Origin of the sequence: Microbacterium sp. ZW T2_14, from assembly GCF_044987405.1 — a bacterium.
Taxonomy (GTDB): Bacteria; Actinomycetota; Actinomycetes; order Actinomycetales; family Microbacteriaceae; genus Microbacterium.
Window position 1 is genome coordinate 56,418 of sequence record NZ_JBJDRK010000003.1, and the last position, 54,982, is coordinate 111,399.

Annotated in this window: 58 protein-coding genes and 1 tRNA gene (2 of these 59 only partly in view); 20 read left to right on the forward strand and 39 right to left on the reverse strand. The window is 69.7% G+C overall.

Annotation, left to right across the window (positions count from 1 at the left end; translation table 11 throughout):
- On the reverse strand, window positions 1–1,171 hold the 5' portion of the coding sequence (locus ACI3KY_RS01900) for an MFS transporter (protein ID WP_404928512.1). The gene continues 371 nt to the left of window position 1, outside the view; 1,171 of the gene's 1,542 nt are visible here — the first part of the coding sequence; its start codon is at window positions 1,169–1,171; the stop codon falls past the left edge of the window.
- A 63-nt stretch (window positions 1,172–1,234) separates the two neighbouring features.
- On the opposite strand from ACI3KY_RS01900, the gene ACI3KY_RS01905 reads away from it, so the two are divergent.
- On the forward strand, window positions 1,235–1,780 hold the full coding sequence (locus ACI3KY_RS01905) for a TetR/AcrR family transcriptional regulator (protein WP_404928513.1): 546 nt from the start codon (window positions 1,235–1,237) through the stop codon (window positions 1,778–1,780).
- 174 nt (window positions 1,781–1,954) lie between these two features.
- Here the strand turns inward: ACI3KY_RS01905 and serA are convergent, their stop codons facing one another.
- The 14 genes from serA to ACI3KY_RS01975 all read right to left on the reverse strand — a co-directional run bounded on the left by serA (window position 1,955) and on the right by ACI3KY_RS01975 (window position 17,768).
- Window positions 1,955–3,559, reverse strand: coding sequence for a phosphoglycerate dehydrogenase (gene serA / locus ACI3KY_RS01910; protein ID WP_404928514.1), 1,605 nt, complete (start codon window positions 3,557–3,559; stop codon window positions 1,955–1,957).
- A gap of 168 nt (window positions 3,560–3,727) precedes the next feature.
- Window positions 3,728–4,162 (reverse strand): bacitracin resistance protein, encoded by a 435-nt coding sequence (locus tag ACI3KY_RS01915; RefSeq protein ID WP_404928515.1) that lies wholly within the window; start codon window positions 4,160–4,162, stop codon window positions 3,728–3,730.
- On the reverse strand, window positions 4,159–4,734 hold the full coding sequence (locus ACI3KY_RS01920; RefSeq protein ID WP_404928516.1) for a DNA polymerase III subunit gamma/tau: 576 nt from the start codon (window positions 4,732–4,734) through the stop codon (window positions 4,159–4,161). The genes ACI3KY_RS01915 and ACI3KY_RS01920 overlap by 4 nt, the downstream gene beginning before the upstream one ends.
- A 75-nt stretch (window positions 4,735–4,809) precedes the next feature.
- Window positions 4,810–5,664, reverse strand: coding sequence for a peptidoglycan-binding protein (locus ACI3KY_RS01925; protein ID WP_404928517.1), 855 nt, complete (start codon window positions 5,662–5,664; stop codon window positions 4,810–4,812).
- A gap of 102 nt (window positions 5,665–5,766) precedes the next feature.
- Entirely contained in the window at window positions 5,767–6,483 is a 717-nt protein-coding gene (locus tag ACI3KY_RS01930; RefSeq protein ID WP_404928518.1) for a copper homeostasis protein CutC, read from the reverse strand.
- An 80-nt stretch (window positions 6,484–6,563) separates the two neighbouring features.
- Window positions 6,564–6,770, reverse strand: coding sequence for a hypothetical protein (locus tag ACI3KY_RS01935; protein ID WP_404928519.1), 207 nt, complete (start codon window positions 6,768–6,770; stop codon window positions 6,564–6,566).
- Window positions 6,771–6,860: 90 nt separating this feature from the next.
- Window positions 6,861–8,699 (reverse strand): 5'-nucleotidase C-terminal domain-containing protein, encoded by a 1,839-nt coding sequence (locus ACI3KY_RS01940; protein ID WP_404928520.1) that lies wholly within the window; start codon window positions 8,697–8,699, stop codon window positions 6,861–6,863.
- Window positions 8,700–8,893: 194 nt separating this feature from the next.
- A complete protein-coding gene (locus ACI3KY_RS01945) occupies window positions 8,894–10,156 on the reverse strand; it encodes an alpha-L-fucosidase (RefSeq protein ID WP_404928521.1) in 1,263 nt (420 codons plus the stop codon).
- A 150-nt stretch (window positions 10,157–10,306) separates the two neighbouring features.
- Window positions 10,307–11,332 carry a ketol-acid reductoisomerase gene (gene ilvC, locus ACI3KY_RS01950; protein WP_404928522.1) on the reverse strand — a complete coding sequence of 342 codons (1,026 nt, stop codon included), beginning with the start codon at window positions 11,330–11,332 and terminating at the stop codon, window positions 10,307–10,309.
- A 34-nt stretch (window positions 11,333–11,366) separates the two neighbouring features.
- Complete coding sequence (ilvN, locus tag ACI3KY_RS01955; protein WP_194415144.1) at window positions 11,367–11,876, reverse strand: acetolactate synthase small subunit; 510 nt, start codon at window positions 11,874–11,876, stop codon at window positions 11,367–11,369.
- A gap of 4 nt (window positions 11,877–11,880) precedes the next feature.
- The gene (locus ACI3KY_RS01960) at window positions 11,881–13,686 is read right to left on the reverse strand and encodes an acetolactate synthase large subunit (protein WP_404928523.1); all 1,806 of its coding nucleotides are present in this window, start codon (window positions 13,684–13,686) and stop codon (window positions 11,881–11,883) included.
- Window positions 13,687–13,732: 46 nt separating this feature from the next.
- The gene (ilvD, locus tag ACI3KY_RS01965) at window positions 13,733–15,451 is read right to left on the reverse strand and encodes a dihydroxy-acid dehydratase (protein WP_404928524.1); all 1,719 of its coding nucleotides are present in this window, start codon (window positions 15,449–15,451) and stop codon (window positions 13,733–13,735) included.
- Window positions 15,452–15,498: 47 nt separating this feature from the next.
- Window positions 15,499–16,293: a trehalose-phosphatase gene (gene otsB / locus ACI3KY_RS01970; protein WP_404928525.1), complete on the reverse strand. Its 795-nt coding sequence runs from the start codon at window positions 16,291–16,293 to the stop codon at window positions 15,499–15,501.
- The gene (locus ACI3KY_RS01975) at window positions 16,290–17,768 is read right to left on the reverse strand and encodes a trehalose-6-phosphate synthase (RefSeq protein WP_404928526.1); all 1,479 of its coding nucleotides are present in this window, start codon (window positions 17,766–17,768) and stop codon (window positions 16,290–16,292) included. The genes otsB and ACI3KY_RS01975 overlap by 4 nt, the downstream gene beginning before the upstream one ends.
- A 138-nt stretch (window positions 17,769–17,906) precedes the next feature.
- Here ACI3KY_RS01975 and ACI3KY_RS01980 point away from each other — a divergent pair, with 138 nt between their 5' ends.
- Window positions 17,907–18,161, forward strand: a complete 255-nt coding sequence (locus ACI3KY_RS01980) for a hypothetical protein (protein ID WP_308866929.1) — start codon at window positions 17,907–17,909, stop codon at window positions 18,159–18,161.
- Between the two features lie 26 nt (window positions 18,162–18,187).
- On the opposite strand, the gene ACI3KY_RS01985 is transcribed toward ACI3KY_RS01980, so the two are convergent.
- The 3 genes from ACI3KY_RS01985 to ACI3KY_RS01995 are packed head-to-tail and all read right to left on the reverse strand — an operon-like array spanning window position 18,188 to window position 20,824.
- On the reverse strand, window positions 18,188–19,372 hold the full coding sequence (locus ACI3KY_RS01985) for an acetyl-CoA C-acetyltransferase (RefSeq protein WP_404928527.1): 1,185 nt from the start codon (window positions 19,370–19,372) through the stop codon (window positions 18,188–18,190).
- On the reverse strand, window positions 19,369–20,022 hold the full coding sequence (locus tag ACI3KY_RS01990; RefSeq protein WP_404928528.1) for a 3-oxoacid CoA-transferase subunit B: 654 nt from the start codon (window positions 20,020–20,022) through the stop codon (window positions 19,369–19,371). Before ACI3KY_RS01990 ends, ACI3KY_RS01985 begins: the two co-directional genes overlap by 4 nt.
- Before the next feature lies 1 nt (window position 20,023).
- The gene (locus ACI3KY_RS01995) at window positions 20,024–20,824 is read right to left on the reverse strand and encodes a CoA transferase subunit A (protein ID WP_404928529.1); all 801 of its coding nucleotides are present in this window, start codon (window positions 20,822–20,824) and stop codon (window positions 20,024–20,026) included.
- A 104-nt stretch (window positions 20,825–20,928) separates the two neighbouring features.
- On the opposite strand from ACI3KY_RS01995, the gene ACI3KY_RS02000 reads away from it, so the two are divergent.
- Together ACI3KY_RS02000 and ACI3KY_RS02005 are read left to right on the forward strand one after the other, a co-directional pair.
- Window positions 20,929–21,717: an IclR family transcriptional regulator gene (locus ACI3KY_RS02000; protein WP_404928530.1), complete on the forward strand. Its 789-nt coding sequence runs from the start codon at window positions 20,929–20,931 to the stop codon at window positions 21,715–21,717.
- Between the two features lie 144 nt (window positions 21,718–21,861).
- Complete coding sequence (locus tag ACI3KY_RS02005; protein WP_404928531.1) at window positions 21,862–24,318, forward strand: PxKF domain-containing protein; 2,457 nt, start codon at window positions 21,862–21,864, stop codon at window positions 24,316–24,318.
- Between the two features lie 52 nt (window positions 24,319–24,370).
- Here the strand turns inward: ACI3KY_RS02005 and ACI3KY_RS02010 are convergent, their stop codons facing one another.
- From ACI3KY_RS02010 to ACI3KY_RS02050, 9 genes are all read right to left on the reverse strand, one after another.
- A complete protein-coding gene (locus ACI3KY_RS02010) occupies window positions 24,371–25,303 on the reverse strand; it encodes an alpha/beta fold hydrolase (RefSeq protein ID WP_404928532.1) in 933 nt (310 codons plus the stop codon).
- The gene (locus ACI3KY_RS02015) at window positions 25,300–26,052 is read right to left on the reverse strand and encodes a 3-hydroxybutyrate dehydrogenase (RefSeq protein WP_404928533.1); all 753 of its coding nucleotides are present in this window, start codon (window positions 26,050–26,052) and stop codon (window positions 25,300–25,302) included. Before ACI3KY_RS02015 ends, ACI3KY_RS02010 begins: the two co-directional genes overlap by 4 nt.
- Window positions 26,052–26,744, reverse strand: a complete 693-nt coding sequence (locus ACI3KY_RS02020; RefSeq protein WP_404928534.1) for a TetR/AcrR family transcriptional regulator — start codon at window positions 26,742–26,744, stop codon at window positions 26,052–26,054. Before ACI3KY_RS02020 ends, ACI3KY_RS02015 begins: the two co-directional genes overlap by 1 nt.
- Window positions 26,741–28,369 (reverse strand): class I adenylate-forming enzyme family protein, encoded by a 1,629-nt coding sequence (locus ACI3KY_RS02025; RefSeq protein WP_404928535.1) that lies wholly within the window; start codon window positions 28,367–28,369, stop codon window positions 26,741–26,743. The genes ACI3KY_RS02020 and ACI3KY_RS02025 overlap by 4 nt, the downstream gene beginning before the upstream one ends.
- Window positions 28,366–29,433, reverse strand: a complete 1,068-nt coding sequence (locus ACI3KY_RS02030; RefSeq protein WP_404928586.1) for a branched-chain amino acid ABC transporter permease — start codon at window positions 29,431–29,433, stop codon at window positions 28,366–28,368. The genes ACI3KY_RS02025 and ACI3KY_RS02030 overlap by 4 nt, the downstream gene beginning before the upstream one ends.
- An 89-nt stretch (window positions 29,434–29,522) precedes the next feature.
- Entirely contained in the window at window positions 29,523–30,398 is an 876-nt protein-coding gene (locus ACI3KY_RS02035) for a branched-chain amino acid ABC transporter permease (RefSeq protein ID WP_404928536.1), read from the reverse strand.
- The gene (locus ACI3KY_RS02040) at window positions 30,395–31,171 is read right to left on the reverse strand and encodes an ABC transporter ATP-binding protein (RefSeq protein ID WP_404928537.1); all 777 of its coding nucleotides are present in this window, start codon (window positions 31,169–31,171) and stop codon (window positions 30,395–30,397) included. The genes ACI3KY_RS02035 and ACI3KY_RS02040 overlap by 4 nt, the downstream gene beginning before the upstream one ends.
- Window positions 31,168–31,986: an ABC transporter ATP-binding protein gene (locus ACI3KY_RS02045; protein ID WP_404928538.1), complete on the reverse strand. Its 819-nt coding sequence runs from the start codon at window positions 31,984–31,986 to the stop codon at window positions 31,168–31,170. Before ACI3KY_RS02045 ends, ACI3KY_RS02040 begins: the two co-directional genes overlap by 4 nt.
- A 127-nt stretch (window positions 31,987–32,113) precedes the next feature.
- Window positions 32,114–33,313, reverse strand: coding sequence for a substrate-binding domain-containing protein (locus ACI3KY_RS02050; RefSeq protein WP_404928539.1), 1,200 nt, complete (start codon window positions 33,311–33,313; stop codon window positions 32,114–32,116).
- 203 nt (window positions 33,314–33,516) lie between these two features.
- Here ACI3KY_RS02050 and ACI3KY_RS02055 point away from each other — a divergent pair, with 203 nt between their 5' ends.
- Complete coding sequence (locus ACI3KY_RS02055; RefSeq protein ID WP_404928540.1) at window positions 33,517–33,975, forward strand: MarR family winged helix-turn-helix transcriptional regulator; 459 nt, start codon at window positions 33,517–33,519, stop codon at window positions 33,973–33,975.
- Window positions 33,972–35,204, forward strand: coding sequence for an MFS transporter (locus ACI3KY_RS02060; protein WP_404928541.1), 1,233 nt, complete (start codon window positions 33,972–33,974; stop codon window positions 35,202–35,204). The genes ACI3KY_RS02055 and ACI3KY_RS02060 overlap by 4 nt, the downstream gene beginning before the upstream one ends.
- Before the next feature lie 137 nt (window positions 35,205–35,341).
- Here ACI3KY_RS02060 and ACI3KY_RS02065 read toward each other — a convergent pair.
- A tRNA-Lys gene (locus tag ACI3KY_RS02065) sits at window positions 35,342–35,417 on the reverse strand.
- 97 nt (window positions 35,418–35,514) lie between these two features.
- On the opposite strand from ACI3KY_RS02065, the gene ACI3KY_RS02070 reads away from it, so the two are divergent.
- The 3 genes from ACI3KY_RS02070 (at window position 35,515) to ACI3KY_RS02080 (ending at window position 37,588) form a co-directional block, all read left to right on the forward strand.
- Entirely contained in the window at window positions 35,515–36,339 is an 825-nt protein-coding gene (locus ACI3KY_RS02070) for an inositol monophosphatase family protein (RefSeq protein WP_404928542.1), read from the forward strand.
- Between the two features lie 57 nt (window positions 36,340–36,396).
- Window positions 36,397–36,975, forward strand: a complete 579-nt coding sequence (locus ACI3KY_RS02075) for a hypothetical protein (RefSeq protein ID WP_404928543.1) — start codon at window positions 36,397–36,399, stop codon at window positions 36,973–36,975.
- Window positions 36,976–37,048: 73 nt separating this feature from the next.
- The gene (locus tag ACI3KY_RS02080) at window positions 37,049–37,588 is read left to right on the forward strand and encodes a YaeQ family protein (protein WP_404928544.1); all 540 of its coding nucleotides are present in this window, start codon (window positions 37,049–37,051) and stop codon (window positions 37,586–37,588) included.
- Between the two features lie 28 nt (window positions 37,589–37,616).
- Here ACI3KY_RS02080 and ACI3KY_RS02085 read toward each other — a convergent pair whose 3' ends face one another.
- On the reverse strand, window positions 37,617–38,033 hold the full coding sequence (locus ACI3KY_RS02085; protein WP_404928545.1) for an NUDIX domain-containing protein: 417 nt from the start codon (window positions 38,031–38,033) through the stop codon (window positions 37,617–37,619).
- Window positions 38,034–38,082: 49 nt separating this feature from the next.
- Between ACI3KY_RS02085 and ACI3KY_RS02090 the strand changes: the two genes are divergently transcribed.
- Entirely contained in the window at window positions 38,083–39,564 is a 1,482-nt protein-coding gene (locus ACI3KY_RS02090) for an SDR family NAD(P)-dependent oxidoreductase (protein ID WP_404928546.1), read from the forward strand.
- Window positions 39,558–39,773, forward strand: a complete 216-nt coding sequence (locus tag ACI3KY_RS02095) for a hypothetical protein (RefSeq protein ID WP_404928547.1) — start codon at window positions 39,558–39,560, stop codon at window positions 39,771–39,773. The genes ACI3KY_RS02090 and ACI3KY_RS02095 overlap by 7 nt, the downstream gene beginning before the upstream one ends.
- Window positions 39,774–39,786: 13 nt before the next feature.
- Here ACI3KY_RS02095 and ACI3KY_RS02100 read toward each other — a convergent pair whose 3' ends face one another.
- Window positions 39,787–40,764 carry a zinc-binding dehydrogenase gene (locus ACI3KY_RS02100; RefSeq protein WP_404928548.1) on the reverse strand — a complete coding sequence of 326 codons (978 nt, stop codon included), beginning with the start codon at window positions 40,762–40,764 and terminating at the stop codon, window positions 39,787–39,789.
- 235 nt (window positions 40,765–40,999) lie between these two features.
- Between ACI3KY_RS02100 and ACI3KY_RS02105 the strand changes: the two genes are divergently transcribed.
- Window positions 41,000–41,320, forward strand: coding sequence for a hypothetical protein (locus ACI3KY_RS02105; protein WP_404928549.1), 321 nt, complete (start codon window positions 41,000–41,002; stop codon window positions 41,318–41,320).
- Between the two features lie 57 nt (window positions 41,321–41,377).
- Here the strand turns inward: ACI3KY_RS02105 and ACI3KY_RS02110 are convergent, their stop codons facing one another.
- The 4 genes from ACI3KY_RS02110 to ACI3KY_RS02125 all read right to left on the reverse strand — a co-directional run bounded on the left by ACI3KY_RS02110 (window position 41,378) and on the right by ACI3KY_RS02125 (window position 44,364).
- Window positions 41,378–42,136, reverse strand: a complete 759-nt coding sequence (locus ACI3KY_RS02110) for an SDR family oxidoreductase (RefSeq protein WP_404928550.1) — start codon at window positions 42,134–42,136, stop codon at window positions 41,378–41,380.
- 85 nt (window positions 42,137–42,221) lie between these two features.
- Window positions 42,222–42,578, reverse strand: a complete 357-nt coding sequence (locus tag ACI3KY_RS02115; protein ID WP_404928551.1) for a hypothetical protein — start codon at window positions 42,576–42,578, stop codon at window positions 42,222–42,224.
- A 59-nt stretch (window positions 42,579–42,637) separates the two neighbouring features.
- Window positions 42,638–43,546, reverse strand: coding sequence for an RNA polymerase sigma-70 factor (locus ACI3KY_RS02120; RefSeq protein ID WP_404928553.1), 909 nt, complete (start codon window positions 43,544–43,546; stop codon window positions 42,638–42,640).
- 23 nt (window positions 43,547–43,569) lie between these two features.
- Window positions 43,570–44,364: an SDR family oxidoreductase gene (locus ACI3KY_RS02125; RefSeq protein ID WP_404928554.1), complete on the reverse strand. Its 795-nt coding sequence runs from the start codon at window positions 44,362–44,364 to the stop codon at window positions 43,570–43,572.
- Window positions 44,365–44,543: 179 nt separating this feature from the next.
- Here ACI3KY_RS02125 and ACI3KY_RS02130 point away from each other — a divergent pair, with 179 nt between their 5' ends.
- From ACI3KY_RS02130 to ACI3KY_RS02150, 5 genes are all read left to right on the forward strand, one after another.
- Window positions 44,544–45,284 (forward strand): alpha/beta fold hydrolase, encoded by a 741-nt coding sequence (locus ACI3KY_RS02130; RefSeq protein ID WP_404928555.1) that lies wholly within the window; start codon window positions 44,544–44,546, stop codon window positions 45,282–45,284.
- Window positions 45,285–45,347: 63 nt separating this feature from the next.
- Window positions 45,348–46,280, forward strand: a complete 933-nt coding sequence (locus tag ACI3KY_RS02135) for an alpha/beta fold hydrolase (RefSeq protein ID WP_404928556.1) — start codon at window positions 45,348–45,350, stop codon at window positions 46,278–46,280.
- Window positions 46,281–46,297: 17 nt separating this feature from the next.
- A complete protein-coding gene (locus tag ACI3KY_RS02140; RefSeq protein WP_404928557.1) occupies window positions 46,298–47,038 on the forward strand; it encodes an SDR family NAD(P)-dependent oxidoreductase in 741 nt (246 codons plus the stop codon).
- Window positions 47,039–47,148: 110 nt separating this feature from the next.
- The gene (locus ACI3KY_RS02145; protein ID WP_404928558.1) at window positions 47,149–47,670 is read left to right on the forward strand and encodes a DUF1697 domain-containing protein; all 522 of its coding nucleotides are present in this window, start codon (window positions 47,149–47,151) and stop codon (window positions 47,668–47,670) included.
- 97 nt (window positions 47,671–47,767) lie between these two features.
- On the forward strand, window positions 47,768–48,967 hold the full coding sequence (locus ACI3KY_RS02150) for a saccharopine dehydrogenase family protein (protein WP_404928559.1): 1,200 nt from the start codon (window positions 47,768–47,770) through the stop codon (window positions 48,965–48,967).
- Here the strand turns inward: ACI3KY_RS02150 and ACI3KY_RS02155 are convergent.
- The 3 genes from ACI3KY_RS02155 to ACI3KY_RS02165 form a co-directional block, all read right to left on the reverse strand.
- Entirely contained in the window at window positions 48,939–49,421 is a 483-nt protein-coding gene (locus tag ACI3KY_RS02155) for an SRPBCC family protein (protein WP_404928560.1), read from the reverse strand. The two genes, ACI3KY_RS02150 and ACI3KY_RS02155, sit on opposite strands and share 29 nt — an antisense overlap.
- 17 nt (window positions 49,422–49,438) lie before the next feature.
- A complete protein-coding gene (locus ACI3KY_RS02160) occupies window positions 49,439–50,095 on the reverse strand; it encodes a hemerythrin domain-containing protein (RefSeq protein ID WP_404928561.1) in 657 nt (218 codons plus the stop codon).
- A gap of 215 nt (window positions 50,096–50,310) precedes the next feature.
- The gene (locus ACI3KY_RS02165; protein ID WP_404928562.1) at window positions 50,311–51,978 is read right to left on the reverse strand and encodes an ABC-F family ATP-binding cassette domain-containing protein; all 1,668 of its coding nucleotides are present in this window, start codon (window positions 51,976–51,978) and stop codon (window positions 50,311–50,313) included.
- A 139-nt stretch (window positions 51,979–52,117) separates the two neighbouring features.
- Between ACI3KY_RS02165 and ACI3KY_RS02170 the strand changes: the two genes are divergently transcribed.
- A complete protein-coding gene (locus ACI3KY_RS02170) occupies window positions 52,118–52,339 on the forward strand; it encodes a hypothetical protein (protein ID WP_404928563.1) in 222 nt (73 codons plus the stop codon).
- A gap of 346 nt (window positions 52,340–52,685) precedes the next feature.
- Window positions 52,686–53,081: a tautomerase family protein gene (locus tag ACI3KY_RS02175; protein ID WP_404928564.1), complete on the forward strand. Its 396-nt coding sequence runs from the start codon at window positions 52,686–52,688 to the stop codon at window positions 53,079–53,081.
- Between the two features lie 129 nt (window positions 53,082–53,210).
- On the opposite strand, the gene ACI3KY_RS02180 is transcribed toward ACI3KY_RS02175, so the two are convergent.
- Window positions 53,211–54,152 carry a GNAT family N-acetyltransferase gene (locus ACI3KY_RS02180; RefSeq protein WP_404928565.1) on the reverse strand — a complete coding sequence of 314 codons (942 nt, stop codon included), beginning with the start codon at window positions 54,150–54,152 and terminating at the stop codon, window positions 53,211–53,213.
- Entirely contained in the window at window positions 54,149–54,766 is a 618-nt protein-coding gene (locus ACI3KY_RS02185; RefSeq protein WP_404928566.1) for a dihydrofolate reductase family protein, read from the reverse strand. Before ACI3KY_RS02185 ends, ACI3KY_RS02180 begins: the two co-directional genes overlap by 4 nt.
- 72 nt (window positions 54,767–54,838) lie before the next feature.
- On the opposite strand from ACI3KY_RS02185, the gene ACI3KY_RS02190 reads away from it, so the two are divergent.
- Window positions 54,839–54,982: the 5' portion of a TetR/AcrR family transcriptional regulator gene (locus ACI3KY_RS02190; RefSeq protein WP_404928567.1), read on the forward strand. Its footprint extends 441 nt past the window's final position; 144 of the gene's 585 nt are visible here — the first part of the coding sequence; its start codon is at window positions 54,839–54,841; its stop codon lies beyond the right edge, outside the window.

Below are 54,982 nucleotides of genomic sequence, written 5' to 3' on the forward strand. Positions count from 1 at the left end.
CGTTCGAGACCGTCTCGGCCGCGCCGATGCCGATGCCGAGCGAGATGAAGGCCGCCACCAAGGCTCCGATGCTCTCCGGTCCCGTGGCGAACGCCACGGTCACGTAGCCCGCGACCGAGAACACGAGCGCCACCGGAACGACGACGCGAGCGGGCCACTTCTTGGAGATCGGCACGACAGCCAGACCGGCGACGATCATCATCGCGAGGCCCGGCACCAGCGCGAGACCTGCCTCCATCGGCGAGAGCCCGACGATGAGCTGCAGGTGCTGCGCCACGAAGAAGAGGAACCCGACGAGAGCGATGACGCTGAGGAGGTTCACCATCAGCGCGCCGCTGAAGCTCCCCCGGCGGAACAGGCGCATGTCGAGCATCGGCGTGCGCGCGCGCAGCTGCCGCCGCACGAACAGCACACCGAAGCCGAGCCCCGCGACCATCGGAAGCCACGCAGCGACCGCGAAGCCGTGCACCGCGAGCTCCTTGATGCCGTAGACGATGGGGATCATCGTCGCCATCGAGAGGGCGATGCTCAGCGGGTCGATGCGGCCGGGCTTCGGATCGCGGCTCTCGGGAACGAGCAGCGGCGCCAGCACCAGCAGCGGGATGAGCACGGGCACCGACAGCAGGAACACCGAGCCCCACGCGAAGTGCTCGAGAAGGAGTCCGCCCACGATCGGGCCGAGCGCCGCGCCGGCAGAGAACATGGCAGCCCACACGGCGATCGCGAGGCGGCGCTGATCGCGGTCGGTGAAGATGCTGCGCAGCAGCGACAGCGTCGAGGGCATCAGCATCGCGCCGAACACGCCCATGCCTGCCCGCGCGGCGATGAGCCAGGCGGCGCTCGGGGCGAAAGCGGCGAGCACCGACACCGCGGCGAACCCGGTGGCGCCGATCAGCAGCATCCGCCGTCGCCCGAACCGGTCGCCGAGCGTGCCCATGGTGACGAGCAGCCCGGCCAGCACGAGCGGATAGGCATCGATGATCCAGAGCTGCTGCGCGCTCGACGGCCCCAGCTCGAGCGCGATCGACGGCAGGGCGAAGCTCAGCACCGTGTTGTCCACCGACACGAGGAGCACGGGCAGCATCAGCACGACGAGCGCCGCCCAGCCGCGCCAGCCGACCCGGCGTCCCTGAGCGTCGGCGAGCGAGAGTTCTTGAGTGAGTGTCATCATTTCTATACCGTCCAGCCGGTATAGTATCAGAATGCCGCGTGCCCTGTCGATACGATCGAGGCCATGAGCCGCCCTCCCCTCGCCCGCGAGAAGGTGCTCGACGCCTTCGAGCAGATCCTCATCGAGGAGGGCGAGCGAGCGGCGACCATGGATGCCACCGCCAAGGCGGCAGGCGTGTCGAAAGGCGGGCTGCTCTACCACTTCGGCACGAAGGAAGCGCTCGAGTCGGCGATCATCGACCGGCTCCGCATGCTGGTGGCCGACGATGTCGCCACGATGGCGGCGGCCCCTGAAGGACCCATCGCGTACTTCCTGCGCACCTCCGTGATGGCCAACGACCCGATCGACCGCGCGATCCTCGCCACGTCACGGCTCGCGCAGGGCGGTGATGCGGTGGCCAGCGACGCGCTGCGCGACGTCCGCGAGCAGTGGGCCGCGGCCCTGCGACCGCACACGAAGGATGCGGTGGCCCTGGACCTGGTGATGCTGGTCAGCGACGGCCTCTACTTCAACAACGCCCTGGCGGGCGGGTCGATCCCGGGACCCGTCCCCCGCGGTCCGGCGCTCGACGCACTCATCGCCCTCGTCGAGCGCGCGACGCGGGGCTGAGCTCACTGAGCGCGGCACTCACCTGCGAGCGCGCCACTTCGCGACGGCGCGCTCGCACCAAAGTGCAGCGTTCGCGTTCGCGTTCGCGTTCGCGTTCGCGGTTCCGTCGCGGCGCGCAGCGGAGACGGGCACGGGGCGGCCACCTGCGCGGAAGCCTCCCCCGGCGGCCGTCTGTCAGTCCTCGGTGACCTCGATGCGACGGAACAGGTCGGCGCCCACCGACTCGCGCATCTCGTCGAGAAGCTCCTCGGGGACCGGCGAATCGACCGTCAGCACCGAGAGGGCGCGCCCGCTGGCATCGGCCTGCGCCACCTGGAGACCGGCGATGTTGATGCCGGCGCTGCCGAGCTTCTGGCCGTAGATCGCGACGATGCCGGGACGGTCGGCATACCGCATGACGAGGTGGTGGCGCTCGATGGGCACCTCGATCTCGTAGCCGTTGATGCCGACCACCTTGGGGACCATGCGCGTGCCGGCGAGCGTGCCGGCGATCGTGAGCACGGTGCCGTCGGCGAGCGTGCCGCGGAGGATCGTGATGTTGCGGTACAGCGGGCTCTCGGCTTCGACGATCAGTCGGGTCTCGATGCCGCGCTGCTCGGCGAAGAGCGGCGCGTTCACGTAGGAGACGTTCTCACTGACCACGTTGGCGAGGATGCCCTTGAGAGCGGCCAGCCGGTAGACGCTGACGTCGTAGGCCGCGAGCTCGCCCCGCACCTCGATGTCGAGGCTCGTGAGAGCGCTGTGTGCGAGACCCGTGAAGAACTGACCGAGCTGCTCGACGAGCGAGATGCCGGGGCGCACGAACGGGTCGATGACACCGCCGGCGACGTTGACGGCGTCGGGCACGAGATCGCCCTCGAGCGCGAGCTTGACGGACTTCGCGACCGAGACGCCCGCCTTCTCCTGCGCCTCGTCGGTCGAGGCTCCCAGGTGCGGCGTGACGACGACGTTGGGCAGGCTCAGCAGCGGGAAGGCCGTGCCCTCGGGTGCGGGCGGCTCGCTCGTGAAGACGTCGAGCCCGGCGCCGGCGATCTCGCCGGTGGTCAGCGCGGTGTACAGCGCCTCTTCGTCGATGAGTCCGCCGCGCGCGACGTTGACGACGAACGCGGACTTCTTCATGAGGCGGAACTGCTCGGTGCCGATCATGCCCGTGGTCTCGGGCGTCTTGGGCATGTGGATCGTGACGAAGTCGCTCTGCGCGAGCAGGTCGTCGAGTTCGAGCAGCTGCACGCCGAGCTGCTGCGCGCGCGTCGGGGTGACGTAGGGATCGTAGGCGACGACCGAGACGCCGAATGCCTGGAGCCGGGCCGCGATGAGGGCGCCGATGCGACCGAGGCCGATGATGCCGACGGTCTTCTCGAAGAGCTCCGTGCCGGTGTACGAGCTGCGCTTCCAGGCGCCGCCGGCCAGCGACGCGTGCGCGGCCGGGATGCGGCGGGCGAGGCTGAGGATGTGCCCGACGGTCAGCTCGGCCGCCGAGATGATGTTCGACGTCGGCGCGTTGACGACCATGACGCCGGCCGTCGTGGCCGTCTTGATGTCGACGTTGTCGAGTCCGACGCCCGCGCGAGCGACCACCTTGAGGACGGGAGCCGCGGCGATCGCCTCGGCATCGACCTTGGTCGCCGAGCGGATCAGCACCGCGTTCGCGTCGGCGAGGGCGGCCAGCAGTGCCGGGCGGTCCGTGCCGTCGACGTGGCGCACGTCGAAGTCGGGGCCGAGGGCGTCGATCGTGGCGGGAGAAAGTTCTTCGGCGATGAGGACGACAGGCTTCGGCACGGGTGGTTCCTTTGGGGGCGGTGCGCGAGCGCGCGGAGCAGGGCAGACCGGATGCCGCGCCGCACGCCGTCGGGGGCGAGGCCTGTGCCAGCCTACCGCCCGTGCGGCGGCCCACCCGACCGTGTGACGGAGCCGGGCCCGGGCTCGGCCCGCTCCGGCTTCGGAACCTCAGCCGAGGAAGGAGGCCGAGTTGAGCGTCGTATACGCCACGACGTTCAGCCAGAACACCGCGACCAGCGCGAGGCCGGTGAGCATGACGAGCAGCAGTTCGTGCGGCGCACGTCGGTATCCGATGGCGAAGGCGCCGCCCCAGACGATCAGCGGGAAGACCGCGGCGAAGATCCAGATGAACCAGCCGAGTGCGTTGAGCGTGAGGCCGGCGTCCGCGAACACCTGGAGGGTGGCGACCAGGTTGCCGATCGCGTTCCACACCGCGTACGCGTAGAAGAGCCCGACGATGCCTGCGATCGCGGCGACGAGCCAGGTGGGCGTCCTGCCCCTCCGCGAGGCAGCTGCGGCGGCGGCGGGCGCGACGGGGCCGGAGTCTCGCGACGATGGGCCGGCGTCGTCCGCAGAAGGGGCGGGAGTCACGGTCTCGTTCATTGTCCGATCGCCCCGATCATCACGAAGGGCCAGGGCAGCAGCACGATCACTCCCACCGCCAGCCACACGAACCGCACCCATGCCCGTGAGCGGCGCGTGAGGAGGAAGGTCGTCGCGAACCACAGCACGGGCGCGAGCACGGCGAGCCACAGGCTCCCCTGGTACATCACATCGAGGACGAGATACTGTGCGCGGCCTTGCAGTCGCAGCCCGCCGATGAGCCACCCGATGGCGTAGAGGGCGTAGACGCCGCCGAGCACTCCCAGGGCGACGAGCGTGCCGTTGCCGAGCGACCGGGCCTCGGGGGCGGGCGTGGCAGCGTCGGCGGATGACTCGCGGTCGGCGCTGGAGTCGTCGACGGATGCCGCATCCGCCGCACTCCCGGCCGCTACCGTCTCGCTGCCCTTGCCGACGGCCGTATAGCCCTTCGGAAGCGCCGGTGCCTGCGCCGGCGCTTCCGACGCGGCATCGGCTGTCGGTTCCGGTTCGGGCTCGGCGGCCGCGCCGAGGTCGAGGGTGGGGTCGTCGTCGCCGTCCCAGGTGAGGGCGTCGTCGTCGCGTCCGGTCGTCACCGTCTCAGAGTAGTGCCGCGGTGCCACGCCGCCGAGAGCCGACCGGCGTTGCGGCGGCCCTCGGGGGGCGACCCGTCACTCGAACAGGCGCAGCATCAGCGTGTGCCAGGTCTCCGGGCCGACGATGCCGTCCGCGGGCGGCAGGAAGACCTGCTGGAACTCCCGGACGGCGGCGTCCGTCTGCGGGCCGAAGTCGCCGTCGACGGTCACCGCGGCCAGGAGGCTCTGCACGGCACGCACCGCCTCGCCCTTCGCGCCCGCCGGCCCGTCGCCCTGCTTCACCGTGATGATGAGGCTCGGCCAGTCCAGCTGGCCGAGGGTGGTCGAGATCTCCACAGCGCGCAGCGTCTGCTGGAAGGTGCGCGCAGCCTGACCGCTCAGGGGTCCGAACGCGCCGTCGGCCACGATGGTCGCGCCGTGAGCGCGCAGCAGATGCTGAGCGGCGAGCACGCGCCAGTTCGTCGCCTGCGATGATCCCTGCTTCACGAGCGCCCAGGGGCGCTCCCCCGGCACGAACGTGCTGAAGAACGACCACGTCTCGCGACCCGCCACACCGTCCAGCGTGAGGCCCCACGACTCCTGGAAGAACTCGACGCGTTCCTTTGTGATGGGACCGAAGATGCCGTCGACGACGAGCGGATCCTCCCCGGGGGACCGCGCGAGCCCAAACTGCTGGACAGCGCGGACGGCTTCTCCGGTGGACCCCTGCTGCACCGCGACGACCAGCCGCGGCCAGGTGATGGGTCCCACGATGCCGTCGGAGGGAACCCCCTGAGCGGTCTGGAAGGCACTGACGGCCGCGACGGTCGCGGGATCGTACGTGCCGGTCACGGTCAGGGCGTGCCCGTGCGCGCGCAGGAGATGCTGGATGCCTGGGACGATCGCGGCGGACGATCCCGCTCCGACGGTGCTCCACGGTTCGACGTTCATGACGGCTCCTCTGATCGGTGTCCGATGCGGGGCTTCGCCCCACTGACTTTCGAGGTCCCGCCGGGACGCCGTGATACGTCCGTGCCAGAAGCGCGACGCGCCTCAGCCGGCCGCCGCGACGGCCTCCGCGACGATCGCCGCATCGGTCACGTCGTGCCCTTCGGAGCCGCCCCCGGGTCCGGACGGCGCGTCGCGCGCGACGCGCGACCGTGCCGACAGGTGGACGGCATCGACGCCTGCGGCGAAGAGTGCCGGGATGTCGGCCGGCTGCACACCGCCGCCCGCCATGAGCTCGACAGCGCCGGACCGTGCCGCGAAAGCCGCCAGCACCGGCAGTCCGTCGATGGAACGGGTCGCGCCACCGGAGGTCAGCACACGGTCGACCCCCTCCGCGACGAGCTCGTCGAAGACTGCGGCAGGGTCGGCGGCGGCATCGACGGCGCGGTGGAACACCAGTGCGGCCGAGCCCGCGGCATCCCGCCATGCGCGCAGCGTGTCGACGTCGAGGCCTCCGGCTGCCGTCAGTGCCCCGACGACCACCCCTCCTGCACCGCGCTCGACGCACGCGCGGATGTCGGCCGCCACCACCGCGACCTCATCGGAGCTGTAGACGAAGCCGCCGCCGCGGGGACGCACCAGGACGTTGACCGTCGACGCATCGACGGCCGCCAGGACGGCCTCCAGCGTCGCCAGCGAGGGCGTGAGGCCGCCGACGTCGAGCGCCTGGCACAGCTCGAGACGCGTGGCGCCGGCCTCGAGCGCTGTCCGCGCACCCACGGCATCTTGAACGGCGATCTCGATGGGGCGGTGTGCAGGCATGCGGCGAGCATATAGCCGGGGCCAGCGGGGCGCAGGCAGAGTGAGACCCGCCGCTCCCCGGGCGGCGGGTCTCTACGGATTCACGAGAATCGCAGTTGGCGCGGCCTCGCGAAGAGGTCCCGGAACCAGACGCCGGCACCGGCGATCACGTGCCCCGTGGGGCTCACGGGTGTGATCGTGGCGCCGCGATCGGCGATGCTGTGGAGAATCTCGTTCTCGCGATGGAGGGCGACCGCCCGCTCGCGATGGAGCCGGTCGGCCGTGAAGATCAGGGCGATGCCGTCCATGGCCGTTCCTTTCGTGGTGACCGCCGGGCTCGGCGATGCTGTGATGCTGTGAGTGGCAGACCCCTCCCGGTGATACGCGGCGTCGCCCGGTCAGAAGACCGGCGTGCCCGCCCGCACGAGCTTCCAGTTCACGACGTGGAAGTCGGCGGGGTCGATCACCCCGGTGTCCGACGCGTAGGCGACGATCGCCTCGCGGATCGCGACCTGGGCGTTGTACACCACCGGTGCGCCCGCGATGTGCGGGAAGCCGCCGCCGCCGGACTGACGGTAGTTGTTGACAGCGACCACGAAGCGCTGGTCGGCCGCGACGGGCACACCCGCCCACGCCAGGTTCGCGATGCGCGAGCCCTGCGGCTGCGAGATGTCGATGTCGTAGGTCACACCTGAGAACTGGTCGAAGTTGTAGTCGGGGGTGTTCAGCGCGTTCGTCCACGACGCCGGTGCGACCGGAGCGTCCGGGGCGACAGTGAGGAAGTACTTGGCCGAGTACTCGAGATAGTCCTTGATCTGGGCGCCGGTGAGTACCGAGGCCAGCAGCGTGTTGTCGTAGATGTAGAGGCCCGCGACATCCCTGATCGTCACCTGGCCGGCGGGGAACGTGGCGGCGCGGTTGAAGGGCGCCGCGATCGAGATGATCGGGAGGGATGCCTCGGCCGAGCCCGCGATCGCCTTCGACACCGTCTCGATCTGCACGTGGTTGACGTAGTCGAGGATCGCGGTGTCCTTCCAGCACGACTCCGCGGCCGAGAGCGTCTCGGTGGAGGTCGCGACCGGCGTGTTGACGTAGGCGACGACGGCATCGTGCTGCGCCTGCACGACCGCCACCAGCGCGGGGTCGTCCTCGACGGTGTTCGCGTTCACCGAATGCGCCGACGTCGACACCACGGTCCAGGATCCGCGTGAGAACGCGAGGTCGAGGTCGAACACGCTGAGCCGCTGCCCCCACTTCGCGGGCTCGCTCATCACGACCTGCTTGCCGGTCGCCGCGTTGGTCACGATGCGCTGCGGCACATCGTTGTGCGCGTGGCCGAAGAGGATGACGTCGATGCCGGGCACCTGCTCCGCCAGCAGCGCCGACGCATTCTCGACCGGCAGGTCGCTCCCGTACGACGACAGTCCGCTATCACCCGCGTGCACGCTCACGACGACGACGTCGACGCCCCGGCGACGCATCACCGGCACCCAGCGCGCGGCGGAGTCGACGACGTCGAGCACGTCGACCTTCCCGCTGACGTTCGCCTTGTCCCAGATCACGATGCCCGGATTGGTGAGACCGAGGACGCCGACCCGGATGGGCGGCAGGCCGGCCCCGGCGTGCATGGTCTTGATGACGAACGGCTCGTAGCGGGGCACCGTCGTGCCCGCGTGCACGGCGTTCGCCGCGAGGGCGGGTGCATCGAGCTGCGAGATCCAGTTGTCGAGGAAGTCCAGGCCGTAGTTGAACTCGTGGTTGCCGAGTGCGACGGCGTCGTAGCCGATCGCGTTGAACTGTGCGGCCATCGGGTGGATGGCGCCCGATGTCGTGACCGGGTCGACCGTCGCGAAATAGAACCCGAGCGGCGTGCCCTGCAGCGTGTCGCCCGCATCGAAGAGCAGCGTGCGCTCCCGCCCGACGTCCGCGCGCACCTGGTTCACCAGGCTCGACACCCGCGCGAGTCCGATCGCGTTCTTCCCGCTGTCCGTGTATGCGGCGTCCTTGTAGTAGTCCCAGTTCAGCGCGTTCGCATGGATGTCGGACGTGCCCATGATGGCGATCCTGACCAGCTTCTCGCCGGGGGCGGCGACGGCCTTGGGGGCGGCGCCCCAACCGGCCGCCGCGAGCACACTCGCCGCCGACGCGCCGACGAGGAAGTTCCGCCGGCTGAGACCTGAGCGCTGCGGGGTGTCCGCGAGTGGCGGCAGGTCGTGGTCGGGCAGGTGGTCAGGCATGTGTTCTCCCATGGCGAGGATCACATCACGTGCGCGTGCCCGCGACAAGGATCCGCTCATGAGGAAACTCTCAGCCAGGCGTAGCCCGCCGTCTCGAGGCGACGACGCCCACTCCCACCGGACATCCGATGTTAAGTCCCGGCGTCGTCGCGCGAGCACGGGTCGCTCCGTCTGCGGCGCTCGCCGCAATGCGCTCAGTCCCCATCAAGCGTGAGCTCGATGACGGGAACGAGGACGTCGGGCCGCACGACCGGAAGGTGGATCGAGAGCGTGCCCTCCGCCTCCCCCGCCGGGGTCAGGTTGCTGGCCGTCTGCGTCGGATCGGCAGCCGTCGTCCGCAGCCACGACCCGTCGTGAAGGAATCGTGCATACGAGACTCTCCCGGCGAGGTCGGGCAGGTGCACGAAGCCGAGCGGCCACGAGAGCAGGTGCAGGTAGAGCTTGCTGCCGCGGCGCGTGTAGACGCCCTCCCGCGGGGGCGTGAAGTCCGCATGGCCCGCGCCGACGATCGCGCCGCGATGCAGCCGCATCCACTCGGCGATCTCGGAGAGCGTGCGCTCGTCCCGTGGCGCGATCGCCCCGCGCCCGTCCGGACCGATGTTGAGCAGCATGTTGCCGTCCATCGACACCGAGTCGGCGAGCATCTGCACGAGGAGCGTCGCAGACTTCTGCTCGGCGTTGTCGCGGTGGTAACCCCAGGAGCCGTTCATCGTCTGGCACGCCTCCCACACCTGCAGCTCTCCGTCGACCGTGAGCGGAGAGGTCGGCTGATACTGCTCCGGCGTCACGAAATCGCCCGGGATTCCGAGGCGATCGTTGACGAGCATCTCGGGCTGGAGTCGGCGGCACATCGCCAGCAGGGCCTCGGCATCCCAGTCCTCGGGCCCCTTGCCTGCCAGCCCGTCCACAGTCTCGGGCGAGGTGAAGTCGAAGAAGAGGTAGTCGATCCGGCCGTAGTCGGTCAGGAGCTCCCGCACCTGCGCATGCAGGAACTCGCGGTAACGCGCCATGTCGCGTCCCTCGTTGAGCGCCGCCACGTCGTCACCGCGACGAGGATGGTTCCAGTCGACGGTGAAGTCGGGATGATGCCAGTCGAGGAGCGAGTGGTACAGGCCGACACGCAGCCCCTCCTCGCGAAGGGCGTCGACGTACTCGCGCACCAGGTCGCGGCCGCAGGCGGCCACCGAATTGAACTCGCTCGCGGCGGTGTCCCACAGCGCGAATCCGTCGTGATGCTTGGTGGTCAGCACCACGTAGCCCGTGCCCGTCGCCTTCGCGCGGCGCGCCAGGGCGCGGGCGTCGAAGAGATCGGGATCGAAGTGCTCGAAGTACTGGCGGTAGTCCTCGTCGGTGAGTCGCTCGTAGTTCTGCACCCACTCGTGACGCGCAGCCGCGCTGTACAGACCGAAGTGCACGAACATCCCGAACCGCGCTTCGTCGAACCACTGCTGTCGCATCCTCGCCCCACTCACCTTTCGCCCGTGCGTCTCATTATCCTGACACAGACATCGGATGTCTGGGCTCCCAGAGGTCCCGCAAACGCAAGAGCCCGACCCCCTACGGGGCCGGGCTCTCGGAGCCCCGCGGTGCGCGGGGCAGAGGGTGGATCAGCGCGCTGCGTTGCCCTCGACGTAGTCCTCGTCCTGCTGCTTCCAGGCGAAGAGCGAACGCAGGTCCTTGCCGACCGACTCGATCGGGTGGGCAGCCGCCTTCTCGCGCAGCGCGAGGAACTCGACGGCGCCGTTGTCCTGGTCGTCGATGAAGCGCTTGGCGAACGCGCCCGACTGGATATCGGCGAGCACGGCCTGCATGTTCTCCTTGACGTGCGGGTCGATGACGCGCGGGCCCGAGACGTAATCGCCGTACTCGGCGGTGTCCGAGACCGACCAGCGCTGCTTGGCGATGCCACCCTCCCACATGAGGTCGACGATGAGCTTCAGCTCATGCAGCACCTCGAAGTACGCGATCTGCGGCTGGTAGCCCGCCTCGGTCAGCGTCTCGAAGCCGTACTGGACGAGCTGCGACACACCACCGCACAGGACGGCCTGCTCTCCGAACAGGTCGGTCTCGGTCTCCTCGGTGAACGTCGTCTTGATGACACCGGCGCGCGTGCCGCCGATGGCCTTCGCGTACGAGAGCGCGGTCGCCCACGCCGAGCCCGAGGCGTCCCGCTCGACGGCGATGATGTCGGGGATGCCGCGACCGGCGACGTACTCGCGGCGCACCGTGTGGCCCGGCGCCTTCGGGGCGACGAGGATCACGTCGACGCCCTCGGGCGCCTCGATGTAGCCGAAGCGGATGTTGAAGCCGTGCGCGAAGGCCAGCGTCTTGCCCGGGGCCAGCTTGTCCTTGATGCTCTCGTTGTAGATCGAGCGCTGGTGCTGGTCGGGTGCCAGGATCATGATGAGGTCGGCCCACTCGGCCGCGTCGGCGACCGACTTGACCTCGAAGCCCTCGTCCTGCGCCTTCTCGGTGGACTTCGAGCCCTCCTTGAGCGCGATGACGACCTCGACACCCGAGTCGCGCAGGTTCTGGGCGTGGGCGTGACCCTGCGAGCCGTAGCCCACGATCGCCACCTTCTTGCCCTGGACGATGCTCAGGTCGGCATCGGCGTCATAGAAGATCTCAGCCATCTTCGTGTTTCTCCTTGATGTTGTGGTCTGTGGGTCAGCCGCGCAGGACGCGCTCGGTGATGCTCTTGCCGCCGCGACCGATGGCGACGAGGCCGGACTGCGCCAGCTCCTTGATGCCGAACGGCTCGAGGGCACGCAGGAAGGCTTCGACCTTGCCCTTGTCGCCGGTCACCTCGACGACGAGCGCGTCGGGCGCGTAGTCGACGATCTGCCCGCGGAACAGGTTCACGACCTCGAGCACGTTCGAACGCGTCTGGTTGTCGGCGCGCACCTTCACGAGCATGTGCTCGCGCTGGACGGAGGCCGACGTGTCGAGCTCGACGATCTTGATGACGTTGATCAGCTTGTTGAGCTGCTTCGTCACCTGTTCGAGCGGCAGCTCGTCGACGTCGACGACGACGGTGATGCGCGAGAGTCCGGGGACCTCGGTGACACCGACCGCGAGCGACTCGATGTTGAAGCCGCGCCGTGCGAACAACCCGGCGACGCGGGTCAGCAGACCCGGCTTGTCCTCCACGAGGAGGCTCAGCACGTGACTCGTCATGGCCTCAGTCCTCCTGCTCGTCGAAGGCGGGCGAGTGGTCCCGCGCGTACTGGACGTAGCTGTTGCTGACGCCCTGCGGCACCATCGGCCATACCATCGCGTCGGCGCTCACCACGAAGTCGATCACCACGGGTCGGTCGTTCGTCTCGAGGGCGGTCTGGATCGCGGCATCCACGTCCTCCTCCTTCTCGACGCGGATCGCGAGGCAGCCGTACGCCTCCGCGAGCTTCACGAAGTCGGGGATGCGCACCGTGCCGTGCCCGGTGTTGAGGTCGGTGTTCGAGTGACGGCCCTCGTAGAACAGCGTCTGCCACTGGCGCACCATGCCCAGCGACGAGTTGTTGATGATCGCGACCTTGATCGGGATGTTGTTGATCGCGCAGGTCGCGAGTTCCTGATTGGTCATCTGGAAGCAGCCGTCGCCGTCGATCGCCCAGACGACACGGTCGGGCTCGGCCACCTTGGCGCCCATCGCCGCGGGCACCGAGTAGCCCATCGTGCCGGCACCGCCCGAGTTCAGCCAGGCGTTCGGACGCTCGTACTTGATGAACTGCGCGGCCCACATCTGGTGCTGACCCACGCCCGCGGCGTAGATGCCCTCGGGGCCGGTCAGCTCGCCGATGCGCTTGATCACGTACTGCGGCGACATGAGACCGTCGGTGGGCTGCGAGTACCCGAGCGGGAACTCGTCGCGCAGGCCGTCCAGGAACGACCACCACTCCGCGATGTCGGGAGCGGAACCTTCGCCCAGGGCGCGGAACGCGGCATCGAGGTCGACGAGGACGTCCTTCAGGTCGCCGACGATCGGGACGTCGGCCATGCGGATCTTCGAGATCTCGGCCGGGTCGATGTCGACGTGCACGACCTTCGCGTTCGGGGCGAAGAGCGCTGCCTTGCCGGTGACGCGGTCGTCGAACCGCGAGCCGAGGGCGACGAGCAGGTCGGCCTCCTGCAGCGCGAGCACCGCGGGCACCGTGCCGTGCATGCCGGGCATTCCGAGGTGCTGCGGGTGCGAGTCGGGGAACGCGCCGCGCGCCATGAGCGTCGTCACGACCGGGGCGCCGGTCGACTCGGCGAGCGCGCGCAGCTCTTCCGAGGCGCGCGCGCGGATCACGCCGCCGCCGACGTACAGCACCGGCTTCTTCGCTTCGGCGATCAGCTGTGCAGCCGCCTGGATCTGCTTGCCGTGCGCCTTGGTCACCGGCCGGTAGCCGGGAAGATCGATCTGCGGGGGCCAGACGAAGGGCGCCTCGGCCTGCTGCGCGTCCTTGGTGATGTCGACGAGCACGGGCCCCGGGCGACCGGTCGATGCGATCTCGAACGCCGCGGCGAGTGCTCCGGGGATGTCCTCGGCGCGCTTCACCAGGAACGAGTGCTTCGTGATCGGCATCGTGATGCCGACGATGTCAGCCTCCTGGAAGGCATCCGTCCCCATCAAGGTCGAGAACACCTGTCCGGTGATGCAGACGATCGGCACCGAGTCCATGTAGGCATCGGCGATCGCCGTGACGAGGTTGGTGGCACCGGGGCCGGAGGTCGCGATGGCGACGCCGACTCGGCCGGATGCCGAGGCGTACCCCTCAGCGGCGTGGCCGGCGCCCTGCTCGTGGCGGACCAGGATGTGGCGCACCGACTCGTCGTCCATGAGCGGGTCGTAGACCGGCATGATGGCGCCGCCGGGCAGACCGAAGACATCGGTCACCCCGAGCAGGTCGAGTGAGCGGACGACCGCTTCCGCGCCCGTGAGCACGGGCGTGGAGGCGGTGCGGGCTGGCGGCCGGGGAATGGCCGCGGCGGTGTCGGCTGACATGGTGAGATTCCTCACGGATGGGTCGGACGGGATGCGGGAACCAGGCTCAACCGGTGGTCGCGCCCTCCGCAGCGGAGCGCACGAGTCGGGAGTACTTGGCAAGAACGCCACGGGTATAGCGCGGGGGAAGCGGCTCCCAGCCAGAGCGGCGGGAGTCAAGCTCAGCCTCGTCGACGAGTAGGTCGAGAGTGCGAGCCGCGATATCGACCCGTATCAGATCACCATCGCGCACGAAGGCGATGGGACCAGCGTCCACCGCTTCGGGTGCTATGTGGCCGATGCACAGGCCGGTTGTGCCGCCTGAGAATCGTCCGTCCGTCAAGAGTAGTACATCTTTTCCGAGCCCCGCGCCCTTGATGGCCGCCGTGATGGCGAGCATCTCGCGCATGCCGGGGCCGCCCTTCGGGCCCTCGTAGCGGATCACCACGACGTCGCCGGCCTTGATCGCGCCGGCCTCCAGGGCATCCATCGCCGCGCGCTCGCGCTCGAACACGCGGGCCGGGCCCTCGAACACATCGGCGTCGAAGCCGGCCGACTTCACGACGGCGCCTTCCGGTGCGATCGACCCGTGCAGGATCGTGATGCCGCCGCTGGCGTGGATCGGGTTGTCGAACGTGTGGATGACCGTGCCGTCGACAGGGTCGGGGTTCAGGTCGGCCAGGTTCTCGGCGAGCGTCTTGCCGGTGACGGTGAGAGCGTCGCCGTGCAGCAGACCCTCGTCGAGCATGGCCTTCATGATGACCGGGATGCCGCCGTGACGGTCGACGTCGTTCATGACGTACTTGCCGAACGGCTTCATGTCGGCCACGTGCGGGACCTTGTCGCCGATCCGGTTGAAGTCGTGGAGGCTCAGGTCCACGTCGGCCTCGCGGGCGATGGCCAGCAGGTGCAGCACGACGTTCGTCGAGCCGCCGAGGGCCATCGCCAGGGCGATGGCGTTCTCGAACGCCTCCTTGGTGAGGATGTCGCGCGTGGTGATGCCCTGTCGAAGCAGGTTGACGACGGCCTCGCCGGAGCGGTGGGCGAAGTAGTCGCGGCGGCGGTCCGCCGAGGGCGGCGCTGCCGAGCCCGGAAGGCTGAGGCCCAGCGCCTCGGCGACGGAGGCCATGGTGTTGGCGGTGTACATGCCACCGCAGGCGCCCTCGCCAGGCGCGATCGCGCACTCGATGCGCTTGAGGTCGGCCTCGCTCATCTTGCCCGCGAGGCACGCGCCGACGGCCTCGAACGAGTCGATGATCGTGACGTCCTTCTCGGTGCCGTCCGAGAGCTTGACCCAGCCGGGCGCGATCGATCCTGCGTAGAGGAACACGCTCGAGAGGTCCAGCCGTGCGGAGGCCATCAGCATGCCGGGGATCGACTTGTCGCAGCCGGCGAGGAGCACCGAGCCGTCGAGGCGCTCGGCCATGATGACCGTCTCGACGGAGTCGGCGATGACCTCGCGCGAGACGAGCGAGAAGTGCATGCCCTCGTGGCCCATCGAGATGCCGTCCGACACCGAGATCGTGCCGAACTGGAGCGGGTAGCCGCCGCCGGCGTGCACGCCCTCCTTGGCGCCCTGCGCGAGCCGGTCGAGGCTCAGGTTGCAGGGGGTGATCTCGTTCCAGCTCGAGGCGATGCCGATCTGCGGCTTGTCCCAGTCCGCATCCCCCATGCCGACGGCACGGAGCATGCCGCGTGACGTCGTGGCTTCGATGCCGTCGGTGACGACGCGGCTGCGGGGCTTGATATCGATGTTGTTTTCAGCGGGCGAATGGGGCTGGGCCATTGTTGAAGTCTATTCCCGCGGGCCCACGCGCTCGCCCGCCATGACGCTCACCCGCGGACGCGCGTCCGCTCAGCTGCGAGCAGCCTCAGCAGTGCGGCGAGTGCGGCGATGTCGGGCACGCGTACCGCCGCCGCGGTCGGACCATCCCCGACGCGCACGCCGAGGTCGTCCGCGCCGAGGCTCGCCAGCGCGTCCTCATCGGTCACGTCGTCGCCGGCGAACAGCACCGCCGTCGCCCCCACCCGCTCGCGGAGCTCGGCGATCGCTGAGTCCTTGCCCTCGTGGCGGAAGGCGAATTCGACGATGTTGTGCCCGGTCCGCCGACGCCAGTGCGGCGCCTCCGCCGCGACGATCTCGTCGGCCAGGCGATTCGCCTCCGCCGCGGCCCCCGCCGTGGCACGTCGAGTGTGGACGCCGAACCCGAAGGTCTTCGGCTCGATCCAGACGCCGTCCAGGTGCGCCGTCGCGGCCTCGGCGTGCGAGCGCAGCGCGTCGCGGAGGGCGACATCCGCCTCCTCTTCGCCGTGGCTCTGCAGACCCTCGCCCGGGATCCAGAACTCCGCCCCGTGCGATCCGGCCAGCACCACGCGGGACGCATCGTCGTGCTCGGCGATCACCCGCAGGTCGACGAGGCTGCGCCCGGAGACGAACGCCACGACCGTGTCGGGTGCGGCCACCAGGGCGTCCACCGCCTCGCGCGCGGCAGGCAGCATCCGTGCCTCCATCGGCTCGTCCTCGAGCGGGGACAGGGTGCCGTCGAAGTCGAGTGCGACGAGGAGGAGTTCGGATGCCGCGACCCCGGCGATCGCGTGCCGCACGTCGTCCGCGAGATCCACGCTCATACGCGTGCCTCCGTCGAGCGGTTCAGTGCAGGGAACCGGTTGCGCTCCCGCGCCCCGTCGAGGGCGTCGAGGAAGGACCGCGACCACCGCGCGACGTCGTTCTCGACGACCTTGCGCCGCAGCGCCCGCATGCGGCGGCCCTGCTCGGCCGAGGGCATCTCGATCGCGCGCATGATGGCGTCCTTCATGCCGTCGATGTCGTGGGGGTTGATGCGCACCGCACTCGGGAGCTCGTCGGCGGCGCCGGCGAACTCGCTGAGCACCAGCACGCCGCGGTTGTCGATGCGCGACGCGACGTACTCCTTGGCGACGAGGTTCATGCCGTCGCGCAGCGCGGTGACGAGCATGACGTCGGCGGCGAGGAACAGCGCCACCATCTCCTCCCGCGGGTAGGCCTGGTGGAGGTAGCGGATCGCGGTGTGTCCCATGGTGTCGTGGTCGCCGTTGATGCGGCCGACGGTGAGCTCGATCTCGTCCCGCAGCTGCATGTAGGCGGCCACGCGCTCCCGGCTGGGGCTCGCGACCTGCACGAGCGTCACGTCCTCGACCGCGATCTTGCCGTCTTCCAGCAGCTCGCCGAAGGCCTTCATACGGTGGCGGATGCCCTTGGTGTAATCCAGGCGATCGACGCCCAGCAGGATCTTCTTCGGGTTGCCCAGGCTCTCGCGGATCTCCTTCGCGCGCGCCCTCACGTCGTCCTGCCGGGCGAGCTCGATGTACGACGACGCGTCGATCGAGATCGGGAACGCCTTCGCGAGCGCCCGCCGGGTGGTGCCGTCGGGATTCGGAACCGTGATGCCCGACGCCTTCGTGTCGTACCGGAGCTGGCGACGCACGGCACGGGCGAAGTTGCCGGCGTCCGCCACCCGCTGGAACCCGATGACGTCGGCGCCCAGCAGCCCTTCGAGCACCTGGCGGCGCCACGGCAGCTGCGAGTACAGCCCGTATGCCGGGAAGGGAATGTGGTGGAAGTACCCGATCGTCAGGTCGGGGCGGGCCTGCCTCAGCATCTGCGGAACCAGCTGCAGCTGGTAGTCCTGCACCCAGACGGTGGCTCCGTCCGCCGCCACCGCGGCAGCGGCTTCGGCGAACCGCCGGTTCACCTTGACGTAGGCGTCCCACCACACGCGGCGATAGCGGGGCTCGGCGATGACATCGTGGTAGAGCGGCCAGAACGTGTCGTTCGACATGCCCTCGTAGTACAGCTCGACGTCTTCGGACGTCAGCATCACCGGCACCAGATGCGTGCCCTCGAACTCGAAGGGGTCGACCTCGATGTCGGGCTGCCCCGGCCATCCCACCCACGCGCCGTCGGCCCGGCGCATGACCGGTTCGAGCGCGGTCACCAGCCCGCCCGGCGAACGTCTCCAGCCGGGCTCGCCGTCGCCGTCGACGACGCGGTCGACCGGAAGGCGGTTGGCCACGACCACCAGTTCGGCGATTCGGCCGGGCGAGGGAGGGTGGGGTTGTGTCACGCGGGCTCCTGACGTTTCGTGGACTCGGCAACGGCCCCAGGCTAACAGCGCCGTCATCCGGGCCGACCGCCCTTGACGTGCGGCGCATGCCCATGTCAAGGGGCGCATCCGCCGTCACTGCCGCGCTAACGTGGCCTCATGCGCAAGTACCTCTTCGGCACCGGCATCCTCACCGCATTCACCGGCGGGCTGACGCTGCTGAGGGGCCTCCGCGAGAACGAGCCGTTCACCTGGCGCATGGCGCTGGCATGGCTCAGCTGGGGCATCTCGCTGGCGCTCGCGGTCGGGGCCATCGTCGATGTGCGCCGCGCATCGCGCGGCGCGGTGATCGCGAACGACTCCCCCGTCCACGGCCGCGAGAAGAAGCTCCTCAAGCGCCGCCTCGACCGCTGACCGGCGCGCTGACCCGCGGCCGCGGGTCAGCGCGTCAGGATCAGCGCGTCACCCTGGCCCCCGCCGCCGCAGAGCGCCACCGCGGCTGTGCCGCCGCCACGGCGGATGAGCTCGTGCACCGCGTGGACGACGAGGCGGTTGCCGGAAGCGCCGATCGGGTGCCCGATCGCGATGCCGCCGCCGTGCGGGTTGACGACCTCGTCGGACAGTCCCAGCTCTGCCTGCGAGCGCGCCACCACGGCGCCGAACGCCTCGTTGATCTCGACGATGTCGAGGTCGGAGGCCGCGATGCCCTGCTTGGCGAGCGCCTTCTCGATCGCGCGCGCCGGCTGTGCATGCAGCGAGTTGTCGGGGCCCGCGACCTGGCCGGAGGCGCCGACGACAGCCAGCACGTTCCAGCCGTTCTCGTCGGCGTGGGAACGCGTCGTGAGGACGACGGCCGAGGCGCCGTCGGAGATCTGCGACGAGTTGCCCGCCGTGATCGAGCCGCCCTGAGCGAAGGCAGGGCGCAGGCCGGCGAGGGTCTCGACCGTCGTGTCCGGCCGCACGCCCTCGTCCTTCGACACGACGACCGGCTCGCCCTTGCGCTGCGGGATCTCGACCGGCACGATCTCGGCCTCGAACACGCCATCCGCCTGCGCCGCGGCAGCCCGCTGGTGCGACCGGGCGGCCACGGCATCCTGTGCCTCGCGCGTGATCTCGAACCGCTCGTTGTGTCGTTCGGTCGACGCCCCCATGCTGTCTCGGTCATAAGCGTCGGTGAGCCCGTCGTACGCCATGTGGTCGAGGACCTCGATGGAGCCGTACGCCCAGCCGTCGCGCGAGCCCATCAGCAGGTGCGGTGAGCGCGTCATCGACTCCATGCCGGCGGCGACCACCACGGTCGCGTCACCCGTGGCGATCATGCGGGCGCCGTCGATGATGGCCGTGAGCCCCGACAGGCAGACCTTGTTGACCGATCCCGAATGGACCTCCCACGGGATGCCGGCTCCCACCGCCGCCTGCCGCGCCGGGTTCTGCCCGCTGCCGGCGGCGAGCACCTGGCCGACGAGCACGGCGTCCACGGCGTCGGCCGGAATGCCGGCCTTCTCGAGTGCGCCGCGGATGGCGGCGCTGCCGAGCTGCACCGCGGTGAGCGGAGCCAGCTGGCCCTTCAGCCGTCCCTGCGGCGTCCGCGCGGCGGCGACGATGACGACGTCCTCGTGGTTCATGCTTCCACCTTAAGTTCATCCGACACGCGCAGCTCCGGTTCGGTCGCGGCGACGACCTCGGCCACCGAGACGCCCGGGGCCGTCTCCACCAGCACGAGTCCGGCATCCGTCACATCGATGACCGCGAGGTCCGTGATGATCCGGTCGACCACGCCGCGACCCGTGAGCGGGAGCGAGCATTCGCTGACGATCTTCGCCGAGCCGTCCTTGGCGACGTGCTCCATCAGCACGATCACCTTCGCGGCGCCGTGCACGAGGTCCATCGCGCCGCCGGGGCCCTTCACCATCTTTCCGGGGATCATCCAGTTGGCGAGGTCGCCGGTCGCTGACACCTGCATGGCGCCGAGGATCGCGGCGTCGATCTTGCCGCCGCGGATCATCCCGAAGCTCGTCGCGGAGTCGAAGAACGCGGCCCCGGGCAGCGTCGTGACGGTCTCCTTGCCGGCATTGATGAGGTCGGGGTCGACGTTCTCCTCGGTCGGGTACGGACCGACGCCGAGGATGCCGTTCTCGGACTGCAGCACCACCATCACGCCTTCGGGCACGAAGTTGGGCACCAGCGTCGGCAGCCCGATGCCGAGGTTGACGTACGAGCCGTCGGCGAGCTCGGCGGCCGCACGGGCGGCCATCTCGTTGCGGTTCAGCGGCATGTCAGGCTCCTTCGGGCATCTCGCGCGCGGCGGCCTGCGCGACGCTGACCGTGCGCCGCTCGATGCGCTTCTCGAGGTCGGACCCGACCTCCACGATGCGGTGCACGTAGATGCCGGGAAGATGGATGCTGTCGGGGTCCAGTTCGCCCGGTTCCACGAGCTCCTCGACCTGGGCGATGCAGATCCGCCCGGCCATAGCCGCGAGCGGGTTGAAGTTGCGCGCCGCCTTGTTGAAGACGAGGTTTCCGTGACGGTCGCCCTTGAGCGCGTGCACCAGCGCGAAGTCCGTGACGATGGCCTCCTCGAGCACGTAGTCGCGAGGCGTGCCGGTGACGTCGAAGCTGCGAACGTCCTTGACGGGCGACGCCACCGCGATGCTTCCGTCCGTTGCGTAGCGACGAGGAAGCCCGCCCTCCGCGACCTGGGTGCCGACGCCGGTCTGCGTGTAGAACGCGGCGATGCCCGACCCGCCGGCACGCAGCTTCTCGGCGAGCGTGCCCTGAGGCGTCAGTTCGAGTTCGAGCTCGCCCGAGAGGAACTGCCGCTCGAACTCCTTGTTCTCGCCCACGTACGACGACGTCATCTTGCGGATGCGCTGGGCGTTCAGCAGGATGCCGAGTCCCCAGTCGTCCACGCCGCAGTTGTTGCTCACGATGCTGAGATCGCTCGTCCCCTGTGCGAGCAGCGCCTCGATGAGGGCGATCGGGTTCCCCGAGAGGCCGAACCCTCCCACCGCGAGCGAAGCGCCGTCGGGGATGTCGGCCACGGCTTCGGCCGCCGAGCCCCAGGTCTTGTCGATCATTCTGCTCCTTTGCATGCTGCGGACATCTCATCGTGCGTCGACATGCGCCTCCGCGCCAGGGCGGCGCTTGCCATGTGGCCACTGTGCGTCGTAGCGTCCATATTGTGGACACCTCCGCGAAACGCATCGTCCCGGGCGCCCAGTCGATCGCGCGCGCCGCACAGCTCCTGAGACTGGTCACCTCGGGCGGGAGCGACGGGATGCCGGTCGCCGAACTCGCCCGTCGCGCCGACCTCACGCGCCCCACGACTCACCGGCTGCTCACCGCCCTGCGTCAGGAGGGTCTGGTCGACCAGGACGACCGGACGGGACGGTGGATGCCGGGACCCGAGCTGTTCCTGATGGGCACGGTCGCCGCATCCCGCTACGACGTGACCGGGATCGCTCGCGACATCGTGCGCTCGCTCGCCGTGCGCACGGAGGAGAGCGCGTTCCTCTCGGTACGCCGGGGCGACGAGACAGTGTGCCTGCTCCGCGAGGAGGGCAGCTTCCCCATCCGTTCGTTCGTGCTGTCCGAGGGCGTGCGCTTCCCGCTGGGCGTCGCATCGGCCGGGCTCGCGATCCTGGCGTTCCTGCCTCCCCACGATGTGGACGCCTACTTCGAGCGTCATCCCGGGCTTCCCCGTGAATGGGGGGCCGCGCACAGCGAGCAGCGGCTGCGGACGCGGCTGCGCGACACACAGGAACGCGGCTACGCCGTGAACCCCGGTCTCATCGTCGAGGGCTCGTACGGCATCGGCGCCGCGGTCTTCACCCGCGAGGGCCATCCCCAGTGGGCGCTGAGCCTGACGGGAGTGGAGTTCCGCTTCGGCCACGACCGGCTCCCGGAACTCGGCCGCACGCTCCTCGCCCACGCCCACCAGCTGACCACCCGTATCGCCGCGGCACGGTAGCGGCCGAGGGCTCAACCTCAGCCCTCGGCAAGGATCGCCACAATTTCCTGCGCGAACCGAAACGGCGTCGGCTATGGTGATCCAAATCCGACGCGGAGTGGGGTCTGCGCCGGAGGAGCATTGCGCACGCCCTGGGGAGGGACAATGAAGTTTCGTTCTGTTGTGCTGCCTTTCGTCGCTGTGGCGACATCGGCCCTGCTCGTCTCGATCGCGGGTGCGGCGTATGCCGACAACGTGGTCATCGACGGCGATGCGATAGCCATAGGCACGCAGGCCGACATCGACTTCGGAACGCTCACGTGCGGCAGCACGGCGACCGAGCAGGTCGCGGTCTACGTGCAGAGCAATGGCCACCAGGGCGGTGGTCCGCAGGTCTTCGCCGACGCAGCCGTGGTCGACGTGACCGCGGCAACCCTCGCCCCGTTGTCGGTGACCGTGGCATCCGGTGCGGCGGGTGACATCACGCTTCCCGCCGACTGGGAAGGAACGGCGTATCCGAACACTGCTCTGTCGCCGACCGGCGCGACCGCTGTGGTGACTCTCACCGCCGGCAATGCTTCCGGTGACTTCACGGGTACCGTGAACTTCTCGGCCGTCGGCAAGAACGTCAACGGCGTGAATATCACCAGATCGGACTCCATCACCGTCCGCTGGAAGGTCGGTCCCTGCAACGTCGCGACCGCCACCACGACGACCGTCTCGTGTCCGGCCTCCATCGTCTACACCGGTTCACCCCTCACACCCTGCACGGCGACCGTGACCGGTGAGGGCGGGTTCTCGCAGACGCTCTCGGTGACGCACGCCGCGAACAGCAACGTGGGCACCGCTACCGCGGCCGCCGCGTTCGCCGGCGACGCGACCCACAAGCCGAGCAGCGGGGACGCGACGTTCCAGATCACCAAGGCGTCGTCCACGACGACAGTGGAGTGTCCGGCGTCCGTCACCTACACGGGCTCGGCCCTCGCGCCCTGCACGGCGACGGTGACCGGCGCGTCGCTGACGCAGGGACTGGCCACGACGTACCTCGACAACACGAACGCCGGCACGGCGACGGCCTCGGCGACCTACGGCGGCGACGCCAACCACACCGGCTCGACCGACGCGACGACGTTCGAGATCCTGGCCGCCGCGGCGAGCTGCGAGGTCACCGGCTACACCGGCGAGTACGACGGCGATGCCCACGGCGCCACCGGCTGGTGCACCGGCCTCGGCGGCGCAGACGTCAGCGCCGGGCTCGACCTCGGCGAATCCTTCACGGACGTGCCGGGCGGCGCGGCCCACTGGTCGTTCGACCAGGCGAACTACGCGTCGCAGTCGGGATCGGTCACGATCGGCATCGACAGGGCCGCGTCCTCCATCTCGCTCCTGTGCTCCGACACGGTCTACACGGGCGCCGCGCAGGAGACGTGCTCGGCGACCGTCACCGGTGCCGGCGGGCTGTCGGCGAACGTCGCTGTGACGTACACCGCGAACACGGATGCGGGCACCGCGACGGCGAAGGCGATCTACGACGGCGGCCTCAACCACAAGGCGAGCGAGGCGTCCACCACGTTCGAGATCGCCAAGGCGCCGACCACGACGCAGATCACGTGCACCGGGCCGAACGCGTACACCGGCACGGAGATCACTCCGTGCACGGCCCGCGTGACGGGCGCCGGCGGACTGGACGAGAACTTCCAGCCGTCGTACGCGGACAACGTCGCAGCGGGGACCGCGTCGGTGTCGTTCCCGTACACGGGCGACGCCAACCATGAGCCGAGCCAGGACGCCACGACCTTCGTGATCGACAAGGCGTCCTCGTCGATCACGCTGACCTGCCCCGCGACGGTCGTGTTCACCGGGGCCCCGCACACGCCCTGCACCGCGACCGTCTCGGCCGTCGGCCTCGCGGACTTCGCGGTCGACGTGAGTTACGTCGACAACACCGGCGCCGGCAGCGCCTCTGCCTCCGCATCGTGGGCCGGTGACGAGAACCACGTGGGAAGCACTGTCTCCGGTGGCTTCCCGATCGCCAAGGCGCCCTCGGCCACGGTGGTGACGTGCCCGACGGCGGCGATCCCCTTCACCGGCTCGGCGATCACACCGTGCACCGCGCGGGTCACCGGCGCCGGCGGGCTCGACCAGGCGGTGAGCCCGGTCGTGTACGCGGACAACACGTCGGTGGGCACCGCGACGGCCTCCGCCGTGTATCCCGGTGACGCGAACCACCTGGGCAGCACCGGCTCGGCGAGCTTCGAGATCTCCGCGTGGACGCTGAACGGCTTCTACAAGCCGGTCGACATGGGAAGTGCGGTGCTGAACATCGTGAAGGGCGGGTCCACGGTGCCGCTCAAGTTCACGGTGCTGGCGGGCGCCACCGAGGTCACCGACCCTGCGACGCTCGCTGCGAGCTTCGTCGTGAAGGGCGTCAGCTGCGATCCCACCGATGCCACGAGCGACGATCTGCTCGCGACCACCGGTGGAACCACCCTGCGCTACGACGCGTCGGCGCATCAGTGGATCCAGAACTGGCAGACCCCGAAGACCGCCGGCAAGTGCTACACGGTCGTCATGACGACCGCCGACGGGTCGCACCTGAGCGCGCAGTTCAAGACCAAGTAGCGGTGACGTCCGTCGCTGCGGCGGATCGCGGCCAGCGATCCGCCGCAGCGACTCACGGCGTGATGGGCGTGGTCGTCGCCGCGAGCTCCTCGCGAGCGGCGGCGGCCACGACATCCGCGCCGGCGGGCGACATCACGATGGTGTAGTGGTTGAAGCCGTCGACCCGCTCGTGCGCCACGCGGGGATGGGCGGCGAGCAGCCGGTCCAGGTGTGCGGGCGCGTACAGCCCGGGCGGCTCGTTCTGCAGGCCGCGGGGCACGGTGAGGAGGCGTGCAGGGTGCTGCAGCCCCGCCAGCGCCTCGGGCAGTGCCGTGCCGGTGTTCATGTCGAGCGTGTCGTCGGCGGTTGTCGCGTAGCTCGTCGCTGGACGGAATGTCCCCGCGCCGTCGTCGACGAGGTCGTACGCCAGATACCGCTCCAGCTCGGGCGTCCACGCGCCGTCGAACGCGGGATGCCGCCGCCAGAAGTCGAGGTAGTCCCCCGCGTTCGCGAACCTCATCGACAGCCGCGTCGCGGTCGGTCCGAGGATGCCGGCGACGAGCTCGTCGGTGCTGAGTCCCGCCGGGACATCGAGGGGCAGCCCGCCGTCGACGAGGAGCAGCCGCGATACGCGCTCCGGGTGCCGGTGGGCGAGCACGACCGAGACGAAGGCGCCCATCGAGTGGCCGACCACGAGCGTCCGCTCGATCCTGAGGGCATCGAGCAGCGCTGCGAGGTCGTCCGCGTGCGCGGCCATCCCCGCCGGGCCGGCGATGCCGTTGCTGCGACCGCGGCCTCTCAGGTCGGGCGCGACGACGCGAACCCCGGGCAGGCGCTCCACGACGAAGGGCCACGCGAGGTGCGAGGCTGTGACGCCGTGCACCACCAACGCGGTGGGCGCGTCGGCGTCGGCATCCGACGGTTCCCACACGCCCGCATGGAGCATCCCGCCCTCGACCGGAACATCGATCTCGCGGTAGCGATGTCCCGCCTCCGTCGCGCTCATCGTGCCGTCCACCCGCCGTCCATCGTGTACGAGGCTCCGGTGACCATTCCGGCCTTCTCGGACGCCAGCCAGCCGGCGAGGGAGGCGACCTCATCGGCCTCGACGAGCCGCTTGACGGCGCTCTCGGTGAGCATGATCTTCTCGATGACTTCGCTCTCGGGAATGCCGTGCACCTTCGCCTGGTCGGCGATCTGCTTCTCGACGAGCGGCGTGCGGACGTAGGCCGGGTTGATGCAGTTGCTGGTGACGCCGTGCGGCGCCCCCTCGAGCGCCGTCACCTTCGACAGCCCCTCGAGGCCGTGCTTGGCCGACACATACGCCGACTTGAACGCACTCGCGCGCAGGCCGTGCGCGCTGGAGATGTTGATCACGCGTCCCCATCCCCGTTCGTACATCGCGGGCAGTGCGGCGCGGATCAGGAGGAACGGCGACTCCAGCATGAGCCGCACGATGAGGCGGAACGCCTCGGGGTCGAACTCCGGGATCGGCGCGACGCGCTGGATGCCCGCGTTGTTCACCAGGATGTCGACGTCCAGCGTCAGGTCGTCGAGCGCCGCGGTGTCGGCGAGATCGACCACCCAGGTCTCGCCGCCGACGGCGGTCGCGGCATCCGTCGCGGCATCCCGGTTCAGGTCGGCGATGACGACATGCGCACCGCGCGACGCGAACTCGTGCGCGCAGGCCAGGCCGATGCCGCTCGCGCCTCCGGTGACCAGCGCGCGTTTGCCCGCGAGGTCGTTCTCTGCCATCACGCTTCCTTCTCTCCGTCGCCGCTGCCCGTTCGAGGGGCGAGCGCGTTGTCGATGATTCGTGTCATCCCGGCGAACACCACCGGGTCGAGCTCTGCGGGCGGCTTGCCGTCGGCGTCGCGCTCCCACAGCAGGAAACGCATGCCGATCAGCTCACCCATGCCCATCAGCGCCCACGCGGTCGTCTGGGGGTCGAGGCCGCGGTCGACGTCGCCCGCGGCCTGCGCTGCGCGCAGACCGGCCTCGTAGCCTTCGACGATGCGCGTGTAGTGGAGGCGCAGCACCTCGGGTGAGACGAACTCCGCCTCGCGGACGACCCGGTACAGCGCCGGGTGCTCGGCCGTGAACCGGAAGAATCCGGCGAAGCCCGCGCGCTCCGCCTCCAAGCGCGAGGAGGCGCCGGCCATCGCCTCCGACATCGAGTGGCGGACCCGGCGGTTGAGGTCCAGCACGAGCGCCTCGAAGACCGCCTGTTTGCTGTCGAAGTACAGGTAGAACGTGCCGAGTCCGATGCCTGCGCGCTCGGTGATCTTCACGATGGATGCCTCGTGGTAGCCCTGTTCGGCGAACACCAGCTCGGCCGACTCCAGGAGGCGACGCCGGGTGGCCTCGCCGCGCTTGGTCAGCGGTCGGCCGGTCGCAGACGAGACCGGCGCTTCCTCGTGTTCGACGAGTTCCTCGGACATGCTCATCGAGCCTCCCCCTCCGTGGCTGACGCCGTGACTGCGCGCTTGACGCGGTCGCTCTCCCCCGGCTCGCTCCCAGCGGAGCAGCCCATCAGCATCCTGGCCCGCTCGCGCAGGCGCGAACGCGCGAGCTTCTCGATCGTCGAGCGCGGCAGCGCGTCGACGAGCTCCACGTGCACCGGCACCTTGAATGCGGCGAGGTTGCGACGCGCGTGCGCGAGCACCTCGTCGACCGACAGCGCCGCGCCCGTTGCGGGCACGACGAACGCGACGCCCCGCTCACCCCAGACAGGGTCGGGCACTCCGACCACGGCCGCCGCCTCCACGAGCGGATGCAGGCACAGGGCGTACTCGACCTCCGCCGGGGCGACGTTCTCTCCGCCCGAGATGAAGATGTCCTTGAGCCGGTCGACCACCCGGAAGACACCGTCGGCATCGCGCGACACCAGATCGCCGGTGCGCAGCCAGTCGCCGCTCATCGCACGTGCAGTGGCGGTGTCATCGCCCAGGTAGCCCGCGAAGACGCTCGGTCCGCGGACCCACAGCTCACCCGCGGCCTCACCCTCGAGCGGAAGCTGCGACACCGGATCGACGACACGCACCGAGACGTGCGGATACGGTCGTCCCACCGCGCCAGGAGCGGTCGCGGCCTCTGCGGCCGGAAGATGCAGCACGTTGGGTGCGGCTTCGGTGAGTCCGTACCCCTGGGTCAGCGGGATGCCCCGCGCGGTCCACGCCTCCTGCAGCGACGACGGCATCGTCGAACCGCCGACGAGGGCGAGACGCAGGGACGCCACGTCGCTCTCCTCCCACGCACGGTCGTCCGCGAGCATCGCGTACTGCGTCGGGACGCCCATCATCGCGCTCACATGCCGGTCGGCGACGAGCTGCAGCACGCGTGCCGGTTGGAACGATCGTTCGAGCACGACTGTCGCACCGACCCACCATGCCAGCAGCGGCTGGCAGTTCCACGCGGCGACGTGGAACTGCGGCAGCATCTCCAGCACGACGTCGTCCTGCCCCAGCGGCAGCGCCTGCGCGAGAGCGAGGTTGTTCCAGAAGCAGTTCGCATGGGTCAGCACGACCCCCTTCGGCGCCGCCTCGCTGCCCGAGGTGAAGATCACGAGCATCGGGTCGTCGTCGCGCACCGGCCGGCGGGGCCGCGGGCGCGAGCTGCGCGGGGCGGATCTCTCGACGCCCGTCGTTCCGAGCTGCGCGACGGGCGCCGTCGCAGCGGCGACGCGCAGCGCTTCGCCGGCGAGCGCGGCATGCTCATCCTCGACGAGCACCAGCGCCGGGTCGGCGCGGGTGAGCACGTCGGCGAGTTCGCGCGGCGTGAGCCGCCACGACAGCGGCACGAACGCGATTCCCGCGATCGCGCACGCGAAGAACGCCACGACGTGCTCCGTGGAGTTGCCCGAAACCGTGGCGATGCGGTCGCCCGGACCGTAGCCGGCGTGGCGCAGGGCATCGGCCAGCGCCGTCGCCCGGGCGGCCAACGTCGCGTAGTCCGTCGTCACGCCCCTGTCGTCGACCGCGATGCGCTCAGGAGAGCGCGTCGCGCGGTCGACGATCCAGCGGCCGATCGTGTGCGGCCCGTCGTCGATGTCGGGATCGGCGGTCCAGGTCATGCGCCGACCCGGTCTGCTGTGGCGCCGGCGGCCGGGGCCTCGGTCTCGTCGACATCGTCGAGCCGCCGCAGGGCACCGCGCACCTTCTCGCCGCGCCGGCGGCGGACTGCCGCGTCGATCGTGCCGGCGATGCCGCCGGGAAGGAACATCACCACGACGATGAACAGCACGCCGAAGAGGAACAGCGGCTCCGACAGCGGCACGCGCAGCACGTCGGGCAGCCCGGCGATCGCGTCGGACCCGGCGAGCACCGTGAGCCGCTGATCGAGCAGCGTGTAGAGCACACCGCCCACGATCGCACCCCACCGGAAGCCCACGCCACCCAGCACGACCATCACGAGGACGGTGATCGTCAGGTCCGCCGACACCGACCGCGGCACGGTGCCGGACTGCAGCAGCATGTAGGCGACGCCGGCGAGGCTCGCCAGGCCCCCGGCGATCACGAAGACGATGAGCCGCACGCGGTAGGGCGACAGGCCGAGCACGCGCACACGCTGCTCGTTCTCGCGCGTCGCGCGGGCCAGGTGGCCGAGCCGCGACGTGTCGACCCACAGTGTGACGAGGTAGACCACCACGAGCACGCCGAGCGCGAACCAATAGAGGTTTCGGGTGTTGATCACCCCGATGAGGAAGTCGGGCACCTGATCCGTGTTCAGGCTCAGTCCCTCCTCGCCGCCGGTGATGTGCGAGTTGCGGCGCACCAGCACCGAGCCGGCCTGGGCGAAGGCGAGCGTCACCATGGCGAACGGAATGCCCGACACGCGCATCGACACCGCACCGGTCACCAGGGCGATGACCATGCCGCCGATGAGAGCGACGAACACCCCCGGCCACAGCGGCACGCCGAAGTGCTCGAGCGCGATCCCGAGGCCGTATGCGCCGGCGCCGAAATAGAGGGCGTGGCCGAATGACAGCATCCCACCCGATCCGAGCAGGAGGTTGTACGACAGCGCGAGCGCGGCGAACACCATGCAGAGTGAGAGCAGTGCCAGCGTGCCCGGCATGTACGTCGGCGTGGGCAGGATGCCGGGCAGCGACAGGTTCAGCAGCGGCAGCACCGCCATGAACACCACCAGCGCGACGCCGACGATCGCGGGAACGTACCTTCCCGGTCGTGGGGCGTGCTCTCCCGGTCGCTGAGCCCGTCGAAGCGTCATGCCTTCCTCCCGAGGAGTCCGCTCGGGCGCACCAGCAGCACGAGTGCCAGGAGGATCACGACGATGAAGTCGCCGGTGCCGCCGAGATAGAAGTTCGCGAACTGCTGCAGCACCGCCACCAGGACGGACGCGACGGCGGCGCCCGTGAGCGATCCGAGCCCGCCGACGACGGTCACGATGAAGGCGAAGATGAGCAGCGTCTGCCCGAGGTTCGCTGACACGAACGTCGAGTAGTGCATCGCGAGCACGCCGCCGATGCCCGCCGCCGCCCCGCCGATCGCGAAGACGAGCGTGAACGAGCGCCGCACGTCGATGCCGAGTGCGGTCACCATCGAGCGGTTCTCGACGCCGGCCCGGATGATCATGCCGTAGCGGGTCTTCTGCAGGAACAGCACCAACGCGGCCAGCACGAGGACGGCGGCGATCATGAGCACCCAGTACGTGTTCGGGATCCGGGCGCCGAGCACCTCCGTCGTCTGCTTGAGCCACGGGGGTCCTGCGATGTGGATCGGGTCGGTGCCCCAGATGCCCTCGAACAGCGCGACGGCCGCGAACGAGAGACCCACGGTGACCAGCACCTGTTCGATGTGACGCTCGTACAACGGCCGGATGAGCACGAGCTCGGTCAGGGTTGCGAAGACGGCGCCGACGGCGGCGCCGGCGAGCAGCGACAGCAGGAACGACCCCCACGATGCGGTGCCGAGCGCCTGCGCCACCATCCAGCCCATGAAGGCGCTGAGGGTGAGGAAGGCGCCGTGCGCGAAGTTGAGGACGTGCATGAGGCCATAGATGAGGCTGAGGCCGCTCGCCACGAGGAAGTACAGCGCGCCGAGGCCGACGCCGGTGATGAGGGTGAGGACGAGGGTGCTCATTTCGACTCGCTCCGCTCGCTCAGTGCATCGCCGGCGTCTTCCGGCTCCACGTGGACGCCGAGCAGGCGCCGGGTCAGGTCTTCGTCGTCGAGGATGTCGCGTGCCTTGCCGACGTGGGCGACTCGTCCGCCCGCGATGACGATGGCGCCGTCCGCCAGGCGCCGCACCACCTCGAGGTTCTGCTCGACGAGGAGGATGGGGACGATCTTGGACGCCTCCTGGAGCGCGTCGGCCACCTCGGTGACGATCTTCGGCGCAAGTCCCTTGGTGGGTTCGTCGACGAGCAACAGGATGTTGTCGTTGATCAGCGCACGCGCCACCGACACCATCTGCTGCTGACCGCCCGAGAGCGTCCCCGCCTGCTGGTCGCGCCGCGCGACGAGGTCGGGGAAGAGCTCCGCCACGAACTCCCGTCTGGGCTGCCGCTGTCGCTCGGCCAGGGCGAGGTTCTCGGCGACGGTGAGCCGCGCGAAGACCTCGCGGTCCTCCGGCACGTAGCCGACCCCGCGCCGGACGATGCGGTGCGTCGGCAGTCCGTCGATGCGCTCGCCGGCGAGGCGGACATCGCCCCGCCGCGAGATGAGACCGAGGATGCCTCGCAGCGTCGACGTCTTGCCGACGCCGTTGCGGCCGAGCACGGCCGTGATGCCGGTGGCAGGGACGTCGAACGAGACGTCCTCGACGACCTGCTGGCCGGCGATCGTGCAGCGCAGGCTGCGGACGGTGAGGACGGGAGGAACGGCCGTCGCCCCGTGTGGGGATGCCGCGGTCATGCGGCCTCCGTTCCCGACGACCCGGTGCCGAGGTAGGCGCTCTGCACGAGAGGGTTCTCCATGATCCGCTGCGGGGTGTCGTAGGCGATGATGGTGCCGAAGTACATGACGGCGACCTTCTCGACGAGCCCCATGAGCACGTCGATGTGGTGCTCGACCATCAGCAGCGTGCAGCCCTTCTCGCGCTGCATCGCCCGGATGTTCTCGACGAGGCCGGGGACGTCGCCCGACCCGACGCCGGCCATCGGCTCATCGAGCAGCACGATGCTCGACTCGGTGGCCAGCAGCACCGCAATCTCGAGCTTGCGCTTGTCGCCGTGCGAGATGTCGCCCGCCATCGCATCGCGCATGTGGCTGAGCCCGACCACCTCGAGCTTGTCGCGTGCCAGTTCGGTGGCGGCATCCGTCCGCCGGGGGAAGCTCAGCAGCGACCCGGACCCGCCGAGCGACACCTGGGCGGCCAGGCGCACGTTCTCGAGCACCGACAGCTTCGGGAAGAGGCTCGCCGTCTGGAACGTGCGGCCCAGTCCGGCGCGCCCTCGCGCCGGCACCGACGCGTTCGTGATGTCGCGGCCGTCCAGCATGACGCGGCCGGCGGTGGGCTTCATCAGCCCCGAGATGACGTTGAACAGCGTCGTCTTGCCGGCGCCGTTCGGACCGATGACCCCGACCAGGGATCCGGCCGCGATGTCCAGTTCGACGTCGTCGAGGATGGTAGCGCCGCCGATCTGCAGGCCGAGGCCTTCGATCCGCAGTGGGGAGCCGCGGCGCACGGTCTCGGCGACCGGCGGCGGGGACGGGACTGACGTGCTCATCGGAGCAATGCCTCTCGTTGTGGCGTGGCGTCCTGCGACGAGCGCAGCGAGCAGACGAGGCGTGTGTCCACGCGTGGTGCCGTCTCGCTGCGCTCGTTCGGGGACATGAGTTCGCGGGATGCCGCTGCTACTCGGCTTCGGCCGGCGCCACGTCGTCGGCCGAGACGGTGTCGACGAGCTCGGGCACGAACGTGCCGTCCTTCGCGACGAGCTTGGCCTGGTACATCTCCTGGAGGAGGGCGTGGTCGCTCGCGCGGACCGTCATGGCGCCCTTCGGCCCGTCGAACTCGAAGCCCTCGAGCGCGGACACCATCGCGTCGACGTCGCCCTGGCCCTCCTTGATCGCCTGGACGATCATGATCGCGGCGTTGAAGCCGTCCGGGCTGAACAGGTCGGGCGTGCCGCCGGCGTCCTCGATGGCCTTCACCATCGCGGTGTTGACGTCGTTGTCGGGAGCGCCCGGGAAGTAGTGGTTCAGGAAGTTGATCTTCTCGGATGCCTCGCCGTACGCGCCGAAGGTCGCAGAGTCGCCGAGCCCGGTGACGACCGGGATGTCGTCGAGGACGCCCTGCTGACTCATCGCCTGCCACATCGCACCGGATGTCGCACCCGCCCACGCGACGAACACGAGGTCGGGGCTGCCGGCGAGCACCTGCTGGGCGAACGGCGTGAACTCGGTCGCGTCCTCGGCGACGAGCACGGAGTTGACGGTGGCGCCCTTGCCGCCGAGGATCGCCTCGACCGCGGCGACGTTGCCCTGACCGAAGGCGTTGTCCTGGGCGAACACCGTCACGGTCTTGCCCTCGATGTCGTCGAGGAAGGTGCCCGCGGTGGCCACGTCCTGCGCGCTCTGGCGTCCGGAGCGGAACGTGTAGTCGTTGATCCCGGTGATCGCGTCGGCGGCAGCCGGGCCCGAGATGTACAGCACCTTGTTCTGCTCCGCCTGCTCGGCGACCGCGAGGGCGACGCCCGACGATGCGGTGCCGGCGATGATGTTGACGCCCTCGCCGATGAGCTCCTTCACGGCGGTGACGGCCTTGTCGGGGTCGCCCGCGTCGTCGCGGTTCTCGATCGTGATGGTCGTGCCGTCGATCTCGTTCGTGCCGTCGGTCGCATAGTCGAGGCCGGCCTCGAAACCGTCGAGGTACTGCTTGCCGTAGCCGGCGAGCGGACCGGACTCGCTCGTGACGATGCCGACGGTGACCTCTTCCGGTCCGCCGCCATCGGTGGACTCTCCGGTCGGCTCGGCCGACGGCGCGCACGCCGCCAGGGCGAGCGCTGCCGTGAAGACCACGGAGCCCAGGAGCAACTTCTTCGTAACCCGCATGTGCGTGCCTTTCCTCATTGGAAGGATCTGGTGCCTCGAACCGCTGCTTCATACAAACATGAGAGGCGATTCAGGTTCTTGCAATCTAGGAAATGCGGGGCTGCGTCCGCAAGTCGAGGCGCGGCCGGTCTGGATGTCGTTATGCAATCGGGACGTTGGACACAATGCATACCAGTGATATATATCGGCGGTATGCTTGTCTGGTGACACACGACCAAGACATCGAGACCCTCATCGTGGCCGCCCACGCGCTGACGCGCGTCGCGGCGCTCGAGACATCCAATGAGACCCCGGCCGCTCAGTGGCGCACGCTGACGATCCTGCGTGACCACGGCGCGCTGCGCATCGGCGAACTCGCCCGCCTGAGCCGCGTGACGCAGCCGGGCATGACCCGCCTCATCGGCCAGATGACCGAGCACGGACTGGTCGAGAAGGCGACGGATGCCGCGGACTCGCGTGCGACGGTCGTCGGCGTGACGCCGCTCGGCCTGGAGGCTCTGCAGACCTGGCTGCTGCAGCTGACGGCCGCCCTGGCTCCGCACTTCGACGACCTCGAGCCGGAGGAGTGGGAAGCGCTGCGGACGACGGCGGACGTGCTGACCCGCAAGCTCGACCGCACGCGCACCGCTCCCGTCGCGGGCACCGCGGAGGCGACCCGATGAGCGGGCACGGCCACAGCACGGGCTCGGTGTGGCGGCAGCCGGCGCAGGTCTGGGCCGTCGCGTTCGCGTGCGTCGTCGCCTTCATGGGCATCGGCCTCGTCGACCCGATCCTGCCCGCCATCGCCGAGTCGCTCGAGGCCAGCCCCGTGCAGACGGAGCTCCTCTTCACGAGCTACCTCCTCGTGACCGGGCTCGCGATGCTCATCACGAGCTGGATCTCCAGTCGCATCGGCGCGAAGGCGACGCTGCTCATCGGCCTGGCACTGATCGTCGTCTTCGCTCTCCTGTGCTCGCTGAGCGGCAGCGTCGACGCGATCATCGGCTTCCGCGCCGGCTGGGGTCTGGGCAATGCGCTCTTCATCTCCACAGCGCTCGCCACCATCGTCGGAGCGGCATCCGGCGGCAGCAGCGCCGCCATCGTCCTGTACGAGGCGGCTCTCGGCCTCGGCATCGCGATCGGTCCGCTGCTCGGCGGCCTGCTCGGCGAGCTGAGCTGGCGCGGCCCGTTCTTCGGCGTCGTCGTGCTCATGGCGATCGCCTTCGTCGCGGTCCTCGTACTGTTGCGCGGGCCGACCGAGAAGGTGACCCCCGTGCCGCTCTCGGCACCGTTCAAGGCGCTGCGCATCCCCTCGCTCGCAGTGCTGGCCGTGACGGCGCTCTTCTACAACATCGGCTTCTTCGTGCTGCTGGCGTTCTCGCCGTTCCCCCTCGGTTTCGGGGCGATGGGCATCGGCCTCACCTTCTTCGGCTGGGGTGTCGGGCTGGCGATCACGAGTGTGTGGGTCGCGCCGCTGCTGCTGCGATTCCTCGCGCGGACGACCGTGATGCTCCTGACCCTGCCGCTGCTGGCGATCGACCTCGTCGTGGCCGGCATCCTCGTGGAGGACCCGACGTCGCTGGTCGTGTGCATCATCGTCGGCGGGCTGCTGCTCGGCATCATGAACACCGTGCTGACCGAGTCGGTCATGGAGGCGACAGACCTGCCCCGTTCCGTCGCCTCGTCGTCGTACTCGGCCGTCAGGTTCCTCGGTGGTGCCGCCGCTCCCCCGCTCGCCGCCTGGCTGTGGCACGCGTACGGTCCGACGGTGCCGTACCTGTTCGCCGCAGCATCCATCCTCATCGCCACCGCGACGATCCTCGTCGGCCGCCGCGCGCTCGCCCGCATCGACGAGAGCGAAGCGGATGCCGCGGACGAGGCGGCCGCCGTGCTCGTCGGCGACGCGGCCTGACGCGAAAGTCGGCAGAAGGGCGGTCCGTGAGGACCGCCCTTCTGCGTCAGCACGCCCGCTCAGCCGGTACCCGTGATCTGCGAGCGGCGGGAAACGAGAACCGCCTCCCGCAAGGTCTGCGGGAGGCGGTTTCTGTGTGGTGCACCCCCTGGGACTTGAACCCAGAACCCACTGATTAAGAGTCAGTTGCTCTGCCGATTGAGCTAGAGGTGCATGGTTCCCGACGAGGCGAACCGAGGACCAACATTAGCATCACGATCGCGTCTCGTGAAATCGAGACGGGAACGCCCCGGCTATCCTGGATCCTGTGATGACCCCTCCCCCCTCGTCGACGTTCGACACGCCGTTCGAGGGCGATCTGGGACCCGATCTCGAGCTGGCGCTGCGCCTCGCGGACGCGGCGGACGCGGCATCCATGTCACGCTTCGATGCCGCGGATCTCGACGTCCGGCTGAAGGCCGACGCGAGCCACGTGACCGAGGCGGATCTCGCCACGGAGAGGGCACTGCGCGCACTGATCGAGACCGAGCGTCCCGCCGACGGCATCTTCGGCGAGGAGTACGGGATCACCGGCGACTCGAACCGGCAGTGGATCATCGACCCGATCGACGGCACGGCCAACTACCTCAAGGGCATCCCGATGTGGACGACCCTGATCGCGCTCGCGATCGACGGCGTGCCGCGCGTCGGCGTCGCCAGCCAGCCGGCGATCGGCCGGCGCTGGTGGGCCGCCACCGGCCTCGGCGCCTGGACCAACACGCCCTCCGGCGGCACCAGACGCCTGAGCGTCTCGTCGGTCGATGCGATCGCCGACTCGAGCGTGAGCTTCCAGAGCATCGGACAGTGGCGGGATGCCGGCAAGCTCGAGGCCCTCGAACGCCTCACGGCGTCGGTGTGGCGGGACCGCGGGTACGGCGACGCGTGGCCGTACATGCTCCTCGCAGAGGGACGCCTCGAGTTCGTCGCCGAGTTCGGCGTCAAGGAGTACGACATCGCCGCACTGGTGCCGATCGTCACCGAGGCGGGCGGCCGGTTCACGTCGTTCGACGGTCGCGATTCGCTGGCGGAGGGCTCCTCCCTCGCGACGAACGGCGTCCTCCACGACGCGTACCTCGACCTTCTCCACTCCGCCTGATCCCGCTCCACACCTCACTCACCACACCCACCTCCCTTCCCCCACGGAGACCCCCCGATGCCTGCCCCCCGCATCCTCGGCGCCGCTGCCGCCCTTGTCCTCACCACCGTGCTCCTGTCGGCATGCTCCGGCAGTCCGGAGGCCGCACCCGAGGAGACGGGCAACGCGACGACACCGACGGCGGCCGCTCCCGAACCGTCGGCCACGCCCACGGCGACATCGGAGGCTGCCGCAGAGCCGACATGCGAGACCCTCGTCGGGACTTCGGTCGTCGCGAACTACGAGAGCGTCGGCTGGACGTCGCAGGCGATGCCCCTCTACATCGGCAGCACCGAGATCGAGGACGGCCTGCAGTGCATGTGGGCCGATTTCGACGGCCCTGCCGGCGATCACGGTCAGATGTTCGGCTGGGCGCCGCTCTCCGAGGACGAGGCCGCCGATGCGCAGGACGAGCTCGTCTCGCAGGGATGGCTGCGTGAAGAGGATGCTGCCGGCGTCTACATCACCGAGAGCGCCGAGACCGCGATCACCACGGACGACCAGGGCTACGGCATGACGTACTTCTTCACCAACGGGCAGGTGCTCGTCTCCGACACGAAGCAGGGCCTGCTGCTCATCGAGTGGCCGAAGAGCTGACGGCAGCCGTCCGCGGGCAGACCACCACCGGGGAGCACGAGGCAGCACCCTCGACCGCGTAGGCTCGAACGCTATGGCGATCGGCGTGACGATGTACACCTTCGACATCCAATTGGCGGACGTCGATCGGGGCGTCTATGAGGATCTGTCGATCCGCGTGGCGCGGCATCCGTCCGAGACCGACGCTTTCATGCTGACCCGGGTGCTGGCCTACTGCCTCGAGTACGAGGAGGGCATCGCGTTCAGCGAGGGCGTCTCGGCGACGGACGAGCCCGCGGTGCTGGTGCGCGACCTCACCGGCGCCCTGGTCGCCTGGATCGAAGTGGGGGCTCCGGATGCCGCGCGCCTGCACACCGGCAGCATGCAGGCCGAGCGCACCAGGGTCTACACGCATCGCGATCCCGGCAAGGTCGCAGCGCCCTGGGCCGGCAAGCGGATCCACCGCGGCGACGAGATCCTGCTGAACAGCTTCGATCCCGGCTTCGTCGACGCCGCGACGGCGGTGCTGGCACGCCGCAACACGATGACCGTCTCGATCACGGAGCGGCGGATCTACCTCGACCTCAACGCGACGAGCTTCGAGACCGACATCCACACGCAGACCGCGGCCTGACCGCACGGCGGTCACTCACACCGGCGCCTCAGGCCGGCAGGAAGTTCTCGCGGGCCAGCGGGGCGATCTCGAGCCCGTCGGCATCGTTGCGCGTCACCCAGCGCAGCTCCTCGATCTCGGCGCCGATGACCGGCACCTGGGCGCCGATGTCGGTCTCGAACACCTCCGCGATCACGAGGAAGCCCGGCTCATTGGCCGCAGCGGCGGTGTATGAGCCGAGCGGCCGCAGGGTGTCAGCATCCACCGCGATGCCGAGCTCCTCCCGCAGCTCTCGGCTCAGCGTCTGGCTCGGAGACTCCCCCGGTTCAGGTTTGCCGCCAGGCTGCATGAATGCCGTCGTTCCAGCCTTCCGCACCAGCAGCAGCTCATCGCGCTCGTTGACGATGACGGCAGCTGACACATGGATGCTGCGGCCGTGGGTCGGGGCGACGTCCGAGGTGGTCACGATGGCACGCTAACAGGTGCCGCGCATTCGGCGCGGCGTAGAATCACGTGTGCTTCCCGATTCCCCCACCCCCGCCGACCTGCCGCCGAGCGGCATCGAACCGGACGACCTCGCGACGACTCTGCGGGTGCTGGACGGCATGGCGGGGCTCGACGAGACGCACCCCGATTTCGTGGCCGTACGGCGCGCGACGGCTGCCATGTTCAAGGCCGTGAAGAAGGTGCGCCGCCGGGAGATCCGCGAGGCCATCGCCGAAGCGGACCGCGCCGTCGTCGCAGCCACGGCCACCGGAGCGCCGGACCGGATCGACGACGAGACGCGCGGCATCCCGATCTCCACCGCGACGACCGCGCCCACGGCGGGAACGCTGATCAAGGCGCGCGGCTGCTACATCTGCAAGCAGCCGTACACCGTGGTCGACGCGTTCTACCACCAGCTCTGCCCTGCCTGCGCGGCCCTGAGCCATGCCAAACGCGACGCCCGCACGGACCTCACCGGCAAGCGCGCACTGCTCACCGGAGGTCGGGCGAAGATCGGCATGTACATCGCGCTGCGCCTGCTGCGCGACGGCGCGCACACGACGATCACCACCCGGTTCCCCCGCGACGCCGTGCGCCGGTTCAGCAGCCTGCCCGACGCGCCGGAATGGATCGACCGCCTGAAGGTCGTCGGCATCGACCTGCGCGACCCCGCGCAGGTGATCGGATTGGCGGAGGATGTCGCGGCCGCCGGTCCGCTCGACATCCTCATCAACAACGCGACGCAGACCGTACGGCGGTCTCCGGGCGCCTATCAGCCACTCGTCGACGCGGAACTCGCTCCGCTGCCGGACGGGCCCCTGCCGGAGCTCATCACCTTCGGCCACACCAACGACCGGCACCCGCAGGCGCTGGAGCGCTCGGTCACCGCCCACCCCATCCTCGCCGCGGCCGCCGCTCGCGCCGACGAGCTCACGGAGCAGGCGATGGCGGCCGGCTCCAGCTCGCTCGAGCGCCTCGCGGCCGGCACCGCGATCGACGCCGGCGGCCTCATCCCCGACCTCGATCACTCCAACTCGTGGGTGCAGAGCGTCGACGAGGTCGACCCGCTCGAGATGCTCGAGGTTCAGCTGGCCAACACGACCGCGCCGTTCCTGCTCGTCTCGAAGTTGCGACCGTCGATGGCCGCGAGCAGCGCCCGTCGCACGTACATCGTCAACGTGAGCGCGATGGAGGGCGTCTTCAACCGCGGGTACAAGGGTCCGGGGCATCCTCACACCAACATGGCCAAGGCAGCCGTCAACATGCTCACGCGCACGAGCGCGCGGGAGCTCTTCGAGACCGATCGCATCCTGATGACGAGCGTCGACACCGGCTGGATCACCGACGAGCGCCCCCACCCGACCAAGGTGCGGCTCGCCGAGGAGGGCTTCCACGCACCCCTCGACCTCGTTGACGGCGCCGCCCGCGTCTACGATCCGATCGTTCGCGGCGAGGCGGGCGAAGACCTGTTCGGCGTCTTCCTCAAGGATTACGCCCCCGGCGCGTGGTGAACCTGCCGGAACCGGGCCACCGGGTGGTCGTGCGGTACCTGCTGCCGACCGGGCAGGCGACGGACGCGCTGGGCGAACTGCTGAGCGCGGATGCCGAGACTGTCGTCGTCGACGGCAAGCGCGGAGTCGAGCGCATTCCCCGCGGCGCCATCATCGCGGCCAAGGAAGTCCCGCCGCCCCCGGCTCCTCGCCGGGCGGCGACGACCTGAGCGACGAAGTCGCTCAGAAGCGGAGCAGCACCTTGCCGACACGTCCCGGCACGGCGCTCGCCGCCGCGGCGGCCCGCGCCTCTTCGAAGGGGTAGACGGCATCCACCGGAAGCGCGACCTCACCCGACCCGATCCGCTGCACGAGCTCGGCGAACAGGGCGCCGCGGGTGGCGGCATCCATCGTCCGGCTCACCGTGCTGCCCCAGAAGCCCTTCACCGTGGCCTGCTTGAAGATCAGGTCGCCGGCCGACAGCTTCAGGGTGCTCGACCCCATCGAGCCGAACGACACTAGAGTGCCGCCTTCGCCCAGCAGCGACAGGAGGTCGCCGGCCGCGTCGCCGCCGACCGAGTCCACGGCCGCGCGCGGCGCATTCTCGCCCAGCAACTCTGCGGCGCGCTCACGCCAGTCGTCGGACTCGGTCGAGACGACATCGTGGATGCCGAGGCCGGCCAGCTCCGCCACACCCGCGTCGCGCCGCACGAGCCCGAGGACGCGCACGCCGCGCGCCGCGGCGAACTGGGCTACGAGCTTACCGACGGCGCCGTTGGCGGTGTTCTGCACGATCCAGTCGCCCGGCTTCACATCGAGGGAGTCCAGCAGGCTCAGCGCGCTGAAGGGCATGGAGATGAGCTGCGCAGCGGTCTCATCGTCGACGGAGTCGGGCACGGGCACGAGGCCTGCCGCCTTGGTCACGAAGTACTCGCTCCACACGCCGAACGTGCCACCTGTGGCGACGCGCTGCCCGACCTGCAGCTGCTCGACGCCCTCTCCGAGCGCGTCGACGACGCCGTAGGCCTCGGTTCCCGCAGCCGCAGGCAACTCGGGCTTGAAGCCGTAGGTGCCGCGGATCGTCCACAGGTCGTGGTTGTGGATCGGAGAAAGCACCGTGCGCACCCGCACCTGACCCGGACCCGGCTCGGGGAGCGGTCGCTCGCCGACCTCGAGAACGTCGGTCGCATCGCCGAAGGTGGAATGGATGAGTGCGCGCACGGTGGTGCTCCTAACGAGATTCATGACGGCCGGTTGAGCCGCCACTCGGTGTTATAGCCCAGCATGCCTCGAACGAATTCCCGGGTGGACCCCCGGCTACCGTTGGCCACCGCACCTCGGTCGGCGGCAGCCTGACCGGCGGCTAGCCTGGGAGCTGACCACGAGAGGCGACCCGAGTGAACCGACGAGGCATCCGCAGCCGACCGCGCCGCCGCGGGTTCGCGGTCCGATCCGCATGAGCACCGCCGGCACCGCGACTCGCCGCATCGAGCTGACCCTGCACAAGCCCTGGTTCGCCCTCTACGGCCGGATCAAGCCGACTCTGGTGATCGCCGGTCGCGGCCAGCCGGCGCAGTGGGGACTCGGCACCTGGCAGGTTCCGGCCGACGAGACCGTGGTGGTCGGAGTGTTCCTGTTCAACCGGATGTGGCGGTTCGGTCAGGCCGAGTTCGCCCTCGAGCCGACCCATCCGCCCGCACTTCGGTACTCGGCCCCGGCGCTGCCCTTCGGCCGCGGCCGGATCCGCCCGAACACTCCGATGGGTTCCGTGCGCTGACCGGTCAGGACGACGGCCCGGACCACCGATAGGTAGCCCGGGCCGCTCATCACCGCTTCAGTCGCGCGGCGGGTTCGCCGGCAGCCACTCGTCCAGCGTCGTGGCGAACACCTGCACACCGTCGACCGGCATGAGGGTGCGCTCCTGCATGCGTGCACCGAAGTAAGGGGCATCCGGGTCGGTCACGACCTCGCGGGGGTCGCCACGGAACGCCAGACCACGGCGGACCAGCTCGTCGAGTCCCATGACCTCGGGGCCGGCGATCTCGACGTCGGCGTTCAGCGGTGCGCCGGCAGCGGTGCGCGCGACGGCCGTCGCGACATCCTCGGCGGCGATCGGCTGCATGAGGTTGTTCGGCAGGTGGATGCCGTCGCCGTTGCCCGACACAGTGGCGATGCCACCGATGAACTCGAAGAACTGCGTCGCGTGCACGAGCGAGTACGGAATCCCCGACTCGCGGATGAGCTTCTCCTGCGCCTCCTTCGCCGCGAAGTAGTCGATGTTGTTGGGCCGGTCGGTGCCGACGATCGTGAGGGCCACGTAGTGTCCGACGCCGGCCTCACGCGAAGCCGCGACGAGGTTGTTCGTGGAGGTGGTGAAGAACTCCATCACGTCGTCGGGTGCGAACGATGGCGAGTTCGAGACGTCGACCACGACCTCCGCGCCCTGCAGCACCTCGGCGAGACCCTCACCGGTGATCGTGTTGACGCCCGAATTCGGCGACGCCGGTACGGCCTCGTGCCCGTGCTCGGTGAGCTTCGCGACGACCTTCGAGCCGATCAGTCCCGAGCCGCCGATGACGACGATCTTTGCCATGATGTGCCTTTCGTTCGAAGAGCGCGGGGAGAGGTGTGCGCTCATCAGCTACGACAGTTCGGGCGCTCGATCTGTGACAGCCGCGTCACTCCGCGCGCCAGCGCGTCAGTTTGCCGGGGTTCACCACGAGCCATGCCTGCACGATCAGACGGCCGCGCGCGCGCATGCCCAGGACGCCCGTGACCTCCCCACGTCGGCAGACGACAAGCCCCGGCATCCCATTCACCGACGCGATACGCACCGACACCTCGGAGTCGAGCAGCACTCCGGACAGATGGCGCGAGACCTCGTGCGCCCCGCGAAGCGCCGCGGGCGGCGCGGGCACGACGCCGCCTCCGTCGACGGTCAACTCGACGCCCGGGTGCATCATCGCCCTCAGCGCCCCGGGGTCACCGCTCTCGACAGCGGCGACGAGCGCGCGCGCGACGCGCTCGTGCTGCACGGCGCTCGCCCTCGAACCCCGCGGACAGACGTGCAGCCACGACGCGCGACGTCGTCTGGTCACGCCCCGACCGGGGCGACGTGCCCGAGCTTGTCGGGGCTCATCACCCAGTGGATCTGACGGATGCCCTCCTCCGACGCGGTGATCATCGCCACCGTGGTGACGACCCCGTCCTCGGAGATCGTCGCCGCGGGCTGTCCGTTGAGCTCGACCCAGTCGATGGTCTTGCCGATCCAGAAGTGGCTCGAGAACGCCGCGACGAACTTCGCGACGCGGCTGCGGCCGGCCACAGGAATGCGGGCCGCCAGTTTGACGCCGTTGCCGTCGGTGGTGCTGACGACGTCCTCCGCGAAGAGACGCTCGAGACCTGTCACGTCGCCCTGCTGCGCGGCCACGAGGAAGGCCTCGAGCAGCCGCCGCTGCTCGGCGGCGGCGACCTCCGCTCTGCGAGCCGACGAGAGATGCTTGCGTGCCCGGCTGACGAGCTGACGGGCGCTCGCCACGGTGGCGCCGATGACGTCGGCGATCCGCTCGTAGGGATAGTCGAGCGCCTCGCGCAGGATGTACGCCGCGCGCTCGGTCGGCGTGAGCTTCTCGAGCACGAGCAGGATCGCGAACTGCAGTGCTTCGCCGCGTTCGGCGCCGAGGGCAGGGTCGTCGTCGGTGTTGACCGGCTCGGGCAACCACGGCCCGATGTACGTCTCACGACGCGCGTGCGCGGACTGGGTCGCATTGATGGAGAGCCGCGTGGCCACCGTCGCGAGGAACGCAGCGGGCTCGCGGATGTCAGCCCGATCGGCGTTCTGCCACCGGATCCAGGTCTCCTGGACGATGTCCTCGGCGTCCGCCACCGTGCCGAGCATGCGGTAGGCGATGCCGAAGATGCGGCGCCGGTGCTGGTCGAAGACGGCGACCGCCTGCACGATGTCGTCAACGTGGTCGTCGGTCTCGGATGTCTGTCCGGTCATGGCCGCCGCTCCTCTCGCCGCGCTCAGCGTACGCCCGCGGGTGCCGGCAGCAGGAGGTCGTCGCCCGCGTGCGGCGCCGCCTGCCAGTCGTGGAAGCGCGTCGGTGCGATGGTGGCGTCGTGGCCCGGCAGCAGCTCCCACCGATCGAGCTGCGCACCGAAGTAGGTCGCGAGCGGGTCTGCGACCACCTCTCGCTCGTCGCGACGGAACCGCAGCTCACGCTGGGCGAGATAGCCGAGCTCGAACACCTCGGGGCCGCCGTGCTCGGTCACCCCGCCCGTCGGCCGAGCAACGGCGGCGCGTGCCACCGCCGCGGCGACATCGTCGGCGGCCATCGGCTGGATGAGCGCGTCGGCGACGTGTGCGACGCCACTGCGGGTCGCGGCATCCGTGATGCTGCGGATGAATTCGAAGAACTGCGTGGCGTGCACGATCGAGAACGGGCGACCGGATGCCGTCAGCAGACGTTCCTGCTCTGCCTTGGCCTGGAAGTATCCCCCCTCTGAACGCGCGAGTCGGTCGGTGCCGACCACCGACAGCACGAGGTGGTGGCGCACCCCCGCGGCGGCGCCATACGTCAGCAGGTTGAGAGTCGAGCCGGAGAAGAACTCCCGAGCGCCTTCCTCATCGGTGTACGACGAGTTGGAGACGTCGACGATGGTCTCGGCTCCGGCGAGCGCGTCCGCCAGACCCTCCCCCGTGAACGAGTTGACGCCGGCCGCCCTCGCGACGACGACGACATCGTGCCCGGTCGCCTGCAATCGGGCCACGACCCGTGAACCGATCAGACCTGTTCCCCCGATGACAGCGATCCTCATGTCGAACCCTCTCTGTTCATCGCGCGCGGGAACGCGCACGTTCACAGCTGAGACCGGATGCCGCGGCCATGTGTGACAGGTCTGCCACGTTTCGCCGGATTTCGGTTGCGCGGTCACAACTGCGGACGGCGGCTGGTCTTGGTTGACAACACCGCACGTCCACCTCGAAAGGAACAGACATGTCCGAGCAGAAGCCCACCATCGTCCTCGTCCACGGCGCGTTCGCCGAGTCGTCCTCGTGGAACGGCGTCATCGCCCAGCTGCAGCAGCATGACGTGACGGCGGTCGCGGTCGCCAACCCGCTGCGCAGCCTGGCCGGCGACGCCGCCTACGTGCGCGACGTGCTCGCTTCGATCGAGGGCCCGATCATCCTCGTCGGCCACTCGTATGCCGGACTCATCATCACCGAGGCGGCTGCGGGCAATGACGCCGTCGTCGGCCTCGTCTACGCCGGGGCGTTCGTGCCCGAGACCGGCCAGAGTGCGTTCGATCTGTCCAGCAGCGCGCCCGGCAGCACATTGGGTGACGCGCTCGCCGCGTACCCGGTGTCGAGCGGAGGCGACGAGTTCATCATCCGTCCGGAGCTCTTCCACCACCAGTTCGCCGCCGACGTCTCGGCCGAGGTCGCCGCTCTGATGGCCGCCACGCAGCGCCCGGTCACTCAGGCCGCACTGACGGAGGGTCTGCCGACCGAGCGCCCGGCCTGGCGCGACATCCCCTCCTGGCACGTCTTCGGCGAGAAGGACCTCAACATCCCGGTCGCCGTGCACCGCGCCGGTGCCGAGCGCGCCGCCTCGAGGGGCACGCACGAGATCGCCGGCGCTTCGCACGCCATCTCGGTGTCGGAGCCCGCCGCGGTCGCCGCGACGATCGCCGAGGCGGCCAAGGCCTACGTCGCGAGCCTCGCCGCAGCAGCGTGACAGACCGCGGCGCCCCGGATGACCGTCGGTCTCCGGGGCGCCGCCCCATCCGAGAGGCCTCACATGCTCACCTCATTCCGCACTCCCCTCCGAAGCGTCGACGCCGGCGAGCTCACCGTCGGCTACATCGACGCCGGTGATCCCGCCGCGGAGCCGGTCGTGCTGCTCCACGGCTTCCCGTACGACATCCACAGCTACGTGGACGTCGTGCCGCTGCTGACGGAGGCCGGCTACCGGGTGCTCGTCCCCTATCTCCGCGGACATGGTCCGACGTCGTTCCGCGAGGGGCGCACGATCCGCTCCGGACAGCAGGCGGCGCTCGGATCCGACCTGTTCGCCTTCATCGACGCGCTCGACCTGGAGCAGCCGATCCTCGCGGGCTACGACTGGGGCGCTCGTGCCGCGTGCGTCGTCGCGGCGCTCTGGCCCGAGCGTGTGGCAGGACTGGTGTCGGTCAACGGGTACCTGATCCAAGACATCTCGGCAGCCGGCATCCCGCTCCCGCCCGGTCTCGAAGCCGGGTTCTGGTACTTCTGGTACTTCGCGACCGAGCGCGGCCGCGCCGGCCTCTCGCAGGACCCGAGGGGGATCGCCGACGTCATCTGGCGCCGCAACTCCCCCGCGTGGGCGTTCGACGACGCAGACCTCGCCCGCGCTGCCGCAGCGTTCGACAATCCCGACTACGTCGACGTGGTCATCCACTCGTACCGTCACCGGCTCGGTCTCGAACCCGGTGCCCCTCAGCACGTCGACCTCGAGCGCCGCCTCGCCGCGCTGCCGCCGATCACGGTTCCCACGATCACCCTCGACGGCACCGCCGACGGGAACTTCCCCGCGACGGACGGCTCGCAGCACGACAGGTTCTTCACCGGCCCGCGCAGGCATCGACAGATCCCGGGCGCGGGACACCACTTGCCCGCCGAAGCACCGCACGCCTTCGCCGAGGCTGTCCTCGACGTCGCCGAGCCGCCGGGCGACGGCGCCGGAACCCCATGACCCACGAAGGAGAAGCAATGTCATCGGATCTGCAGGGAAAGGTCGCACTCGTCACCGGTGCCTCCTCGGGAATCGGTCGTGCCACCGCGCTCGCCCTCTCACGCGCCGGGGTGACGGTCGCGGCCGGAGCGCGCCGGGTCGACCGGCTCAAGGAGCTCGTCGAGTCCGCGCCGGGTGAGATGCTCGCCGTGCATCTCGATGTCGCCGACGAGCAGTCGGTCACGGATGCCGTCGCCGCCGTCGTCGAGAAGTTCGGCCGCCTCGACGCACTCGTCAACAACGCCGGGCTGATGCAGAGCGGCATGATCGTCGGCGCCGACACTCGTGAGTGGGTGCGGATGGTGCAGACGAACCTGCTCGGCTCGATGTTCGCCGTGCACTCCGCGCTCCCCCACCTGATCGCCTCGAAGGGCGCGGTGGTGCAGGTCTCTTCGACGGCAGGCCGCACGGCGTCTCTCGGCAGCGGCGCATACGCCGCGACCAAGTTCGGCATCACCGCGTTCTCGGAGTCGCTCCGGCAGGAGGTGACAGCACTGGGGGTGCGGGTGATCGTGATCCAGCCCGGCTTCGTCGCCACTGAGCTGACCGACCACATCACCGATCCCGTCATGCGGGCTGCGGCTGCGGAGATCGGCCAGTCCATGCGCCCGCTTGCCCCGGAGGATGTCGCGGAGGCCGTCGTCTATGCGCTGAGTCAGCCGGCTCACATCTCCGTGAACGAGATCCTCGTGCGGCCGACCGACCAGGTGCGCTCATGAGCCGCGCTGTCTGAGGCATCACGTCACAACGGGCGCACGCTGACACCTGCATCGCCGCGTCGCGGAATCCCGTCGTCCGTTCCGTCGGTGCCGCCGTCTACGCTCGGCTCATGCGGTGCGTCGCGTTCATGCGGAACGTCAATCAGGGTCAGCGTGGCCACCCCTCGACGGGCGACATCGTGGCGGGGTTCGCCGACGCCGGGTGCCCCGGCATCCAGACCTTCCAGAGCAACGGCACCATCCTGTTCGACTCCGACCAGCCCGCATCGGTGGTCGAACAGGCGGCGGACGCCGTCGCGGCGCGGTCGGGCCATGAGCGGGACATCCTCTGGATCCCGCTGTCCGAGCTGGCGGCGATCGTCGACGAGCACGGAGCCACGCCGGAACCCCGCCGGTTCGAACTCACGCTGCACAGCGGCGCGATCATCGACCCGAATGATGCCGGGGTGATCAGCCGCGCCACGGAGCATCGCTGCTCTGTCGCCGATGCCGGAGAAGGATGGGCTCTCATCGGCAACCAGGTCGAGGGGGAAGGCCACGCGACCCCGGTGATCGAGAGCCTCACCGGGCGCCGCGCGACTTCTCGGGGGCTGCCGACGGTGATCCGGCTGGTCTCCCGCTTCGGTCAGTGAGGGCACACCCAGCGCGCCATCCGTGGGCCCTAGGCGGTGCACCCGAGAGGCGCAACCCGGTGTCGACGCCGCTCGAGCGCACCTAGGCTCGCGTGACATGAGCGACAACTCGCGCGACCACGACATCGTCCTGCTGGGCGCGACAGGTTTCGTCGGGACGTTCACCGCCCGCCACCTCGTACGATCGGCCCCCGGCGGCGTCCGGATCGCGCTCGCCGGGCGTTCACGCTCGCGCTTGGAGGACGTACGCCGCGAGCTGCGCGTCGACTGGCCGATCATCGAGGTGGACACGAGCGACGAGACGGCCGTCACGCGAATGACGCGGTCGACATCGGTCGTCGCGACGACGGTCGGTCCCTATCTGCGCTACGGCATGGAGGTCGCGGCCTCCTGCGCCCGCGAGGGCACCTCGTACGCAGATCTGTCGGGCGAGAGCATCTTCGTCGCGCGGAGCATCCAGCGCAATCACGACGTCGCAGAGAGGAGCGGCGCCAGAATCGTCCATTCCTGCGGCTTCGATTCGATCCCCTCCGACCTCGGCGTCGGCCTCGCCCATGCGGCCGCCGGCGGCGTGCCGATCGTCGCGGCCACGCTGCGGGTGAGATCGCTGCGCGGCGGCATCAGCGGCGGGACGATCGACTCGCTTCGTCAGCAGATGAGAGAGGCGAAGACGGATGCCGCGGCCCGCCGCCTCATCGGCAACCCCTACGCGCTCACACCCGGCCCATCCGTCCGCCTGCCGGGCCACGCCGGCAGCGGGTGGGGCAAGGAGCGGGGCACCTGGCAGGCGCCGTTCATCATGGGCGCCTACAACCAGCAGATCGTCCAGCGGAGCAACTACCTGACCGAGTGGAGCTATGGCCAGCTCATGCGCTACCGCGAGGTCGTCACGACCGGACGGGGTGTCCCCGGCTTCGCTTCGGCGGGGGCGATCGGTGTCGGCACGGCGGCTTTCGTGGGCGCCATGTCGTTCGCACCCACCCGGGCGATCCTCGATCGCGCGCTCCCGGCGCCGGGCAGCGGGCCGGGTGAGAATGCCGTCGAGCACGGTCGATTCCTGCTCGACATCGACGTCTATCCGGTCGAAGGTGAGCCGATGCGCACCCGCGTCGCGGCTCCGTTCGATCCGGGCTACGGCGGAACGGGCGTCATGCTGGGTGAGTCGGCGCTCAGTCTCGCTCTCGACGAGCTGCCCGACCGCGCCGGCGTGCTGACGCCGATGGTCGCGATGGGCGACAAGCTGGCGGAGCGGCTGCGGGCCCACCGGTTCACGCTGGATGTCGCTCCGCTGAGCTGAACGCCCCCGATGCAGGAGGGGCCGCCCTGGCTTCCGCGTCGAGTACACGGCTCAGTCCGCGGAAGTCCCGCAGCAGGATCCGCCGAAGAACGAAGGTCGGCAGCAGGGCCACCAGCCGGAGCCAGCCCACCACGTCGCCCTCGTAGTCGGCAAGAACGCGCGTGCCTTCGCCTTCGGCCGCGCACACGTACTCCACCCGCGAGTTCCACGGCGACGTCGAATGCCAGACGACGCGCTGATGGGGCTCGATGACCTCGAGCACGTCTGCGAAACGCACCTTGAAGGGACCGAAGATGCGGTCGACCGCCCACCAGCGGCTCCCGATCTCGGGCAGCCCCTCGTCGATCCGCTGTCTGAACTCCACAGCCGGCGCGAACTCCGGCCAGCGTGCCGGGTCGGCGAGGTACGCGAATACCCGTGCAGGAGGATGAGCGAGCCGTGCGTCCAGCCTCACGCGACGCCACATCGTCGTCACGCCATCTCGGGCACCGGGCGGTCGGGATAGAGCTCCCGCATCGCCTGGTCGTACTTGCGCTTCATCAGCAGGAGATAGATAAGCCGGATCGGCGCGGGGATTTTCTCGCGCATCCACTCCTCCCGCTCACCCTCCGGCACACTCGCGATCAGCAGCCCCACCTGCAGCGCCATGACGTCCTTGCCGAGCTCCTTGCGGTGGGCGGCCAAGGTCTCGCGCGTGTGCTGCTCCATCCAGTCCCACTCCTGCTGCGACATCACTGCACCGGCGACAGGCATGATGTCGTCCTCCTCCTGCTGGAGATGTCCCACCAAGGTGTCGCGCAGGGTCTCGATGTCGGCGGCGAACGCAGCTCCAAGCCCGGGGTCTGCCGTCGCGATCCAGGGCGCGAGCTGCGGCTCGATGCGAGCGAGCTGTGTTGCCACTTCGGCGTGCTGGGCACGCATCTGATCGACATGCAGCGCGCACCCCGGATCCCGCGACGTGAGTCGGTCCCATAGCGCGAGGTCCTCTGTCTCGTGATGCATGTGCAGCGCGTAGAAGTCGAGGTGCGCATACCGGCCGACGATCGCCGCGCGCTCGACATCCCCGGCATCCACCTCACGGATGAGCAGCGGCAGCTCGCGGTAGAGCCAGCGCAGGATGCGGTGCACGAGGATCAGACCCGACGTGTCGCACCCCGCGTGCTGGCCTTCAGGCAGCGCTCCCGACGACGGCAGTTTCGCAGCCATGTCGCACCCCCAGTGTTCCCCCGCCGACGCCGGGTCGTCAGCAACGAGGGGCGCAGACAGCCGTACGATACACCCGCGGGCGCGGGACTACACCCCTTCCGCCTGTGGGCGCCGGTCCGACTGTTTCCGAGATCCGATCAGTGAAGCTCCGTCAGGCGCCCGGAATCGATCCGCCAGTGCCGGTCGAGCTGCACGGTGTCGAGCATGCGCCGGTCGTGGGTCACCAGCAGGAGTGTGCCGCGGTAGGAATCGAGCGCCTGCTCGAGCTGTTCGATCGCAGCCAGGTCGAGATGGTTGGTGGGCTCGTCCAGCACCAGCACGTTCACGCCGCGCGCCTGCAGCAGCGCCAGGGCCGCACGCGTCCGCTCGCCCGGTGACAGCTCGTCGACCGGTCGATTCACGTGATCGGCCTTGAGGCCGAACTTCGCGAGCAGGGTGCGCACCTCGCCGGCTTCCATGGCGGGGACGAGCTGTTCGAACGCGCCCGCGAGGGGCCGGGAGCCCACCAGCAGCGAGCGGGCCTGATCGATCTCACCGACCTCGACGTTCACGCCGACGCTCGACGTGCCGTGGTCCGGCACCTGCCTGCCCAGCAGGGCTCGCAGAAGAGTCGACTTGCCGGCGCCGTTGTGACCCGTGATGCCGATCCGGTCGCCGGCGTTCACCTGCACGGACACCGGCCCGAGCGTGAATGAGCCCTGCTCGAAGACGGCGGAGTTCAGGGTCGAGACGACCGTGCTCGAGCGGGGTGCCGCGCCGATGGTGAACTCGAGCTGCCATTCCTTGCGCGGTTCCTCGACCTCGTCGAGCCGCGCGATGCGGCTCTCCATCTGGCGCACCTTCTGCGCCTGCTTCTCGCTCGACTCGGTGGCCGCCTTGCGGCGGATCTTGTCGTTGTCGGGCGACTTCTTCATCGCATTGCGCACACCCTGGCTCGACCACTCACGCTGCGTGCGCGCCCGGGCGACGAGATCGGCCTTCTTGTCTGCGAACTCGTCGTACTTCTCGCGCGCGTGCCGGCGGACCGTCGCGCGCTCCTCGAGGTAGGCGTCGTAGCCGCCACCGTAGAGACGGTGCGAGTGCTGCGCCAGATCGAGCTCGAGGACGCGCGTCACGCTGCGCGCGAGGAACTCGCGGTCGTGGCTGACCAGTACCACACCGCCCCGCAGTCCGCGCACGAACGCCTCGAGTCGTTCCAGGCCGTCGAGGTCGAGATCATTGGTGGGCTCGTCCAGCAGCGCGATGTCGAAGCGAGACAGCAGCAGGGCCGCGAGTCCGACCCGGGCGGCCTGGCCACCCGACAGGGACGTCATCGTCGCCTCTGCGGCGGGCGCCCCGCCGAGGTCCAGCCCGAGGTCCGCGAGCACGACCGGAATCCGTTCCTCGAGGTCGGCAGCGCCGCTCGCCAACCACCGGTCGAGCGCTGTCGAGTAGACGTCGGCGGGGTCCACGCCGTTCACCGACGGCGCGGGATCACCGAGGGCGGCGGCCGCGGCATCCATCTCCCTGGTCGCCTGTGCACAGCCGGTGCGACGCGCGATGTAATCCGCGACGGTCTCGCCGTCGACGCGTTCGTGCTCCTGGGGCAGCCAGCCGACGAATGCGTCGGAGGGGGAAAGCGTGATGGTGCCGGCCTGCGGCTCGTCGACGCCGGCGAGCAGCCGCAGCAGCGTGGACTTGCCGGCTCCGTTGGCACCGACCACCCCGACCACATCGCCCGGTGCGACCGTCAGATCCAGCGAGTCGAAGAGCGTGCGATGGCCGTGACCGCCGGCCAGGCCGCGCGTCACGAGTGTTGCGGTCATGCCCCCATCCTCTCAGCGCGCGGGCGGATACTCGTTCCGCGGGGCGCGCCCTGACGACGACTCGCCGCGACCGACGCACGTCGTGGGCCTTCACGTCAAGGGGGTGCGTCCGACATGGCGGCCGCACCAAGGTGAGCGCATGAGCATCCACAACGAGGACCTCCGCGTCGCCCTGGACGACGATCGCATCGAGACCATCGAGCACGTGGTCGCCGAAGTGGAGGACGACATCCACCACGGCAAGGTGTCCGATGACGTGAGTCACGTGCTCGCGCAACGACTCGAGGCCGCTGGCGTCTCACTGGCACCCGAAGCCGTCGACGATCTGGCCGAGGCCATCGAGAGCGACGTCTCGCTCTGACTTCCCCGGCGGGGCACAGGCTCTCCGCGAGTGCCGACGTGCCGTGGCCGACGCCGTCGGCTGCCCGCGCCGGCGGATTTCTCGGTCTACATCCGCGCGTACTGGCCGGAGCAGGCGATTCTCGACGCGACCTGGCAGCCCCCGACCGTCCAGCGCATCCGCTAACCACGCCTGGCGGCCGTGGCACGCGCCACGACACCCGCGCCCGCCCACACATGCCGAAGAATCTCGACGAGATCGATATTCTGCGACTCGAGGGCGTGGCGCTGCAAGATCTCGCCTACCGTCCACGCCTCGACTGGCTGTCACGAGGAGTCGCCGGATCCTGAACGAAGGGAGTGGCTATATGCCCGCTGCGCTCATCGAAGTGCGCCGCACGTACTCGTTGGAAGAGGAGGTGGCGATCATCGACGCGGTGCATGCCGCGTTGGTCTCCGCCTTCCGAATTCCGCCTGAGGACAAGGACGTACGCCTGATCGTCCACGCGCCCCACCGGTTCGCCTGCTCCCCCGAGACGCCTCAGCCCGAGTACCGCACACTGGTGACCATCGACTGCTTCGCCGGCAGGTCTTTGGCGGCCAAACGAGCGTTATACGCCCAGATCGCCGATCGCCTCGACACGCTCGGCATTCCGAAGGGCCATGTCACGACCATCGTGCACGACATCCCGGCCGGGAGCTGGGGCCTGTCCGACGGCGTCCCCGCTGCGGACGTCGATCTCGGGTTCGAGGTGACCGTGTGAGCGGGCCCCTGCCCGCCATGCGTAGTAGCGCCTCATACCTGACCTCGCTGGACGGGCCGACTTCTGGCGTCCAGAGTGTGCGCTGAGGGACCCGCTTGCGGTGGACGGCCGGCGGGCAACGTCTTTTACTCAGTGCCATTCCATGTTGATGAGCCGCTGGAACGTGTCGTAGCCGGCCCGCGCGAACGCGTTCGCCATGGGCTGGTTGCCGAGGTCGGTCGAGGCGCGGATGTGCGGCGCTCCCGCCTCGGCCAGGATGCGGGTGCCCTCAGCGAGGAGGCCGTCGATGTAACCGTTACCGCGATGCTCGGGGAGCACGCCGACGTACGCGACGATGTGGTGGTAGGAGTTGCGCGCCGGAAAGACGAAGCCGACGGGCCGGCCGGCGCCATCGATGGCGACCCGCCACCATTCCCGAGGCGTCGTGTACCGCGCGAACTCGTCCTCGAACTGGGCGCGCGCGACCTCGCGCGGCGATGAGTCGGCGAGCTCACCGCGGCTGTGCGCGTCGAGCGTGCCGGTGAGGGCGCGCGTCGTCAGATCGAGCACCTCGTCGTCGTCCTCGAAGGCGCGGAACGCGAGGCGGGAGTCAGGTGCGGGGAGTCCTGCCGTCGGCGCCCATTGGAGGCGGAGCCGCTCGACCACGAATCGGGCACCGGATGCCTCGAGGAGGGCCATCACCGTCTCGGTGGCGCGTTGCTCGGCCGGGCGCTCGCGCCAGTCGGCCGGCAGGTAGCGGGCGAACTCGGGCGGGGTCGCCTGGCCCTCGATCACCTCGCTGCGTGCGGCGTCGAGCAGGGCCGCCCCGACCGCCCAGTGGTCCTCGTCGGAGAGGGCGTCGTCGAGGTCGAAGATGTCGAACTGCGTGGCATCCGTGGAATCTGACGGGCTCCAGAGCGCGAGTCGACCGAGCAGGCGGTCTTCGTGAATTGCGAGCCAGGTCCACTCGACGCGTCGGCGCCGCTGCTCGAGGTCGTCGGCGATCTCGTCGTTCAGCGCGTACGGAATGCGGTTGAAGAGGTCGATCTCATGCGTGCCACCGAGGTGGCGGATGTCGAAGGCGATGCTCATGCGCGGGCCGCCGGTACTGTGACCGGCCCCGAGGCATCCGTCCGGATCCTGGAGTACCACTCGACCACGTTGCCGCCTTCGAAGGAGCGCACCCCGTCGAGCCCGAACACGGTCGGGCTGAACTCGGGGCCGAAGGCGGTCCTGCCGGCTCCGGCGACCACGGGGTACCGCTTGATGACGAGCCGGTCGATCTCGTCGACCAACTGGCCCGCGAGGACGCCGCCGCCGGCAAGGTAGATGTCCAGCGACGAGTCCTCCTCCTTCAGTGCGCGCACGGCGCTGACGGGGTCGCTCGAGATCATCGTGACGGCCGGATCGGGCTGTTCGGGGCCGCCCGAGACGACGAACTGGCGCAGGTGCGAGTACGGCGACGTGATGCCGAGCTGGAGACCGGGCTCGTACGTGCGGCGGCCCATCACGACGGTGTCGAAGCGCGTGAGCGGGGCGTCCGCGATGCCGAGTTGTGCTCGTGCATGGGTGGGCAGGGCGTCGCCGTAGTCGCCGACCATCCAGGCCATGTATTCGTCGGAGCCGGGGAAGAAGTCGACCTCGTCGCCGGGGCCGGCGATGAAGCCGTCGATCGAGAGCGAGATGTAGTACGTGAGATTTCGCATGAGTCCTTCGGGTTGAGTACGCCATCCACTATAGTCATAGTGGTCAGCGCGTCAACACCGGAGGATCACGCCATGGCAAAGAACACGGAGCGACGGCACCGCCTCTTGGATGCCGCGGTCGAGGTGATCGCGGTCGAGGGCGGCCGCGGACTCACCTTCGGCGCCGTCGACCGCGCGGCGGCCGTGCCGCCAGGCACCGCGTCGAACTACTTCGCG

Coding starts and splice junctions, on each gene's coding strand:
- ACI3KY_RS01905 (WP_404928513.1), top strand. CDS start 1,235: ATGAGCCGCCCTCCCCTCGCCCGCGAGAAGGTGCTCGACGCCTTCGAG.
- ACI3KY_RS01915 (WP_404928515.1), bottom strand. CDS start 4,162: ATGAACGAGACCGTGACTCCCGCCCCTTCTGCGGACGACGCCGGCCCA.
- ACI3KY_RS01925 (WP_404928517.1), bottom strand. CDS start 5,664: ATGAACGTCGAACCGTGGAGCACCGTCGGAGCGGGATCGTCCGCCGCG.
- ACI3KY_RS01930 (WP_404928518.1), bottom strand. CDS start 6,483: ATGCCTGCACACCGCCCCATCGAGATCGCCGTTCAAGATGCCGTGGGT.
- ACI3KY_RS01935 (WP_404928519.1), bottom strand. CDS start 6,770: ATGGACGGCATCGCCCTGATCTTCACGGCCGACCGGCTCCATCGCGAG.
- ACI3KY_RS01940 (WP_404928520.1), bottom strand. CDS start 8,699: ATGCCTGACCACCTGCCCGACCACGACCTGCCGCCACTCGCGGACACC.
- ACI3KY_RS01945 (WP_404928521.1), bottom strand. CDS start 10,156: ATGCGACAGCAGTGGTTCGACGAAGCGCGGTTCGGGATGTTCGTGCAC.
- ilvC (WP_404928522.1), bottom strand. CDS start 11,332: ATGGCTGAGATCTTCTATGACGCCGATGCCGACCTGAGCATCGTCCAG.
- ilvN (WP_194415144.1), bottom strand. CDS start 11,876: ATGACGAGTCACGTGCTGAGCCTCCTCGTGGAGGACAAGCCGGGTCTG.
- ACI3KY_RS01960 (WP_404928523.1), bottom strand. CDS start 13,686: ATGTCAGCCGACACCGCCGCGGCCATTCCCCGGCCGCCAGCCCGCACC.
- ilvD (WP_404928524.1), bottom strand. CDS start 15,451: ATGGCCCAGCCCCATTCGCCCGCTGAAAACAACATCGATATCAAGCCC.
- otsB (WP_404928525.1), bottom strand. CDS start 16,293: ATGAGCGTGGATCTCGCGGACGACGTGCGGCACGCGATCGCCGGGGTC.
- ACI3KY_RS01980 (WP_308866929.1), top strand. CDS start 17,907: ATGCGCAAGTACCTCTTCGGCACCGGCATCCTCACCGCATTCACCGGC.
- ACI3KY_RS01985 (WP_404928527.1), bottom strand. CDS start 19,372: ATGAACCACGAGGACGTCGTCATCGTCGCCGCCGCGCGGACGCCGCAG.
- ACI3KY_RS01990 (WP_404928528.1), bottom strand. CDS start 20,022: ATGCCGCTGAACCGCAACGAGATGGCCGCCCGTGCGGCCGCCGAGCTC.
- ACI3KY_RS01995 (WP_404928529.1), bottom strand. CDS start 20,824: ATGATCGACAAGACCTGGGGCTCGGCGGCCGAAGCCGTGGCCGACATC.
- ACI3KY_RS02005 (WP_404928531.1), top strand. CDS start 21,862: ATGAAGTTTCGTTCTGTTGTGCTGCCTTTCGTCGCTGTGGCGACATCG.
- ACI3KY_RS02010 (WP_404928532.1), bottom strand. CDS start 25,303: ATGAGCGCGACGGAGGCGGGACATCGCTACCGCGAGATCGATGTTCCG.
- ACI3KY_RS02015 (WP_404928533.1), bottom strand. CDS start 26,052: ATGGCAGAGAACGACCTCGCGGGCAAACGCGCGCTGGTCACCGGAGGC.
- ACI3KY_RS02020 (WP_404928534.1), bottom strand. CDS start 26,744: ATGAGCATGTCCGAGGAACTCGTCGAACACGAGGAAGCGCCGGTCTCG.
- ACI3KY_RS02025 (WP_404928535.1), bottom strand. CDS start 28,369: ATGACCTGGACCGCCGATCCCGACATCGACGACGGGCCGCACACGATC.
- ACI3KY_RS02030 (WP_404928586.1), bottom strand. CDS start 29,433: ATGGCGGTGCTGCCGCTGCTGAACCTGTCGCTGCCCGGCATCCTGCCC.
- ACI3KY_RS02035 (WP_404928536.1), bottom strand. CDS start 30,398: ATGAGCACCCTCGTCCTCACCCTCATCACCGGCGTCGGCCTCGGCGCG.
- ACI3KY_RS02040 (WP_404928537.1), bottom strand. CDS start 31,171: ATGACCGCGGCATCCCCACACGGGGCGACGGCCGTTCCTCCCGTCCTC.
- ACI3KY_RS02045 (WP_404928538.1), bottom strand. CDS start 31,986: ATGAGCACGTCAGTCCCGTCCCCGCCGCCGGTCGCCGAGACCGTGCGC.
- ACI3KY_RS02050 (WP_404928539.1), bottom strand. CDS start 33,313: ATGCGGGTTACGAAGAAGTTGCTCCTGGGCTCCGTGGTCTTCACGGCA.
- ACI3KY_RS02060 (WP_404928541.1), top strand. CDS start 33,972: ATGAGCGGGCACGGCCACAGCACGGGCTCGGTGTGGCGGCAGCCGGCG.
- ACI3KY_RS02070 (WP_404928542.1), top strand. CDS start 35,515: ATGACCCCTCCCCCCTCGTCGACGTTCGACACGCCGTTCGAGGGCGAT.
- ACI3KY_RS02075 (WP_404928543.1), top strand. CDS start 36,397: ATGCCTGCCCCCCGCATCCTCGGCGCCGCTGCCGCCCTTGTCCTCACC.
- ACI3KY_RS02080 (WP_404928544.1), top strand. CDS start 37,049: ATGGCGATCGGCGTGACGATGTACACCTTCGACATCCAATTGGCGGAC.
- ACI3KY_RS02105 (WP_404928549.1), top strand. CDS start 41,000: ATGAGCACCGCCGGCACCGCGACTCGCCGCATCGAGCTGACCCTGCAC.
- ACI3KY_RS02110 (WP_404928550.1), bottom strand. CDS start 42,136: ATGGCAAAGATCGTCGTCATCGGCGGCTCGGGACTGATCGGCTCGAAG.
- ACI3KY_RS02120 (WP_404928553.1), bottom strand. CDS start 43,546: ATGACCGGACAGACATCCGAGACCGACGACCACGTTGACGACATCGTG.
- ACI3KY_RS02125 (WP_404928554.1), bottom strand. CDS start 44,364: ATGAGGATCGCTGTCATCGGGGGAACAGGTCTGATCGGTTCACGGGTC.
- ACI3KY_RS02130 (WP_404928555.1), top strand. CDS start 44,544: ATGTCCGAGCAGAAGCCCACCATCGTCCTCGTCCACGGCGCGTTCGCC.
- ACI3KY_RS02135 (WP_404928556.1), top strand. CDS start 45,348: ATGCTCACCTCATTCCGCACTCCCCTCCGAAGCGTCGACGCCGGCGAG.
- ACI3KY_RS02140 (WP_404928557.1), top strand. CDS start 46,298: ATGTCATCGGATCTGCAGGGAAAGGTCGCACTCGTCACCGGTGCCTCC.
- ACI3KY_RS02145 (WP_404928558.1), top strand. CDS start 47,149: ATGCGGTGCGTCGCGTTCATGCGGAACGTCAATCAGGGTCAGCGTGGC.
- ACI3KY_RS02150 (WP_404928559.1), top strand. CDS start 47,768: ATGAGCGACAACTCGCGCGACCACGACATCGTCCTGCTGGGCGCGACA.
- ACI3KY_RS02165 (WP_404928562.1), bottom strand. CDS start 51,978: ATGACCGCAACACTCGTGACGCGCGGCCTGGCCGGCGGTCACGGCCAT.
- ACI3KY_RS02170 (WP_404928563.1), top strand. CDS start 52,118: ATGAGCATCCACAACGAGGACCTCCGCGTCGCCCTGGACGACGATCGC.
- ACI3KY_RS02175 (WP_404928564.1), top strand. CDS start 52,686: ATGCCCGCTGCGCTCATCGAAGTGCGCCGCACGTACTCGTTGGAAGAG.
- ACI3KY_RS02180 (WP_404928565.1), bottom strand. CDS start 54,152: ATGAGCATCGCCTTCGACATCCGCCACCTCGGTGGCACGCATGAGATC.
- ACI3KY_RS02185 (WP_404928566.1), bottom strand. CDS start 54,766: ATGCGAAATCTCACGTACTACATCTCGCTCTCGATCGACGGCTTCATC.